Annotated in this window: 50 protein-coding genes, 1 tRNA gene and 1 pseudogene (1 of these 52 cut by a window edge); 27 read left to right on the top strand and 25 right to left on the bottom strand. The window is 72.8% G+C overall.

Annotated elements, in window-relative coordinates:
- A protein-coding gene (locus OO57_RS00260) for a MarR family winged helix-turn-helix transcriptional regulator (protein ID WP_063737462.1) crosses the window boundary here: on the bottom strand, nt 1-345 show its 5' portion. 219 nt of this gene lie to the left of the window's left edge; only the first 345 of its 564 coding nucleotides appear in the window; its start codon is at nt 343-345; the stop codon falls past the left edge of the window.
- 91 nt (nt 346-436) lie between these two features.
- Between OO57_RS00260 and OO57_RS00255 the strand changes: the two genes are divergently transcribed.
- Together OO57_RS00255 and OO57_RS00250 are read left to right on the top strand one after the other, a co-directional pair.
- A complete protein-coding gene (locus OO57_RS00255) occupies nt 437-1,459 on the top strand; it encodes an NADP-dependent oxidoreductase (protein ID WP_033250150.1) in 1,023 nt (340 codons plus the stop codon).
- 285 nt (nt 1,460-1,744) lie between these two features.
- The gene (locus OO57_RS00250) at nt 1,745-2,239 is read left to right on the top strand and encodes a DUF3145 domain-containing protein (protein WP_033250149.1); all 495 of its coding nucleotides are present in this window, start codon (nt 1,745-1,747) and stop codon (nt 2,237-2,239) included.
- A 60-nt stretch (nt 2,240-2,299) separates the two neighbouring features.
- Here the strand turns inward: OO57_RS00250 and fabF are convergent, their stop codons facing one another.
- From fabF to OO57_RS00225, 5 genes are all read right to left on the bottom strand, one after another.
- Nucleotides 2,300-3,568: a beta-ketoacyl-ACP synthase II gene (gene fabF / locus OO57_RS00245; RefSeq protein ID WP_033250148.1), complete on the bottom strand. Its 1,269-nt coding sequence runs from the start codon at nt 3,566-3,568 to the stop codon at nt 2,300-2,302.
- 107 nt (nt 3,569-3,675) lie between these two features.
- Complete coding sequence (locus OO57_RS00240; RefSeq protein WP_033250147.1) at nt 3,676-3,918, bottom strand: acyl carrier protein; 243 nt, start codon at nt 3,916-3,918, stop codon at nt 3,676-3,678.
- Nucleotides 3,919-4,000: 82 nt separating this feature from the next.
- Nucleotides 4,001-5,029, bottom strand: coding sequence for a beta-ketoacyl-ACP synthase III (locus OO57_RS00235; protein WP_033250146.1), 1,029 nt, complete (start codon nt 5,027-5,029; stop codon nt 4,001-4,003).
- Complete coding sequence (locus OO57_RS00230) at nt 5,026-5,964, bottom strand: ACP S-malonyltransferase (RefSeq protein WP_033250145.1); 939 nt, start codon at nt 5,962-5,964, stop codon at nt 5,026-5,028. The genes OO57_RS00235 and OO57_RS00230 overlap by 4 nt, the downstream gene beginning before the upstream one ends.
- A 90-nt stretch (nt 5,965-6,054) precedes the next feature.
- Nucleotides 6,055-7,251 carry a PucR family transcriptional regulator gene (locus tag OO57_RS00225; RefSeq protein WP_051733198.1) on the bottom strand — a complete coding sequence of 399 codons (1,197 nt, stop codon included), beginning with the start codon at nt 7,249-7,251 and terminating at the stop codon, nt 6,055-6,057.
- Between the two features lie 262 nt (nt 7,252-7,513).
- Between OO57_RS00225 and OO57_RS00220 the strand changes: the two genes are divergently transcribed.
- A complete protein-coding gene (locus OO57_RS00220; RefSeq protein ID WP_234337167.1) occupies nt 7,514-8,344 on the top strand; it encodes a pirin family protein in 831 nt (276 codons plus the stop codon).
- Nucleotides 8,345-8,490: 146 nt separating this feature from the next.
- On the opposite strand, the gene OO57_RS00215 is transcribed toward OO57_RS00220, so the two are convergent.
- A complete protein-coding gene (locus OO57_RS00215; RefSeq protein ID WP_033250144.1) occupies nt 8,491-9,321 on the bottom strand; it encodes a serine hydrolase domain-containing protein in 831 nt (276 codons plus the stop codon).
- 119 nt (nt 9,322-9,440) lie between these two features.
- Here OO57_RS00215 and OO57_RS00210 point away from each other — a divergent pair, with 119 nt between their 5' ends.
- Both OO57_RS00210 and OO57_RS00205 read left to right on the top strand, forming a co-directional pair.
- Nucleotides 9,441-9,935, top strand: coding sequence for a MerR family transcriptional regulator (locus tag OO57_RS00210; RefSeq protein ID WP_081973370.1), 495 nt, complete (start codon nt 9,441-9,443; stop codon nt 9,933-9,935).
- Nucleotides 9,932-10,951 carry an aldo/keto reductase gene (locus tag OO57_RS00205; protein WP_033250143.1) on the top strand — a complete coding sequence of 340 codons (1,020 nt, stop codon included), beginning with the start codon at nt 9,932-9,934 and terminating at the stop codon, nt 10,949-10,951. The genes OO57_RS00210 and OO57_RS00205 overlap by 4 nt, the downstream gene beginning before the upstream one ends.
- A 16-nt stretch (nt 10,952-10,967) precedes the next feature.
- On the opposite strand, the gene OO57_RS00200 is transcribed toward OO57_RS00205, so the two are convergent.
- From OO57_RS00200 to OO57_RS00170, 7 genes are all read right to left on the bottom strand, one after another.
- Entirely contained in the window at nt 10,968-12,158 is a 1,191-nt protein-coding gene (locus tag OO57_RS00200; protein ID WP_033250142.1) for an alpha/beta hydrolase, read from the bottom strand.
- A gap of 144 nt (nt 12,159-12,302) precedes the next feature.
- Nucleotides 12,303-12,638, bottom strand: a complete 336-nt coding sequence (locus OO57_RS00195; RefSeq protein ID WP_033250141.1) for an MmcQ/YjbR family DNA-binding protein — start codon at nt 12,636-12,638, stop codon at nt 12,303-12,305.
- Between the two features lie 79 nt (nt 12,639-12,717).
- Nucleotides 12,718-13,932: an acyltransferase family protein gene (locus tag OO57_RS00190; RefSeq protein ID WP_033250140.1), complete on the bottom strand. Its 1,215-nt coding sequence runs from the start codon at nt 13,930-13,932 to the stop codon at nt 12,718-12,720.
- A gap of 29 nt (nt 13,933-13,961) precedes the next feature.
- Nucleotides 13,962-15,074, bottom strand: coding sequence for an alpha/beta hydrolase (locus OO57_RS00185; protein ID WP_063737460.1), 1,113 nt, complete (start codon nt 15,072-15,074; stop codon nt 13,962-13,964).
- Nucleotides 15,075-15,241: 167 nt separating this feature from the next.
- Nucleotides 15,242-15,919, bottom strand: a complete 678-nt coding sequence (locus OO57_RS00180) for a response regulator (protein WP_033250138.1) — start codon at nt 15,917-15,919, stop codon at nt 15,242-15,244.
- Entirely contained in the window at nt 15,916-17,196 is a 1,281-nt protein-coding gene (locus OO57_RS00175; RefSeq protein WP_051776268.1) for a sensor histidine kinase, read from the bottom strand. The genes OO57_RS00180 and OO57_RS00175 overlap by 4 nt, the downstream gene beginning before the upstream one ends.
- Nucleotides 17,197-17,274: 78 nt before the next feature.
- A complete protein-coding gene (locus OO57_RS00170) occupies nt 17,275-17,928 on the bottom strand; it encodes a TetR/AcrR family transcriptional regulator (RefSeq protein ID WP_033250137.1) in 654 nt (217 codons plus the stop codon).
- Between the two features lie 205 nt (nt 17,929-18,133).
- On the opposite strand from OO57_RS00170, the gene OO57_RS00165 reads away from it, so the two are divergent.
- Both OO57_RS00165 and OO57_RS00160 read left to right on the top strand, forming a co-directional pair.
- Nucleotides 18,134-19,702 (top strand): MFS transporter, encoded by a 1,569-nt coding sequence (locus OO57_RS00165; protein ID WP_033250136.1) that lies wholly within the window; start codon nt 18,134-18,136, stop codon nt 19,700-19,702.
- Between the two features lie 141 nt (nt 19,703-19,843).
- A complete protein-coding gene (locus OO57_RS00160) occupies nt 19,844-21,385 on the top strand; it encodes a hypothetical protein (RefSeq protein WP_033250135.1) in 1,542 nt (513 codons plus the stop codon).
- A 75-nt stretch (nt 21,386-21,460) separates the two neighbouring features.
- Here the strand turns inward: OO57_RS00160 and aceE are convergent, their stop codons facing one another.
- The gene (aceE, locus tag OO57_RS00155) at nt 21,461-24,211 is read right to left on the bottom strand and encodes a pyruvate dehydrogenase (acetyl-transferring), homodimeric type (protein WP_033250134.1); all 2,751 of its coding nucleotides are present in this window, start codon (nt 24,209-24,211) and stop codon (nt 21,461-21,463) included.
- 468 nt (nt 24,212-24,679) lie between these two features.
- Here aceE and OO57_RS00150 point away from each other — a divergent pair, with 468 nt between their 5' ends.
- From OO57_RS00150 to OO57_RS00140, 3 genes are all read left to right on the top strand, one after another.
- Nucleotides 24,680-25,117 (top strand): DUF3052 domain-containing protein, encoded by a 438-nt coding sequence (locus tag OO57_RS00150; protein ID WP_033250133.1) that lies wholly within the window; start codon nt 24,680-24,682, stop codon nt 25,115-25,117.
- 272 nt (nt 25,118-25,389) lie between these two features.
- Nucleotides 25,390-25,848 (top strand): peroxiredoxin, encoded by a 459-nt coding sequence (locus OO57_RS00145; protein WP_033250132.1) that lies wholly within the window; start codon nt 25,390-25,392, stop codon nt 25,846-25,848.
- A gap of 139 nt (nt 25,849-25,987) precedes the next feature.
- Nucleotides 25,988-26,563 carry a TerD family protein gene (locus OO57_RS00140; protein ID WP_033250261.1) on the top strand — a complete coding sequence of 192 codons (576 nt, stop codon included), beginning with the start codon at nt 25,988-25,990 and terminating at the stop codon, nt 26,561-26,563.
- 93 nt (nt 26,564-26,656) lie between these two features.
- Here OO57_RS00140 and OO57_RS39010 read toward each other — a convergent pair whose 3' ends face one another.
- Nucleotides 26,657-29,074, bottom strand: coding sequence for a protein kinase domain-containing protein (locus OO57_RS39010; RefSeq protein WP_051776267.1), 2,418 nt, complete (start codon nt 29,072-29,074; stop codon nt 26,657-26,659).
- A 438-nt stretch (nt 29,075-29,512) separates the two neighbouring features.
- Between OO57_RS39010 and OO57_RS00130 the strand changes: the two genes are divergently transcribed.
- Both OO57_RS00130 and OO57_RS00125 read left to right on the top strand, forming a co-directional pair.
- A complete protein-coding gene (locus OO57_RS00130; protein ID WP_033250131.1) occupies nt 29,513-30,088 on the top strand; it encodes a TerD family protein in 576 nt (191 codons plus the stop codon).
- 60 nt (nt 30,089-30,148) lie between these two features.
- The gene (locus tag OO57_RS00125) at nt 30,149-31,234 is read left to right on the top strand and encodes a DUF475 domain-containing protein (protein ID WP_033250130.1); all 1,086 of its coding nucleotides are present in this window, start codon (nt 30,149-30,151) and stop codon (nt 31,232-31,234) included.
- 113 nt (nt 31,235-31,347) lie between these two features.
- On the opposite strand, the gene OO57_RS00120 is transcribed toward OO57_RS00125, so the two are convergent.
- Nucleotides 31,348-32,508, bottom strand: coding sequence for a DUF2637 domain-containing protein (locus tag OO57_RS00120; RefSeq protein WP_033250129.1), 1,161 nt, complete (start codon nt 32,506-32,508; stop codon nt 31,348-31,350).
- 216 nt (nt 32,509-32,724) lie between these two features.
- Here OO57_RS00120 and OO57_RS00115 point away from each other — a divergent pair, with 216 nt between their 5' ends.
- Entirely contained in the window at nt 32,725-33,477 is a 753-nt protein-coding gene (locus OO57_RS00115) for a TerD family protein (protein ID WP_063737463.1), read from the top strand.
- Between the two features lie 78 nt (nt 33,478-33,555).
- Here the strand turns inward: OO57_RS00115 and OO57_RS00110 are convergent, their stop codons facing one another.
- A complete protein-coding gene (locus tag OO57_RS00110; RefSeq protein ID WP_033250128.1) occupies nt 33,556-34,689 on the bottom strand; it encodes a TerD family protein in 1,134 nt (377 codons plus the stop codon).
- Between the two features lie 380 nt (nt 34,690-35,069).
- On the opposite strand from OO57_RS00110, the gene OO57_RS00105 reads away from it, so the two are divergent.
- From OO57_RS00105 to OO57_RS00090, 3 genes and pseudogenes are all read left to right on the top strand, one after another.
- Complete coding sequence (locus OO57_RS00105; protein ID WP_033250127.1) at nt 35,070-36,242, top strand: HpcH/HpaI aldolase/citrate lyase family protein; 1,173 nt, start codon at nt 35,070-35,072, stop codon at nt 36,240-36,242.
- 326 nt (nt 36,243-36,568) lie between these two features.
- Nucleotides 36,569-39,090: pseudogene (locus OO57_RS45030) on the top strand (phosphoribosyltransferase).
- Nucleotides 39,091-39,121: 31 nt separating this feature from the next.
- Nucleotides 39,122-39,940 (top strand): hypothetical protein, encoded by an 819-nt coding sequence (locus tag OO57_RS00090; protein WP_051776266.1) that lies wholly within the window; start codon nt 39,122-39,124, stop codon nt 39,938-39,940.
- A 45-nt stretch (nt 39,941-39,985) separates the two neighbouring features.
- Here OO57_RS00090 and OO57_RS00085 read toward each other — a convergent pair whose 3' ends face one another.
- Both OO57_RS00085 and OO57_RS00080 read right to left on the bottom strand, forming a co-directional pair.
- A complete protein-coding gene (locus OO57_RS00085; protein ID WP_033250124.1) occupies nt 39,986-40,222 on the bottom strand; it encodes an FmdB family zinc ribbon protein in 237 nt (78 codons plus the stop codon).
- A 132-nt stretch (nt 40,223-40,354) separates the two neighbouring features.
- Nucleotides 40,355-41,605 (bottom strand): hypothetical protein, encoded by a 1,251-nt coding sequence (locus OO57_RS00080; protein WP_081973367.1) that lies wholly within the window; start codon nt 41,603-41,605, stop codon nt 40,355-40,357.
- 177 nt (nt 41,606-41,782) lie between these two features.
- Between OO57_RS00080 and OO57_RS00075 the strand changes: the two genes are divergently transcribed.
- Nucleotides 41,783-41,854 (top strand) — tRNA-Val (locus OO57_RS00075).
- 79 nt (nt 41,855-41,933) lie between these two features.
- Here the strand turns inward: OO57_RS00075 and OO57_RS00070 are convergent.
- The 3 genes from OO57_RS00070 to OO57_RS00065 form a co-directional block, all read right to left on the bottom strand.
- Nucleotides 41,934-43,049 carry a tyrosine-type recombinase/integrase gene (locus OO57_RS00070; RefSeq protein WP_234337166.1) on the bottom strand — a complete coding sequence of 372 codons (1,116 nt, stop codon included), beginning with the start codon at nt 43,047-43,049 and terminating at the stop codon, nt 41,934-41,936.
- A gap of 305 nt (nt 43,050-43,354) precedes the next feature.
- Complete coding sequence (locus OO57_RS43415) at nt 43,355-43,882, bottom strand: hypothetical protein (protein ID WP_158714988.1); 528 nt, start codon at nt 43,880-43,882, stop codon at nt 43,355-43,357.
- Nucleotides 43,883-44,019: 137 nt separating this feature from the next.
- Nucleotides 44,020-44,631: a helix-turn-helix domain-containing protein gene (locus OO57_RS00065; RefSeq protein ID WP_033250123.1), complete on the bottom strand. Its 612-nt coding sequence runs from the start codon at nt 44,629-44,631 to the stop codon at nt 44,020-44,022.
- A 280-nt stretch (nt 44,632-44,911) separates the two neighbouring features.
- Here OO57_RS00065 and OO57_RS00060 point away from each other — a divergent pair, with 280 nt between their 5' ends.
- The 5 genes from OO57_RS00060 (at nt 44,912) to OO57_RS00040 (ending at nt 47,239) form a co-directional block, all read left to right on the top strand.
- A complete protein-coding gene (locus tag OO57_RS00060) occupies nt 44,912-45,091 on the top strand; it encodes a helix-turn-helix domain-containing protein (protein WP_324606757.1) in 180 nt (59 codons plus the stop codon).
- Nucleotides 45,088-45,318 carry a hypothetical protein gene (locus tag OO57_RS00055; protein ID WP_033250122.1) on the top strand — a complete coding sequence of 77 codons (231 nt, stop codon included), beginning with the start codon at nt 45,088-45,090 and terminating at the stop codon, nt 45,316-45,318. Before OO57_RS00060 ends, OO57_RS00055 begins: the two co-directional genes overlap by 4 nt.
- Before the next feature lie 141 nt (nt 45,319-45,459).
- Nucleotides 45,460-45,690 carry a hypothetical protein gene (locus tag OO57_RS00050; RefSeq protein ID WP_033250121.1) on the top strand — a complete coding sequence of 77 codons (231 nt, stop codon included), beginning with the start codon at nt 45,460-45,462 and terminating at the stop codon, nt 45,688-45,690.
- A gap of 435 nt (nt 45,691-46,125) precedes the next feature.
- Complete coding sequence (locus OO57_RS00045; protein ID WP_158714987.1) at nt 46,126-46,857, top strand: hypothetical protein; 732 nt, start codon at nt 46,126-46,128, stop codon at nt 46,855-46,857.
- A gap of 40 nt (nt 46,858-46,897) precedes the next feature.
- Nucleotides 46,898-47,239, top strand: coding sequence for a hypothetical protein (locus OO57_RS00040; protein ID WP_033250119.1), 342 nt, complete (start codon nt 46,898-46,900; stop codon nt 47,237-47,239).
- Between the two features lie 560 nt (nt 47,240-47,799).
- Here OO57_RS00040 and OO57_RS00035 read toward each other — a convergent pair.
- A complete protein-coding gene (locus OO57_RS00035; protein ID WP_106973859.1) occupies nt 47,800-48,894 on the bottom strand; it encodes a C40 family peptidase in 1,095 nt (364 codons plus the stop codon).
- A 496-nt stretch (nt 48,895-49,390) separates the two neighbouring features.
- Nucleotides 49,391-49,831 (bottom strand): helix-turn-helix domain-containing protein, encoded by a 441-nt coding sequence (locus OO57_RS00030; protein ID WP_033250118.1) that lies wholly within the window; start codon nt 49,829-49,831, stop codon nt 49,391-49,393.
- A 297-nt stretch (nt 49,832-50,128) separates the two neighbouring features.
- Here OO57_RS00030 and OO57_RS00025 point away from each other — a divergent pair, with 297 nt between their 5' ends.
- From OO57_RS00025 to OO57_RS00005, 5 genes are read left to right on the top strand one after another with little or no spacing between them, the layout of a single operon-like run.
- Entirely contained in the window at nt 50,129-50,428 is a 300-nt protein-coding gene (locus OO57_RS00025; RefSeq protein WP_033250117.1) for a hypothetical protein, read from the top strand.
- 10 nt (nt 50,429-50,438) lie between these two features.
- On the top strand, nt 50,439-51,191 hold the full coding sequence (locus tag OO57_RS00020; RefSeq protein WP_158714986.1) for a hypothetical protein: 753 nt from the start codon (nt 50,439-50,441) through the stop codon (nt 51,189-51,191).
- Between the two features lie 37 nt (nt 51,192-51,228).
- Entirely contained in the window at nt 51,229-53,079 is a 1,851-nt protein-coding gene (locus OO57_RS00015) for a conjugal transfer protein TrbL family protein (protein WP_033250115.1), read from the top strand.
- The gene (locus OO57_RS00010; RefSeq protein ID WP_033250114.1) at nt 53,076-54,608 is read left to right on the top strand and encodes an SCO6880 family protein; all 1,533 of its coding nucleotides are present in this window, start codon (nt 53,076-53,078) and stop codon (nt 54,606-54,608) included. The genes OO57_RS00015 and OO57_RS00010 overlap by 4 nt, the downstream gene beginning before the upstream one ends.
- Nucleotides 54,608-56,164 carry a VirB4 family type IV secretion system protein gene (locus tag OO57_RS00005; protein ID WP_199811180.1) on the top strand — a complete coding sequence of 519 codons (1,557 nt, stop codon included), beginning with the start codon at nt 54,608-54,610 and terminating at the stop codon, nt 56,162-56,164. The genes OO57_RS00010 and OO57_RS00005 overlap by 1 nt, the downstream gene beginning before the upstream one ends.
- Nucleotides 56,165-56,194 lie beyond the last annotated feature (30 nt).

Raw genomic sequence — 56,194 nt, 5'->3', positions numbered from 1 at the left:
GGAGCGCCCGGCGTCGGTGGCGACGACCAGCTTGACCCGGCGGTCCTGCGGGTCGGACTCGCGGGTGACGAAGCCGCGCCCCTCCAGCCGGTCGACGATGCCGGTGATGTTGGAGGGCTCGCAGGAGAGGGTCTGCGCGATGTGCCGCATCGGCATCGGCCCGCGCCGCAGCAGCGCCAGCACCTTGGCCTGGGCGCCGGTGAGCGAGCGGGCGGCCGCGGCCTCCTCGTACTCGCGGTGGAAGAGCCCGACCAGGCGCGCCATCAGGTCGACGACCTCCAGCGTGATCGGGTCGACAGTCGGTGCCTGCTCCTCCGCCATGACCTGCTCCTCCTGCTGCGCCATGCTCCCGAGTCTAACTGAACATTTGACAACATGAACCTTTCATCCACACGATTGCTTTAGGCAGTGAATATTTCACTATGAGGAGTATGTGATGGCAGCAGAGCAGGACGTCCCCGCCACCGGCCGCGAGTGGCACCTGGCCGCCCGCCCGCAGGGCTGGCCCGCCCCGGCGGACTTCGCCCTGGTCGAGGCCCCCGTCCGGCGCCCCGCCCCGGGCCAGGTCACGGTGCGCAACGCCTACCTCTCCGTCGACCCCTACATGCGCGGCCGGATGAACGACGTGAAGTCCTACGTCCCCCCGTACGCGCTCGGCGCGCCGATGGACGGCGGGGCGGTCGGGTACGTGGTGGCCTCCGCGGCGGAGGGCCTCGCGGTCGGGGACGCCGTGCTGCACGGGCAGGGCTGGCGCGAGTACGCCACGCTGGACGCCGCGCACGCGGTGAAGGTCGACCCGGAGCTCGCCCCGCTCTCCGCCTACCTGGGCGTCCTCGGGATGCCCGGCCTGACCGCGTACGCCGGGCTGCTGGAGGTCGCCTCGTTCAAGGAGGGCGACACGGTCTTCGTCTCCGGCGCGGCCGGGGCGGTCGGTTCGCTGGTCGGCCAGATCGCCCGGCTCAAGGGCGCGAAGCGGGTCGTCGGCTCGGCCGGCTCCGCGGAGAAGGTCGCCGTCCTGGTCGAGGAGTACGGCTTCGACGCCGCCTTCGACTACAAGGCGGGCCCGGTCGCCGGGCAGCTCGCCGAGGCCGCCCCCGAGGGCATCGACGTGTACTTCGACAACGTCGGCGGCGAGCACCTGGAGGCCGCGATCGGCGCGCTCAACGCGCACGGCCGGGTCACCCTGTGCGGGGCCATCGCCCAGTACAACGACACCGCCGCCCCCACCGGGCCGCGCAACCTGGCGCTCGCCATCGGCAAGCGGCTGCGCCTCCAGGGCATGATCGTCGGCGACCACGCCGCGCTGCGCGGGCAGTTCTTCGCCGAGGTCGGCGGCTGGCTGCGCAGCGGCGAGCTGCGCTCCGACGAGACCGTGGTCGAGGGCGTGGAGAACGCCGTCGAGGCGTTCCTCGGCATGCTGCGCGGCGCGAACACCGGGAAGATGGTCGTCAAGGTCTGACCCCCCGCCGCCTGGCGCCCCGTCAGTCCGCCCCCGCCGGAGTGCGATCCCCGGCGGGGGCGCACGCGTGCGGCCGTTCGGGGGAGGTGGGTGCCGTGGGGGTAGACCTCTCGGAGGAACCGACTAGCATGGGGGGAAAGCTTGTCCGTTTTGCTCGATTTGATGACCTAATGTCGAATAAGTTGAGCTTCACGGGGTAACCACTGGTCAGTACCTACCGGTACCGCCGGTGTCGGAACGAGGCAGCTGGGGAAGGCGACCCTCGTCCACAGCCAGGAGGTCCCGGTGACGACACGTGGTGTGCTCTACATCCACTCCGCGCCCCGCGCGCTGTGCCCGCACGTCGAGTGGGCGGTCGCGGGCGTGCTCGGCGTGCGGGTCAACCTCGACTGGATCAGGCAGCCCGCCGCACCGGGCCACTGGCGGTCCGAACTCTCCTGGCAGGGGGAGCCCGGCACCGCCTCCAAGCTCGCCTCCGCGCTGCGCGGCTGGCAGTTGATGCGGTACGAGGTGACCAGCGAGCCCTGCGCCACCGCGGAGGGCGAGCGGTACTCCTCCACGCCCGCGCTCGGCATCTTCCACGCCGTCACGGGCCTCCACGGCGACATCCTGATCCCCGAGGACCGGCTCCGCGCCGTCCTGCTGCGCGTCCGCAGCGAGGGCGGAGACCTGGAGGCGGAGATCGCCAAGCTGCTCGGCAAGCCCTGGGACGACGAGCTGGAGCCGTTCCGGTACGCGGGCGAGGGCGCGCCCGTGCGCTGGCTGCACCAGGTGGTCTGAACGCGTGAGGGGGCGGCGCGGGGGCCGAGCCCCCGCGCCGCCCCCCTCACGGGCGGTGCGTCAGACGGTGCGGAAGGCCAGCACCACGTTGTGGCCGCCGAAGCCGAACGAGTTGTTCAGGGCGGCGATCCGGCCGTCGACCGGCAGCTTGCGGGCCTCGTCGCGGACGATGTCGGCGTCGATGTCGTCGTCCAGGTCGACCACGTTGACGGTCGGCGGGGCGATCCGGTTGTACAGGGCGAGCACGGTGGCGACGGTCTCGATGCCGCCCGCGCCGCCGAGCAGGTGGCCGGTCATCGACTTGGTGGCGGAGACCGCCACGTGGTCGAGGTGCTCGCCCAGGGTGCGGCGCAGCGCCTTGATCTCGGCGGTGTCGCCCTGCGGGGTCGAGGTGGCGTGCGCGTTGACGTGCACGACCTCCGACCGGTCCAGGTCGTTGCGGGCGAACAGGTCGTCGATGGCGCGGGCCACGCCGGCGCCGGTCGGCTCGGGCTGGGCGATGTGGTGGGCGTCCGAGGACAGGCCCTGGCCGACGGCCTCGCAGTAGACCCGGGCGCCGCGGGCGGCCGCGTGCTCGGCGGACTCCAGCACGATCACGCCCGCGCCCTCGCCGAGGACGAAGCCGTCGCGGCCCTTGTCGTACGGGCGCGAGGCGTGCTCCGGGTCCTCGTTGTTCTTGGACATCGCCATCATGTTGGAGAAGGCGACGATCGGCAGCGGGTGGATCGCGGCCTCGGTGCCGCCCGCCACCACCACGTCGGCGCGGCCGGTGCGGATCATCTCGATCGCGTAGCCGATCGCCTCGGCGCCGGAGGCGCAGGCGGAGACGGGGGTGTGCACGCCCGCGCGGGCGCCGACCTCCAGGCCGACGTTGGCCGCCGGGGAGTTGGGCATCAGCATCGGGACGGTGTGCGGGGAGACCTTGCGGACGCCCTGCTCCTTGAGCACGTCGTACTGGTCGAGCAGGGTGGTGACGCCGCCGATGCCGGAGGCGATGACCGCGCCCAGGCGCTCGGGGGCCAGCGGGTTGGCCTCGTCGGTGGCCGGGGCCTCGTAGCCCGCGTCCTTCCAGGCCTCGCGGGCGGCGATCAGCGCGAACTGCGCCGAGCGGTCCAGCTTGCGGGCCAGCGGACGGGGCAGGATCTCGCCGGGCTCGACGGCGACCCGGGCGGCGATCCGGACGGGCAGGTCGGCCGCCCAGTCCTCGGTGAGGGCGCGGACCCCGGACTTGCCGGCCAGCAGACCCTCCCAGAAAGTGGCGGCGTCGCCGCCCAGCGGCGTGAAGGCGCCGATACCCGTGACGACCACGGTGCGGTTTTCAGCAGTCACTGGTTTCTTCTTCTCTCACATCTGAGGGGAGGACCGGAGGGCCGGAGGGGGAAGGGGTCCGGTCGGGGCGCGCCGGGCGCGCCCCGACCGGGCGGTCTGACGGCAGGTCAGGCGTTGGCGACGATGAAGTCCACCGCGTCGCCGACGGTCTTGAGGTTCTTGACCTCGTCGTCCGGGATCTTCGCGCCGAAGCGCTCCTCGGCGGCGACGACGACCTCGACCATGGACAGCGAGTCGACGTCCAGGTCGTCGGTGAAGGACTTGTCGAGAGCGACGTCCTCGGTGGGGATGCCGGCGATCTCGTTCACGATCTCGGCGAGACCTTCGAGAACCTCTTCGCGGGTAGCCATGTCGGCTGCTCCTTCTCGGTGTTGACAGCGTGCGGTCCGGCGGACCGACGCGGGTTTCCAGGGGTGGGGCGGGGAAAAACGCCTAGGGGAGCGTAACGACTGCGGCGGCGTAGACCAGACCCGCCCCGAAGCCGATGATCAGCGCCAGGTCGCCGCTCTTGGCCTCGCCGCGTTCCAGCATCCGCTCCATGGCGAGCGGAATGGACGCGGCGGAGGTGTTGCCGGTCTCCGCGATGTCGCGGGCCACCGGGACGTTCGGGGGCAGGTCCAGCTTCTTGACCATGGCGTCGATGATGCGCATGTTGGCCTGGTGCGGGATGAACGCACCGAGCTGGTCGGCGGTGATCCCGGCGGCCTCCAGGGCCTGCTCGGCGACCTTCGCCATGTCGTACACCGCCCAGCGGAAGACCGTCTGGCCCTCCATCCGCAGGGCCGGCCACTTGGTCTCCTCGCCGGCGCCGTTGACGGCGTCCGGCTTGGCGAACGCGGTGTCCCAGGCCTGGGTCTGCGAGATCACCTCGGCCTGCGAGCCGTCCGAACCCCAGACGACCTTGCCGATGCCGGGGGCCTCGGACGGGCCGACGACCGCGGCGCCCGCGCCGTCGCCGAAGATGAACGCGGTCGACCGGTCGGTGACGTCCGTCAGGTCGGACAGCCGCTCCACGCCGATCACCAGCACGTACTCGGCGCTGCCGCCGCGCACCATGCCGTCGGCCAGGCCCAGGCCGTAGCCGAAGCCCGCGCAGGCGGCCGAGATGTCGAACGCCGGGGCGGTGCCGCAGCCGAGCCGCTGGGCGATCTCGGTGGCGATCGCCGGGGTCTGCTTCAGGTGCGAGACCGTCGCGACGATGACGCCGCCGATCTGCTCCGGGCGGATCCCGGCCATCGCGATCGCCTTGCCGGCCGCCTGCACCGACATCTCGGCGACGGTCTCCTCCGGCCCGGCCCAGCGGCGCTCGGCGATGCCGGAACGGGTGCGGATCCACTCGTCCGAGGAGTCGATCCAGTTCAGCACCTCGGAGTTGGGGATCACCCGGGTCGGCCGGTAGCCGCCCACGCCGTGGATGCGGGAGTACTGGGCGCCGGTGACCGGCTTGATGGTCGGACTCATGCGGTCGCCTCCTGGCTGCCGTGCTCGGCCACGAGTGCGCGGGCCTTGTCGAGATCGGCGGGGGTCTTCAGGGCCAGCGTGGCGACACCCTTGACGTTGCGCTTGACCAGGTTGGTGAGGGTTCCGGCGGGGGACAGCTCGATCACGGCGGTCGCGCCGAGCCGCTGCAGGGTCTCCATGCACAGGTCCCAGCGGACCGGGTTGGACACCTGCGAGACCAGGCGGGCGAGCACCTCGGCGCCGGAGCCGACCACCTCGCCGTCCCGGTTCGAGAGGTACGCGACGGCCGGGTCGGCGACCGTCAGGGTCGGCGCCAGCTTCTCCAGCCGGGCCACGCCCGGGGCCATGTGCGCGGTGTGGAACGCGCCCGCGACCTTCAGCGCGATCAGCCGCGCGCCGGCCGGCGGGTCCGCCTTCAGCGCGTCGAGCTGCTCCAGCGTGCCGGCCGCGACCAGCTGGCCGCCGCCGTTGTTGTTCGCCGCGGTCACGCCGTGCTCGGCGAGCTTCGCGAGCACCGCCTCCGGGTCGCCGCCGAGCACCGCGACCATGCCGGTCGCGGTCGCCGCGGCGGCCTCCGCCATGCCCAGGCTGCGCTCGCGGACGAAGCCCAGCGCGTCCTCCTCGGACAGCACCCCGGCCAGCGCCGCGGCGGTGATCTCGCCGACGCTGTGGCCCGCCACCGCGCCGACCGCACCGGCCACGCCCTGCGGGAACAGCGCCGCGGCGGTCACCAGGCCGGCGGCCACCAGCAGCGGCTGCGCGACGGCGGTGTCCTTGATCTCCTCCTCGGAGGCCCCGGTGCCGGCGTGCACCAGGTCGAGGCCGGCCGTCGCCGACCACCGGTGCAGCCGGTCGGCGGCACCGTCCAGTTCGAGCCAGGGGTTGAGGAAGCCGGGGGTCTGGGCACCCTGTCCAGGGGCGACGATAACGAGCACGGTTCAACCCTCTCTCGCCGGACGCCCGCGGGCGGGTAGGCGACGATGACGAAGAAAAGCACGTCGGCTTGTGGATTCCCTACAGTCCGCTCAGCCCTGGTCGGGCCCGGAGCCGAGACGCCCCAGAGCAAGGGCGATGCGCAGGGTGAAGGCCGAACGCACGTCTGACGGAGCATAGCCGGTGACGTCTGTCACACGACGCAGCCGGTAGCGCACGGTGTTCGGGTGGACGAAGAGCATCCGGGCCGCCCCCTCCAGCGAGGACGCCTGCTCCAGGTAGACGCTCAGCGTCTCCAGGAGCGCCGAACCGGCCTCCTCCAGGGGTGTGTAGATCTCCTCCACCAACTGGCGGCGCGCCACCTCGTCGCCCGCCAGCGCCCGTTCCGGCAGCAGGTCGTCGGCCAGCACCGGGCGGGGGGCGTCCGGCCAGGCCGCGCACGCCTTCAGGCCCTGCGCCGCGGCGTGCGCCGAGCGGGTCGCCGACAGCAGGTCGCCGACCGTCGGGCCGACCACCACCGGGCCCGGCGCGAACTGGCCGATCAGCGCCCGGGCCGCGTGCACCGGCTCCTTGTCCCCGCCGACCACCACCACCAGGCGGCGGCCCAGCACCCCCGTCAGCACGTGCAGCTTCGCGTACCGGGCGGCGCGCCGGATCGCCTCCACCACCAGCTCGCTGTCCCCGTCCGGGGCGCTGCCCATCACCACCCGCACCTGGCTCGGCTGGCCCCAGCCCAGCGCCGCCGCCCGCGACAGCACGCCCTCGTCGGCGTCCCCGGACAGCAGCGAGTTCACCACCAGCGCCTCCAGCCGGGCGTCCCACGCGCCGCGCGCCTCGGCGGCCTGCGCGTACACCTGCGCGGTGGCGAACGCGATCTCCCGGGCGTAGACCAGCACCGACTCGCGCATCCCCGCCTCGTCGCCGGGCGCGGCCACCTCCTCGATGGCCTCCTCCATCACCTCGATGGTGGTGCGGATCAGCTCCACGGTCTGCCGCAGCGTGATCGCCCGGGTCAACTCCCGCGGGGCGGTGCCGAACACGTCCGTGGAGATCGCCTGCGAGGCCTCCGGGCGCCGGTACCACTCGGTGAACGCCGCGATGCCCGCCTGCGCGACCAGGCCGATCCACGAGCGGTGCTCGGGCGGCATCCGCCGGTACCAGGCCAACTGGTCGTCCATCCGGGCGATCGCCGCGGACGCCAGCTTCCCCGCCGACTTCTCCAGCCGCTTCAGCGTCGCCGCCCGCAACTCCGCCCGCTCGGCCGCCAACCGGCGCTCCTCGGCCGTCATCCGGCCCCGGCCGGGCACCGCGGCGGGACGCCCCGGAGCGGACGGGCGCTTGGCGGGCTTCTTCTCCTGGGCCTTCTCCGCGGACCGCTCCGGGCCGGAGCGGTCCGGGCCGGAGCGCTCCTCGGACGAACGGTCGGAGGACTTGTCGGGTTTCGCTGAAGCGGATGGCACGGCACTAGCCTGCCTCACGCCGACGGGTGCTCGTGCACACCCGGCCCGATGTCGTCCGGTGGCCCCCGTCACACCGGCTACCGTGGTGCCCGTGAGCGTGGAAACTCCGCCCCCCGACGGGCACGCACCCGAAACCGCCGTACCGGCGCCCGGCCCGGCCCGGAAGGAGCGCGGCCGCGCCGACCTCCGGCGCACCGCCGAGCGCTACCTGTCGGAACCCGCCGAAGGCGTCACCACCCGGCACGCCTTCTCCTTCTCCGGCCACTACGACCCGAAGAACACCTCCTTCGGCGCGCTGCTCGCCTGCAACGAGGAGACCCTCGCCCCCGGCGCCGGGTACGAGGCCCACCGGCACAGCGAGACCGAGATCGTCACCTGGGTCGTCTCCGGTGCCCTCGCCCACCGCGACGACGCCGGCCACGCGAGCGTCGTGCGGCGCGGCACGGTGCAGGTGCAGTCCACCGGGACGGGCATCACCCACACCGAGCGCAACCCCGGCGGCGCCACCGAACCCGTCACCTTCGTCCAGATGTGGCTCCAGCCCGACCGGTACGGCGCCGCCCCCGGCTTCGGCCTCGCGCCCGTCCCCGACGGGGACGGGCTCACCCTGCTCGCCTCGGGCCGGCCGGCGGACGAGGGGCGGGCGCTGCGGCTGCGGCGCAGTGACGCGGCGCTGTGGCTGGTCCGGGCCCCCGCGTGGACGCCGCTGCCCGAGCTGCCCGCCGCCCCCTACCGCTACGTCCACGTCGTCGCCGGGTCGGTCGGCTACCGCACCGTCCCCGGCCCGCAGGGCGGCGGGCGCTCGGCGGGCCCGGGCGACTCCGTCCGCATCACGGGGGACGCGTTCGCGGACCCGACGGCGGGGGAGGACGGGGTCGAGCTGCTGCTCTGGGAGATGCACACGCCCGTGCAGTACGGCTGAGAGAGGGGGCGACCAGGGGCGCGTGGAACTGCGCGCGGCGGGAGGTGCACGTCAGCAAGGTCGCGGGGCGGGCGGTGAGTTGACGTCACCTCGCGATCTTGCGGCGGGTGCCCGGTTGCCCGCGCCCCTGGTTCCCGCGCTCCGCGCTACGCGTTCTCGGCGAGGACCGCGTCGGAGAGTTGCGGCCAGACCTCGGCGGCCCAGGGGCCGAAGTCGCGGTCGGTGAGGGCGATGCAGGCGAGGTCGGCGGCGGGGTCGACCCAGAGGAAGGTGCCGGACTGGCCGAAGTGGCCGAAGGTGGCGGGGGAGTTGGCGGTGCCGGTCCAGTGCGGGGCCTTGTGGTCGCGGATCTCGAAGCCGAGGCCCCAGTCGTTGGGGCGGCGGTGGCCGAACCCGGGCAGGACGCCGCTGGTGCCGGGGAAGGCGACCTCGCGGGTCGCGGCCCGCAGGGTGGCCGGGTCGAGCAGCTCGGGCGACTGCAGTTCGGCGGCGAAGCGGGTGAGGTCGGCGACGGTGGAGAGGCCGCCCGCGCCCGCGGGGGCGCGGTGGGCGGTGTTGACCAGGGTGGCGTGCATGCCGAGCGGCTGGAAGACGGCCTCGGCGGCGTACTGGTCGAAGCGGATGCCGGAGGCGTTCTCCAGGGCGGCCGCGAGCACGTCGAAGCCGGCGTTGGAGTAGAGCCGCCGGCTGCCGGGCCCGGCCATCACCCGGTGCTCGTCGAAGGCCAGGCCGGAGGTGTGGGCGAGCAGGTGGCGGACGGTGGAGCCGTCGGGGCCGGCCGGGTCGTCGAGCTCGAAGACGCCCTCCTCGACGGCGACCAGCACGGCGTACGCGCTGAGCAGCTTGGTCACCGAGGCGAGCGGGAACAGGTGGTCCTGCGGGCCGTGCGCGCCGAGCAGCGCGCCGTCGCTCCCGCGGACCACCGCCGCCGCGGCGTGGGGTACCGGCCAGTCCTCGATCATCCGCAAGCTCTGCATGGGCGGCACTCTATCCAGTGGGCCCGCCCCGGGGCGGGCGGTGGCGTGCCGGGCTTGCTTGGAGTGCGCTCCAACTCGGTAGCGTCGTCGTTGTCGTCGAGACGGGGGAGCGGAGGACCATGGCAGAGCCCGAGCAGGGGACGGCGGAGTGCGTGCGGGCGATCGGGGGTCCGGTCGGCGCAGCCGACCTGGCGGCCCGGCACAGCATCGGCGAGGTGGCCGCCGCCAGCGGCCTGTCCGCGCACACGCTGCGCTGGTACGAGCGGATCGGCCTGCTGGAGCCGGTCGACCGCTCGCACGCCGGGCAGCGCCGCTACAGCGACGCCGACCTGGCCCGGCTGGCGTTCCTGACCAAGCTGCGGCTGACCGGCATGCCGGTGGCCGACATGGTCCGGTACGTGGAGCTGCTGCGGGCCGGGGACGGGACGCGGGCCGAGCGGCGGGAGCTGCTGGTCGCGCACCGCGAGGAGGTGCGGCAGCGGCTCGCCGACCTGCACGCCACGCTCGCCGTGATCGACCTGAAGATCGACCACTACGGCACGCCGCCCCTCCCGGCCGACGGCACCGGGGAGACCAGGGACCAGCACTCCGCACAGGACAGGAAGAGCGCATGAGCGACAGCACCATCGAGACCACCCGGCTCGGCACCGACGGCCCGCTCGTGGGCGTGCAGGGCCTGGGCTGCATGGGGATGAGCGAGTTCTACGGCCCGACCGACACCGGGGAGGCGCTGGCCACCCTGGAGCGGGCGCTGGAGCTGGGCGTCACCCTCTTCGACACCGCCGACGTCTACGGCTCGGGCGCCAACGAGGAGCTGATCGGCCCGTTCGTCCGGGCGCACCGCGAGCAGGTCGTGCTGGCCACCAAGTTCGCCATCGAGCGGCGCGCCGACGACCCCGCGTACCGGGGCGTCAACAACGACCCGGCGTACGTCCGCAAGGCGGTGGACGCCTCGCTGCGCCGCCTCGGCGTCGACGTGATCGACCTCTACTACATGCACCGCCGTGACCCGGACGTGCCGCTGGCCGAGTCGGTGGGCGCGATGGCGGAGCTGGTCGCGGCCGGGAAGGTCCGGCACCTGGGCCTGTCCGAGGTGACCGGGCCGGAGCTGCGGGAGGCGCACGCGGTGCACCCGATCGCGGCGCTGCAGTCCGAGTGGTCGGTCTTCGCCCGGGGCGTGGAGCGCAGCGCCGTCCCCGCCGCGGCCGAACTGGGCGTGGCGCTGGTGCCGTACTCGCCGCTCGGCCGGGGCTTCCTGACCGGGGCGTTCGTCGACGCCGGGCAGCTGGACGCGGGCGACTTCCGCCGCAACCTGCCGCAGTTCACCGGCGAGAACGCCGCCGGGAACGCCGAACTGGTCGCCCCGATCCGGAAGGTCGCCGAGCAGCACGGCGCGACGGCCGCCCAGGTCGCGCTGGCCTGGCTGCAGCAGCGCACCGCGGCGCACGGCCTGACCGCGGTGGTGCCGATCCCCGGCACCCGCAGGCGCACCCGGCTGGAGGAGAACCTGGGCGCGACCCGGCTGGTGCTGGGCGAGGAGGAGCTGGCCGAGCTGGAGCCGATCTCCGCCCGGGTCTCCGGCGGCCGCTACGCCGACATGAGCTCCACGGCCGACGCCCGCGAGGTCTGACCCCCTCCGGGGCGCGTCAGCCCTGGCTCTCGGACGGGCCGCTGACCTCGCCGTAGTGGCCGAGCGCGATGGCGGCGAAGTTGTGCCGGCTCGCGGTGCCCTCGGCCAGGTAGCCGTTGTGGCCGCTGGCGCCCAGCGAGGAGATCGACACCGCGCCGAAGGCGTGCGTGGTCGGGTCGGCGCCGTGCCCGAGGCCGCCGACCTCCAGGTACGGCACGTTCCCGATCCAGTCGCCGGGGTTGCGGGCCGCCCACACCTGGACGCCGGTGCCCAGCTCGGCCGCCGAGTCGACGCCCATCCCGGGGCTGCCGAACGCCACCACGTCGGTGGGCTGCGCGCCGTGCAGCGAGGGCGCGGCGGTGCCGCACACCACCGAGCCGTACGAGTGGCACAGCAGCGCGGGCGGCGCGTCCGGGCGGGTGGTCTGCTCCAGGCCGGCCAGCAGCCGGGTCAGCCGGGGCGCGGCCGCCTCGGCGAGCCGGGAGGTGACCGCGTCCGGGCCGAGGCCCTGCGGGGTGACGTAGCCGGTCCAGGCGATCACCGCGGTGCGGGTGCCGGGCGCCTGGGCGCGCTCCTCGGCGTACAGGGCGCGGGCCATCCCGGCGGGGGAGCGCAGCGGGTCGGCGCTCTGGTCGAAGTGGCCGAGGTCGGCGTCCGAGCCCGGCACCAGGACGGAGACCCGCTCGGCGGTGGCCAGGTCGCCCCAGACCTCGGTGACCAGGCCGCGGCCGCGCGGGTCGAAGGCCAGCACCTGGCGGCCCTCGGCCAGCAGCCGGTCGGAGTCGTTGGCGCGGGAGACGGCCAGCGCGCGGGTGGTGGGGTCCAGGGTGGTGTCGGCGCCGCGCTGCCGGGCGCGGTCCCGCTCGGCGGTGATCGCGACCCGGTTGGCGCGGTAGCGGACGTCCAGCGGGGCGCCGTCCAGGTTGCCGACCACCAGCGGGTACTCGGCCACCAGCCGGTCCAGCTCGGCCGGGGCGAGGGAGGCGAAGAACGCGGCGACGGCCGCCGGGTCGGCGGTGGCCGGGTCCGGCAGCGGACGGCCGAGCGTCCGGTCGGCGACCCAGGCGGAGCTGCCCGCGGGCGGGGTGGTGATCGCCAACTGCTCGTTGGAGGCGGCGGCCTGCGCGGCGGCCGCACCGGCGTCCACCAGGGCGGCGCACCCGGCGAACACGCCGATCAGGATTCGCTTGACCCGCCTGCGGTGCATGGCGTCCACTCCCTCGGGCCGGTACATCGCGGCGGGACTGACCCGACGGTGCCGTGACTGCCAACTACTAGTCAGCCAGAGTAGAGGGCGGCCGACCCCGCGGGCAGCGGGCAAACAGTGTTCCCCGTCACATTCGCCCGGACGCTACCCGTCGAGCTCCGCCACCACCCGTTTCGGTGCGACCGAACGCCAGGCGTCGGTGAGCAGTTCGCGCAGTTCGTCCGCCTCCACCCCGGCCAGCCGCACCCGGACCCAGCCGAACCGGCCGGTGTACGGCGCCACCGCGTACACCCCCGGTGCGGCCGCGACCAGTTCGGCCTGCTCGGCCGGGGCGGCCTTCACGGTGGCCTCGCCCGACTCCGGCCGGCCCATCGCGAAGATCTTCCGCCCCACCCGCAGCGTCACCTGCTCCCAGGTCTCCTCCTGGTGGGTGCCCGGCAGCGCCAGGGCCATCTCGGTCAGTTCCTCGAAGCTCGCCATGGCCGCCAGGGTAGGCGCCGCCACCGACAGTTGACGGGACGTCGGGCGCCCGGCGCGGAGCCGCGCGGCCGACGGCGCGTCAGACCGAGCCCAGGGCGTACACCGCGAACAGCGCCGCGCCCGCGCCCGCCACCGCCCGCCACGTCCGGGACGGCCACGGGGCGTCGAAGCGCCGGGCCCACCGGCCGACCAGCGCCAGCACCGCGCCGAACACCGGCAGCCAGGCCAGCCGGGCCAGCACCCAGGCGCCCGAGTCGGGGGCGGTGGTCAGGCCCGGCAGCGCGCCCAGCCGCGAACCCGCCAGCGCCGTCAGGAACATCGCGCTCTGGTGCCAGCAGAAGACCGTCATCGCCCCCAGGTTGACCACCACCACCGGCAGCCACAGCAGCGGCCGCCGCAGCGCCCGGCCCAGCCGGTCCTTCAGCAGCACCGCCGCGCCGCCCTGCACCGCGGCCAGCGCCGGCACCAGCAGGGACGGCGGGTGCGAGTTGGTCCGGGCCGCGCCCGGCACGCCCACCATGCTCGCCGGGTAGTGGAACACCAGCAGCAGCACCGCGAACAGCGCCGCCCCGCCCAGCGCCAGCAGCTTCGCCCCCGCCCGGGTCAGCCGCCCGTGCGCCCAGTCCACGCCCAACTGGTACGCGAACAGCCAGCCCGGCAGCAGGTTCAGCAGGCCCAGCCAGCCCGGCACCGCGCCGCCCCACGGCCCGTACCGCAGGAAGTCCACCGCGGCGACCGCCGCCATCAGCCACGCCGCGCCCCAACCCCGGCTCCGGGCGCCGAACTTGACGCACAGCGGGGTCAGCGCGGTCAGCACCAGGTACACCGCGACGTACCAGAGCGGCTGCACCATCAGCACCGCACCCGTGCGCACCGTCCCGTCCGGCACGCCCAGCGCGCGCAGCAGCGGCACCAGCGCCGCCCACACCGCGGCCACCCCCAGCACCGGGCGCACCAGCCGCAGCACCCGGCCGCGCAGCCACGCGCCCACCGGCACCCCGCGGTCGGCCGCCCGGCGCAGCGACAGCGCCGAGGCCCGGCCGCCCACCAGGAAGAACACCCCCAGCAGCTGCAGCAGCCAGCTCAGCGGCGCCATGAACGGCAGCGCCCCCAGCGGGCTGGCGTTGTGCAGCACCCCGCCGTCGGAGCTGAACCCGCCCAGCAGCCAGTGGCCCACCGGCACGGACAGCAGGGCCACGGCGCGCAGCCCGTCCAGGGCGCGGTCGCGGGTGGCGGGGGTCTTCGCGTCGACCGTCGCCGCGGCGCGGCGCAGTCGGGTCAGGGGCGTCGGCACGGAGTTCTCCTCGGGCAGTTGACGGGAGGTCAGGCGGTGGTGGTGGCGAGGGCGAGCGCGGCGAGGGCCGCGAGGGAGGCCGAACCCGGCGCGAAGTAGCCGCTGTGGCCGTGCGAACCCGCGGACGGCAGCAGCCGGGCGCGGAAGGCGCCCGAGGTCGGGTCGGCGCCGTGGCCGAAACCGAGCAGCGAGACGTTCGGCACGTCACCGATCCAGTCCTCGGCGTTGCGGCGCACCGCCCACACCGGCACCCGCAGCTCGTCCGCCCGCTCCAGGCCCATCCCCGGCGAGGCCACCGCCACCACCCCCGCGACCAGCGCCGGGTCCGGCGCCGAGCGCCCGCACACCACCGACCCGTACGAGTGGCAGAACAGCTCGACCCGCCCGGCCACCGGCGCCAACCCCCGCACCAGCCGGTCCAGTCGGCGCGCGCCCGCCTCGGCGAGCTCCTCCCGCGCCGCGTCCACCCCCAGGCCGACCGGCGTCGTGTAGCCCGCCCACGCCACCACCGCGACCCGGTCGCCGCTCGCCGCGCGCAGCGCCCGGGCCATCCCGGCGAGCGTGTCGTACCCCGTCGCCGAGGGGCGGTCGTAGCTCGCCAGGTCGACGTCCGAGCCCGGCACCAGGACGGCCGCCCGCCCGTCGTGCTCCAGGTCGCCGAACACCTCGGCGACCTGGCCCCGCCCGCGCGGGTCGAACGCCAGCAGGCGGTGCTGCGCCAGCCCCGCGTAGCGGTCGGCGGCCGCGGCGGCCGCGGCGCGCTCCGCGGACGGCAGCGCGGCGTCCCCGGCCCGGGCCCGCTGCCGGGCCCGCTCCTCCTCGACGGCCAGCGCGTTCGCCCGCAGCCGCAGCGCCACCGGGGCGCCGTCCAGGTTCCCCACCACCTGCGGGTGGCGCACCGCCAGGGCGTCGCGCTGCGCGACCGGCAGGCCCGCGAAGAACGCGGCCACCTCCTCCGGCGAGGCCCTCCCCGGGTCGGGCAGCCGCACCCCCAGCGTGGTGTCGGCCGTCCACGCCGCCGAGCCCGGCGGCGGCCCCGTCAGCGGCGTCTGCGCGTCCGCCGACGCCCACGACCCCACCCCCAGCACCGCGGCCAGCACCAGCCCGGCCACGGCCGTCCCCCGACGCAGACGTGACAACATCCGCTCCTCCTCCGCTCGTTCGGCAACGAGGAGGAAGGTAGGAACGGGGTGGGTGCGGGGGCGTCACCCCGGGGAGCCAACCCGGGGGTCGTACCGGAGGGGTAGGCGGTGCGCCCTACTGCCCGCGGTACTGCCCGCGGTACTGCCCGCCGTTCACTGCCCGCCGTTCACTGCGCGCCGGGCTGGACCAGGCCGCTCTCGTAGGCCAGGACGACGGCCTGGGCGCGGTCGCGCAGGTCGAGCTTGGCGAGGATGCGGCCGATGTGGGTCTTGACGGTCTGCTCGGCCAGCACGAGGTGGGCGGCGATCTCCTGGTTGGAGAGGCCGCGGGCGATGAGTTCGAGGACCTCGGTCTCGCGCGGGGTGAGGCCGTTCAGGCGCAGCCGCGGGTCGCGGCGCGGCGCGGGGCGGTGGCGGGCGAAGTCGGCGATCAGGCGGCGGGTCACCGAGGGGGCGAGCAGCGCGTCGCCCGCGGCGACCACCCGGACGGCGGCGATCAGGTCGGAGGGCGGGGCGTCCTTGAGCAGGAAGCCGCTGGCCCCGGCCCGCAGCGCCTCGTACACGTAGTCGTCGACGTCGAAGGTGGTGAGCATCAGGACGCGCGGCCGGTGCACCACGCCGGGCGGCGGGTCGAGCAGGCGGCGGGCGGCCTCCAGGCCGTCCATCTCGGGCATCCGGACGTCCATCAGGACCACGTCGGGGTGGGTGCGGCCGCTGACCTCCAGGGCCTGGCGGCCGTCGGCCGCGTCGCCGACCACGTCGATGTCGCTCTGGGCGCCGAGCAGGGCGGCGAACCCGGCGCGGACCATCGCCTGGTCGTCGACGACGAGGACGCGGATCGTCATGCGGTGCTCTCCCCTGAAGCCGGGCCCGGGCCGGTGCCGTCCAACGGCAGGACGGCGCTCACCCGGTAGCCGCCGTCGGCGGTCGGGCCGGTGTCCAGGGTGCCAGCCAGCAGCCGGACGCGCTCGCGCATTCCGACGAGTCCCTGCCCGGTGCCGCCGGAGGTCTCCACGGCGGCGGCCCGGCCGGGCGGCGGGCCGTTGCGGACGCTCACGGCGAGCGCGCCGTCCGCGGGCGCGATCCGGACCTCGGCGGTGGCGCCGGGCGCGTGCCGGACGACGTTGGCCAGCGCCTCCTGGACGATCCGGTACGCGGACAGCGCGACCGCGTCCGGCACCGGGCCGAGCGCCGGCACCCCGTCCGCGACGGCGAGTTCGGCCCGCACCCCCGCCTGCCCGGCGGTGGCCAGCAGCTTCGGCAGGTCGGCCAGCCCGGGCTGCGGCGCCTTGTCGGGGGCGCCCCCGTCGGCCCGCAGCACCCCCAGCAGGCGGCGCATCTCGGCGAGCGAGCCGCGGGCCGCGGCGGCGATCTGCCCGAACTCCGCGACGGCGGCCGGGGGCAGGCCCTCGATCCGGTACGGGGCGCTGTCGGCCTGGACGGTGATCACCGACATGTGGTGGGCGACCACGTCGTGCAGCTCGCGGGCGATCCGGGCGCGCTCCTCCAGCAGGGTGCGCCGGGCCCGCTCGGTCCCGGAGATCTGCTCCTGCTCGGCGAGCAGCCGCTTGGCCTCGCCGCGCCCGCGCAGGCTCCAGCCGAGCAGCAGCACCGCCCCGGACAGCGCGGCGACCACCACCGAGGTGCCGTCGAAGTGCGCGTTGAAGGCCGTCCAGCTCAGGCTGCAGCCGAGGAAGGTGACCACCCAGACGGCGAGCAGGGTGCGGCCGCGCTCGCGGACCGCCAGCAGCACCATCAGGAACAGGTACGCCAGCAGGGTGGGGGCCGGCCACGGCCAGGGCTGGTCCGCGGCGGCGCCGTGCGTGGCGACCGCGCCGACCAGCACCGACGGCGCGACCAGCTGCCAGGCGAGCAGCGGCCTGGTCAGCCCCAGCGCCAGCGCCCCGGACTGCACCACGGCGAGCGCGGTGGCCAGCGAGGGGCCCACCCCGTAGAACCGGGTGAGCGTCACGATGCCGGTGGGCAGCAGGGAGCCGACCGCGGCCAGCACCAGCGCGTACGGGAGCGCCCGGACCCATCTCCGGCGGGCCGTCGCCAGCGGCGGGCGGTGGTCGTCGAGGGGGTCGGTGAGGGCGCGGAGGAACTCTTTCCAGGGGGTCACCGGGCCGAGGGTAGGACGGGGGCGGGCCGGTGTCCTCACCCTGCGGTAGCGCGTCCGGGGTGCTACCCGGGTAGGGGGTCAGCGCCAGGAGCCGGCCAGGGCCGGGCCCAACTGGTCGAAGTGGCGCTCGATCAGGGCCAGCATGCCGTCCATCGAGTGGCGGTGGGCGTCCGGGTCGGCGGCGTAGGCGAGGTGCGAGATCCGCACCACGGTGCCGAACACGGCGGCGAGCAGGCGGGGGCGCAGGTCGACGGCCGGGTCGAGGCCCTCGCGGTCGGCGAGGATCCGGGCGACCTCGACCTCCTGCTGGATGGAGTGCCGCAGGTGGGCGGCGAGCAGCGTCGGGGTGGACTCGATCAGCTCGAACAGCTCCAGGGCGGCCGGTCCGCTGTCCTGCCCGCGGTCGACGGCCTGCCAGACCTCGCGGACGGCGCCGCGCATCGCCTCCAGCGGGTTCTCCCCGGCCGGGCGGGCGCGCAGGAACTCCAGGAAGGCCTCCTCGGCCTCGGCCAGCACCGCGAGGGCGACCTCCTCCTTGTTGGCGAAGTACCGGAAGAAGGTGCGCTGGGAGACCTCCACCTCGGACGCGATCTCGTCCACCGTGGTGCGCCCGTAGCCGTGGCAGAGGAACAGCCGGTGGGCGGCGTCGACCAGGGCGTCCCGGGTGCGCCGCTTCTTGCGTTCGCGCAGGCCGACGGGCTGCGGGTCGGCGGCGGTGGTGGGGGTGGCCATGGTGCCAACGATAGCGCCGTGATCGTGATGTGGCACCAGGTGACAGGAGTCACCGTTTGTCGAATGTCAGAGGCTGACATAATGTTCCGCGGTGGCGGTGTCCGTCCGTCGTGGAGCTCGTGGGGACGGGCGTGAGGGCCGGGCGCCGCCGCCTTTCGTTCCAGCGCGGCCCGGCCGCACCACACGAACGGGGAAGTCCCGAGACATGAGCCAGTCCGTAGTACTCGACAAGGAAGCGGCTCCGGACGGGGGCGGGCGGCTCCGGGGGCACCCCTGGCTGACGCTGCTCACCGTCGCAGTCGGCGTCATGATGGTCGCCCTCGACGGCACCGTCGTCGCCATCGCCAACCCGGCCATCCAGCAGGACCTGCACGCCTCGCCCGCCGACATCCAGTGGGTCACCTCCGGCTACCTGCTGGCCCTCGCGGTCTTCCTGATCACCGCGGGCAAGATCGGTGACCGGTTCGGCCACAAGACCACCTTCCTGGTCGGCGCGGTCGGCTTCGCCGCCACCTCCGCCGCGATCGGCTTCGCCGGGTCGATCCAGCAGGTGATCCTCTTCCGCGTGCTGCAGGGCCTGTTCGGCGCACTGCTCCAGCCCGCCGCGCTCGGCCTGCTGCGCGGGGCCTTCCCCGCCGACAGGCTCAACATGGCCATCGGCATCTGGGGCGGCGTCATCGGCGCCTCCACCGCGGCCGGACCGATCGTCGGCGGCCTGCTGGTCGAGCACGTCAACTGGGAGTCGGTGTTCTTCATCAACATCCCGGTCGGCGTCATCGCCCTGGTCCTGGGCCTGCTGATCCTCAAGGACGTCCGGGCCGAGAACGCCGCCAAGTCCTTCGACGTCCCCGGCATCGTGCTGCTCTCCGGCGCCATGTTCATGCTGGTCTGGGGCATCATCAAGGCCCCGACCTGGGGCTGGGCGGACCCCGCCACCCTGCTGTTCCTCGGCGGCGCGCTGCTCGCCCTGGTGTTCTTCGCGGTCTGGCAGAAGTACGCCGAGGAACCGCTGATCCCGCTCTCGCTGTTCCGCTCGGTGCCGCTCTCGGCCGGCACCCTGCTGATGGTGCTGATGGCCTTCGCCTTCTTCGGCGGCATCTTCTTCGTCACCTTCTACCTGCAGAACGTGCACGGCATGGCGCCGGTCGACGCGGGCGTCCACCTGCTCCCGATGACCGGCATGATGATCGTCGGCGCGCCGGTGGCCGGCTTCCTGATCGGCAAGATCGGGCCGCGCATCCCGATCGTCGCGGGCATGCTCTTCACCACCGCCGCGATGCTCGGCATGTCCACCCTCGACATCCACTCCGGCAACGGCGCCATGGCCCTCTGGTTCGTCCTGATGGGCCTGGGCCTCAGCCCCGTCATGGTCGGCGCCACCGAGGTCATCGTCGGCAACGCCCCGCTGGAGCTGTCCGGCGTGGCGGGCGGCCTGCAGCAGGCCGCGATGCAGGTCGGCGGCAGCCTCGGCACCGCCGTCCTCGGCGCGGTGATGGCCTCCAAGGTCACCGGCGTGCTGCCCGGCAACTGGGAGGCCGCGACCGGCGGCCCGCTGCCGGTCGGCCCGGACGGCGAGCAGCTCGAGCAGGCCGCCCAGCTCGGCATCGCCCCGCCGAACGCCTCGCAGGGCGTCGCGGACGCCGTCCACTCCTCCTTCGTCAGCGGCATGGGCGTGGCCTTCGTGGTCGCCTCGATCGTCGCCCTGGCGGCGGCGGGCCTGGGCCTGCTCACCAAGCGCGGGGCGAACGACGCCGGTCCGGCCGTCCACATCTGACGCTGCACGCACCGCGGATCCGCCCGGGAGGGAAGCCCCCTCCCGGGCGGATCCCGCCGTTTCCGGGCGGGCGGCCGGTGCCCCGGAGGGCCGGGCTCCGCCGGAACCGGGCGTTCGAACGAGTGCACTAGGGTGCCCTGCGTGAGCGAGCAGATGACGCAGGGGCGGGGGACGGCGCACCGCCGCCGGGTGGAGCGGACGGCGGCGCTCCTCGGGCGCTGGTGGGTGTTCGGCCCGCTGGTGGGCCTGGCCGCCGCGCTGGCGATGGTCGTCCGGATCTTCCACCACGGGGCGGTCGGCCTGGCCGACAACGGCGACGGCCCGAGCCGGATGTGCGCGCTGGACGCCAAGGTGCACCTCGACGAGGGCTCCTGGTGGTGGTTCAAGTACGCCAACTTCCGCTACGACCACGCGCTGCCCGCCGAGTGCCCGCCCGGCAGCCGCTACCCGGGCAGCGGCCAGTGGATGCCGCGACTGGCCCGGCCGGTCAGCCGGCTGCTCGGCTACTCCGCCCACCTGGACCTGCGGGCGCAGGCGCTGCTCTGGTGCGCCCTGGTGGGCCTGGCGTTCGCGCTCTTCGCGACCGCCCTGCGCGGCCGCCTGGTGCTGCGGCTGCTGGTCTGCGCGGCGCTGTTCGTCGTGGTCGGCGACTCGGTGGTGGCGGACTACGCGGCCTCGCCGTTCAGCGAGCTGGCCGGGCTGACCGGCCTGCTGTTCGCCACCGCGGGCGCGGTGCACCTGGGCGGCTCGCCCCGGGCCCGGGTGCTGGGCCTGGTGGTGTTCACCGTCGGCGCGGTGACGGTGGTGGCGTCCAAGATGCAGGCGCTGACGATGGCCGTCCCGTTCCTGGTGCTGCTGCTGGCCTGCCGCGTCCCGGTCGGGCGGTGGACCGGACGCCTCCGGAGCCGGGCGCTGCCGCTGGCCGCGGCGCTGCTCATCGGCGCGGCCGGGGTGCACACGCTGGTGTACCAGATGGAGGCGTTCAAGGAGATCAACCGGACGGAGATGATCTTCGTCGGGATCATGGGCGAGAGCCCGGACCCGGCGAAGGACGCCGTCGACCTCGGCCTGCCCGCGGACTTCGGCCAGTACGCCGGGCTGAACTGGTGGGGCGAGAAGGCGCCGCAGAAGGACCCGCGCTGGCCCGAGGTCAAGGACCGGATCACCTACGCCAACATCGGCGGCTACCTGCTGCGCCACCCCGGGGTCGCGCTGCGGATAGCCGACGGCGGCCTGGACGACTTCGCCGCCTCCCGGCCCCCCAACCTCGGCACCTACCCGGTCGCCGCGGGCCGGCCGGCCGGTGCCCAGGAGCACCGCCTGGCCCTGTACACGGGCTTCCTGCGCACCTTCGGCGGCGGCTGGGTGCTCGGCCTCCAGTTCGTGCTGGCCGCGGCCGGGGCGTGGTGGCTGCGCCGCAGCGCCGGCAACCCGCGCCGACGGGTGTTCCTGGCGCTGGTGGTCTGCCTCGGCGGGGTGACGCTGACCCAGTTCGCCACCGCGATGTACGGCGAGGCGATCGAGAACACCAAGCACCTGGTCTACGGCGTCTTCGCCACCGGCCTGGCCTTCGTGCTGGCCGCGGCCGCCGTCCTCACCACCCCGGCCCCGGCCGGGGAACCCGCCCCCGCCGCCGACCCCGCTGAGCCCGCCGACCAGCCCGCCGTGGTCCCCGTCGGCTGACGGCCGGGCCCCGGAAAGGCCCGAGGGCCGGTTCCCCCCGCGGGGGGAACCGGCCCTCGGCCGTTCACGGCGTGATCAGGCGTCGCCGCCCGCGGCGCCCGGGTCGGCCGCCGCCACGTCGAGCAGCTGGTAGCGGTCGATCGCGTCCTTCAGCGCCGAGCGGTCGATCCTGCCCTGCTTGGCCAGCTCGGTGAGCGTGCCCAGGACGATCGACTGCGCGTCGATGTGGAAGAAGCGACGGGCCGCGCCGCGGGTGTCGGCGAAGCCGAAGCCGTCGGCGCCCAGGGACTGGTACTGGCCGGGGACCCAGCGGGCGATCTGGTCCGGGACGGCGCGCATCCAGTCGGAGACGGCCACGAACGGACCCTCGGCCCCGGAGAGCTTGGTGGTCACGTACGGGACGCGCTGCGGCTCCTCGGGGTGCAGCAGGTTGAACTCCTCCGCCTCGACGGCGTCGCGGCGCAGCTCGTTCCAGGAGGTCGCCGACCAGACGTCCGCCTTGACGTTCCACTCCTCGGCGAGGATGCGCTGGGCCTCCAGGGCCCACGGCACCGCCACGCCGGAGGCGAGGATCTGCGCGGGGATCTGGCCGCCCTCGCCGCCCTTGAGCCGGTAGAGGCCCTTGAGGATGCCGTCGACGTCCACGCCCTCCGGCTCGGCCGGCATCTTGATCGGCTCGTTGTAGACCGTCATGTAGTAGAAGACGTCCTCGCCGTGCGGGTGCTCGGCGGAGGAGCCGTACATGCGGCGCAGGCCGTCCTGGACGATGTGCGCGATCTCGTACCCGTAGGCGGGGTCGTAGGCGACCACGCCGGGGTTGGTGGAGGCCAGCAGGTGCGAGTGGCCGTCGGCGTGCTGCAGGCCCTCGCCGGTCAGGGTGGTGCGGCCGGCGGTGGCGCCGATCACGAAGCCGCGGGCCAGCTGGTCGGCCATCTGCCAGAACTGGTCGCCGGTGCGCTGGAACCCGAACATCGAGTAGAAGACGTACACCGGGATCAGCGGCTCGCCGTGCGTCGCGTACGAGGAGCCGGCCGCGATCAGCGAGGCGGTGCAGCCGGCCTCGGAGATGCCGTCGTGCAGCATCTGGCCGGCCGGGGACTCCTTGTACGCCAGCAGCAGCTCGCGGTCGACCGACTCGTAGGTCTGGCCGAGCGGGTTGTAGATCTTGGCGGACGGGAACAGCGAGTCCATGCCGAAGGTGCGGTACTCGTCGGGCGCGATCGGCACGAAGCGGTTGCCGATGCCCTTGTCGCGCATCAGGTCCTTGAGCACCCGGACGAACGCCATGGTGGTGGCGATGGTCTGGTTGCCGGAGCCCTTCTTGACCGCCTTGTACGCGTCGTCGCCCGGCAGTTCGAGCTTGCGCGGGCGCACCTTGCGGGTGGGCACGTAGCCGCCGAGCTCCTGCCGGCGGTCGTGCATGTACTGGATCTCCTCCGAGTTGCGGCCCGGGTGGTAGTAGGGCGGGTAGCCCTCGTCCAGCTGCTTGTCGGTGATCGGCAGGTGCAGCCGGTCGCGGAAGCGCTTCAGGTCCTCGACCGTCAGCTTCTTCATCTGGTGGGTGGCGTTGCGGCCCTCGAAGTTGGGGCCCAGCGTCCAGCCCTTGACGGTCTGCGCCAGGATGACGGTCGGCTGGCCCTTGTGCTCGCGGGCGGCCTTGAACGCGGCGTAGACCTTGCGGTGGTCGTGGCCGCCGCGGCCCAGGTGCTGGATCTGGTGGTCGGTCATGTTCTCGACCATCGCGCGCAGGCGCAGGTCGCCGCCGAAGAAGTGGTCGCGGATGTACGCGCCGGTCTCGGTGGCGTAGGTCTGGAACTGGCCGTCCGGGGTGGTGTTCAGCTTGTTGACCAGGACGCCGTCGCGGTCCTGGGCCAGCAGCGGGTCCCAGCTGCGGTCCCAGACCAGCTTGATGACGTTCCAGCCGGCGCCGCGGAACTGCGACTCCAGCTCCTGGATGATCTTGCCGTTGCCGCGGACCGGGCCGTCGAGGCGCTGCAGGTTGCAGTTCACCACGAAGGTCAGGTTGTCCAGGCCCTCGCGGGCCGCCAGCGAGAGCTGGCCGAGCGACTCGGGCTCGTCCATCTCGCCGTCGCCGAGGAAGGCGTACACCTGCGAGTCGGAGGTGTCCTTGATGCCGCGGTGCTCCAGGTAGCGGTTCATCCGGGCCTGGTAGATCGCGCCGAGCGGGCCGAGGCCCATCGAGACGGTCGGGAACTCCCAGAAGTCCGGCATCAGCCGCGGGTGCGGGTAGCTGGACAGGCCGTACGGCGCCTTGGACTTCTCCTGCCGGAACGCGTCGAGCTGCTGCTCGGTCAGCCGGTCCAGCAGGAAGGCGCGGGCGTAGATGCCCGGCGAGGCGTGGCCCTGGAAGAAGACCTGGTCGCCGGACTCGCCGTCGGCGTCCTTGCCGCGGAAGAAGTAGTTGAAGCCCACGTCGTACAGGGACGCGGAGGAGGCGAAGGTGGCGATGTGGCCGCCGACGCCGATGCCGGGCCGCTGGGCGCGGGAGACCATGACGGCCGCGTTCCAGCGCGTCGCGTTGAGGATCTTGCGCTCGATCTCCTCGTTGCCGGGGAAGAACGGCTCGTCCTTGGTGGCGATGGTGTTGACGTAGTCCGTGCTGCGCATCTCGGGCACGGCGACGCGCTTCTCGCGGGCGCGCTCGATCAGCCGCAGCATCAGGTAGCGGGCGCGCTCGCGCCCGCGCTCGTCGATGGCAGCGTCAAGCGACTCCAGCCACTCCGCGGTCTCCTCGGGATCGAAGTCCGGGACCTGGCTCGGGAGGCCGCCAATGATGATCGGGTTGCGATCGGATCCGGAAGCCACGCTGTTCCTTCACTGTCGGTCGAAACTGAGTTGTCGCGCCGCCTCCATCGTGCTACCGCGTTCGGAGATCCGTCATCTCTACCGATCGGTAACCGTTCCGCCTGGTGGACGGGACGGTCAGGAGGTGGTCCGACCTGGGACCCCGGCCGGACGATGGCGGCCGGCCGGGATGAGGGCCAACAGGAGACTTTACGCCCGCACCCTGCTCCGACCCGAATGCCGTTCGCATCTCGGGCAGGCGTACGGCGGGTGAAAGGGCTGCGCGGGGGTACGAGACGAAGCATCCTTGTCGGTACGGACAGGGACATATGGGTGTGTTCACCACCACAGTGGGCGGCGTGTCGCCCCCCGACGCGTCAACCTTTGGGTGGGATCGGGGGTCGGGTACTTGCGCGAACCGCCGCTCCCGTGTGGACTACGGCCACAGCCCCGGCATGGACGCCGGGCCGAATACTGGAGGTTATTCCCGTGAGCGCGACCGCGGACCCCGCGGACAAGTCCAACCCGGCTCTCCGTCTCGGCTTCGAACCGGGCCAGATCATCCAGGAGCTCGGGTACGACGACGACAGTGACCAGGAGCTCCGCGAGGGGATCGAGGAGATCACTGGCGCCGAACTCGTCGACGAGGACTACGACGACGTCGCCGACGGCGTCCTGCTGTGGCACCGCGACGAGGACGGGGATCTCACCGACGCCCTGGTCGACGCCCTGGAGTACCTGGCGGAGGGCGGCCTGATCTGGCTGCTCACCCCGAAGACCGGCCGCGACGGGCACGTCGAGGCGCACGAGATCGCCGACGCCGCGAAGACCGCCGGCCTCTCGCAGACCAGCTCGGTGGCGATCGCCAAGGACTGGGCGGGCACCCGCCTGGCCACCCCGAAGGCCACGAAGGCCGGCAAGCGCTGACCCTAGGAGCACGACCCGCGACGGGCCCCGTCGGCCAACCGGCCGGCGGGGCCCGTCGGCGCTCCCGGGGCCGGTCGGCGCTCCCGGGGCCGGTCGGCCTCCGGGTCGGCTCGCGGGTCGGCTCCCGGGCCGGTCGGCCGGGTGCGGGGCGTTCACCCTGAGCGAACGGGCCTCCCGGGCGGCCGGGCCGGCTCACCCGGACGGCCGAACGGGGGCGGGCGGATGGGAGGATCGTGACGACCGCACCACCGTTGAGGCAGGAAGGCCCCCTCATGAGCGTCGAGATCGGCACCCAGGCCCCGGACTTCGAGCTGAAGAACCAGCACGGCGAGTCGGTGAAGCTGTCCGACTTCCGCGGCGAGAAGAACGTCGTCCTGGTCTTCTACCCGTTCGCCTTCACCGGCGTCTGCACCGGCGAGGTCTGCGAGATCCAGAAGGAGCTGCCGCGCCTGCAGAACGACGAGGTGCAGGTGCTCGCGGTCTCCAACGACTCGCCGTTCTCGCTGCGGGTCTTCGGCGACCAGCAGGGCCTGGAGTACCCGCTGCTGTCGGACTTCTGGCCGCACGGCGAGGTCTCCCGCGCGTACGGCGTCTTCAACGAGGAGCGGGGCTGCGCGGTGCGCGGCACCTTCGTCATCGACAAGGAGGGCACCGTCCGCTGGAGCATCGTGAACGGCCTGCCGGACGCCCGCGACACCCAGGAGTACCTGGCCGCCCTCGGCGCGCTCTGAGGCCCCCGCGGGGGCCGTCCGGGGTCCGGCGGAATCTTCTTCCGCCGGGTTCCCGGGCCGAGTCGCCGCGGCGGGCCGGGAACCCGGCACTACGATCGGGCCGTTGACGGATCGGGAACCCGACTTCTTGGAGGACCACGTGGGTGTCAGCCTGAGCAAGGGCGGCAATGTCTCGCTCACCAAGGAGGCGCCCGGCCTGACCGCCGTGGTCGTCGGCCTCGGGTGGGACGTACGCACCACCACCGGCACGGACTTCGACCTGGACGCCAGCGCGCTGCTCTGCACCGAGCAGGGCCGGGTCCGCTCCGACGCCGACTTCATCTTCTTCAACAACCTGAAGAGCGCCGACGGCTCGGTCGAGCACACCGGCGACAACCTCACCGGCGAGGGCGAGGGCGACGACGAGCAGGTCAAGGTGAACCTGGCCGGCGTCCCGGCCGACGTCGCCAAGATCGTCTTCCCGGTGTCGATCTACGACGCGGAGAACCGGCAGCAGAGCTTCGGCCAGGTCCGCAACGCGTTCATCCGGGTGCTGAACCAGGCGGGCGGCGCCGAGATCGCCCGCTACGACCTCTCCGAGGACGCCTCGACCGAGACCGCGATGGTCTTCGGCGAGCTGTACCGCAACGGCGACGAGTGGAAGTTCCGCGCCATCGGCCAGGGCTACGCCTCCGGCCTGCGCGGCATCGCCCAGGACTTCGGCGTCAACGTCTGACCGCCGCCGCGTCCGGTGCGGGCCGGGGCCGTTCGCGGCCCCGGCCCGTCGCGTTCCCGGTGCCTCGCTTCCCCGGCCCGCCGCGTCGCGCCGCTACACGGGCGGGAGGGCCATCACCTGGTTGCCCTGCACGGCGATCAGCAGGTCCTCGCCGCCCGCCAGGTGCCAGGGCAGCTCGGCGCCCGCGTTGGTCTGGAAGACCCAGCGGACCTTGTGGCCCACCACGTCGACGGCGTAGATGCCGTGGTCGGCGGTGGGCACGAACAGGGTCTCCTCGACCAGCACCGGGCTGGTGTCCATCGACACCTCGGTGGGCAGCTCCAGGTGCCACAGCTCGGTGCCGTCGGCGGCGTTGAAGGCCACCACCCGGGTCGGGGCGGTCGGGGTGTAGGTGGTGCCCTGGTAGGTCAGGGTCATGCCGCCGAGGACGGAGTACACGACGTGCCCGCCCGCCGCGGGCGGCGAGTACCACATCCGGGTCGAGCGGTCCGAGGTCTTCGCCCAGACCTGCTTGCCGTCGGAGACCCGCACGCCCTGGATGCCGTTCGGCTCGACCGAGCAGAACACCAGCCCGTCCTGCAGCACCGGCTGGTACTCCGAGCGGGAGTTGGTGGGGGTGAACCAGGTCTGGGAGCCGTCGGCCAGCGAGCGGGCGACCAGGTTCTCCTTGCTGTCGGTGTAGAGCAGGGTGTCGGCCGTCAGGTCGGAGCTGACCGTGTAGTCGGCGGTCTGCTGGCGGTGCTGGTTCCACAGCATCGAGCCGTCCTTGCGGGACAGCGCCATGATGCCCTTGCCGGTCTTGGCGCCCATGTCGGGCATGCCGTCGGCGTCCATCTGCAGGTAGGAGCACATCGCGTACACGGCGCGGTCGTCGGCGTTCAGCACCATGTCCGAGGCGATCTGGGTGCCGTTCGGCTTCCCGCGCTCGGACTGGTACTTCCACAGCACCGTGCCGGTGGCGGCGTCCACCGTGATCAGGTCGGAGACGGTGCCGTAGCTGATGGTGCCGCCCGCGCAGGCCATGTTGTAGGCCATCGCGTCCTTGGTGATCCACTTCTCCTTGCCGTCGGCCAGGTCCACCGCGATCAGGTCGGCGTTGCCGAGGTGCAGCAGGCCGGGGGAGAAGGCCATGCCGAGGCTGCCGGCGTTGCTCGCCTCGGTCCGGTACGTCCACAGCGGGGCCGGGGGCATGCCGGGGGCGCGGCTCGGGGCGGCGCTCGACGCGGCCGCGGAGGAGCCGGCCGAGGCGGCGGTGCCGGTGCCGGTCGGCGGGGCCGGGTCCGGGGTCGGCGTCTTCTTCGAGCCGCCCAGCGCCCAGGCGGTCAGGCCGCCCGCACCGGCCAGCACCGCCGCGCCGCCGCCCAGCAGCAGCGCCCGGCGGGACGGGCGGGGGCTCCCGGCGGCCGGGGCGGCGTCGATCTGCGCGGTGGGGTGCCCGGCCAGCGCCACGGCCTCGGTCGCCGGGCGCGCGGGCGCCGGGGCGGCGTCGGCGCGCAGCCGGACGGTGCCGGGGTCGGCGGGCGCGGGGGGCGAGACCTCGGTGGGGGTGGGGACGGGCGCGGCCGGGGCGGCGGCCAGCCGCGGGTCGGCGGGGCGGACCGGGGCCTCCAGGTCCATCACCTCGGCGGCGTGGGTGGCGATGTCCGAGGCCAGCGCGACGGGCAGCCAGCCGGAGCGGGCCGGGGCGACCGCCTCGCCCAGCAGCGCGCCGAGCGCGGCCGGGGTCGGGCGGGCGTCCGGGTCCTTGGCCAGGCAGGCGGCCACCGCGGGCCGCAGCTGCTCGGGCAGCCCGGACAGGTCGGGCTCGTCGTGCACCACCCGGTACAGCAGCGAGGCCGCGGACGGGGCGCCGCCGTCCTCGACGTGGTCGAACGGGCCGTGGCCGGTGGCGGCGAAGACCAGCACCGAGCCGAGCGAGAACACGTCGCCCGCCGGGCCCAGGCGGCGTCCGGCGGCCTGCTCGGGGCTCATGAAGCCGGGCGAGCCGACCACCACGCCGGTGGAGGTCATCCTGTCGCCGTCCAGCGCCCGGGCGATGCCGAAGTCGATCACCCGGGGGCCGTCGGCGGCCAGCAGCACGTTGGACGGCTTGAGGTCGCGGTGCACCAGCCCGGCGGCGTGGATCGCGGCCAGCGCCTGGGCCAGGCCCACGCCGAGGGTGCGCACGGTCTCCACCGGCAGCGGCCCGTGGCCGCGCACCGCGTCGTCCAGCGCCGGGCCGAGCACGTACGCGGTGGCCAGCCAGGGCGACTCGCCGTCCCGGTCGGCGTCCACCACCGGCGCGGTGAAGGTGCCGCCGACGGACTGCGCGGCGGACACCTCGCGGCGGAAGCGCTCGCGGAAGTCGGCGTCCCCGGCGAGGTCGGCGCGGACCACCTTGACCGCGACCGTCCGGCCGCCGGCCGAGCGGGCCAGGTACACCCGGCCCATGCCGCCGACGCCGAGTCTGGCCAACAGGTGGTAGGGGCCGACCGACTCGGGGTCGGTGCGGTCGAGCGGTCCGAACGGCATCGCTACCGTGCTCCCTCTGTTCGTCCGTGTACGGGGTGCCGCGCGATGGTTCGTTCCGGCGGTCCCGGCAGCGTACCCGCCGGGTTCCGGCCGTCCTCCGGCCGGTCCGGGCCGGGTCCGGTCCGCCCCGGTCCGCCCCGCGCCGGGGTGCGGGGCGGCGGGAGGGGCGGCGGGCGCTTGATAGATTCGGCCACGATCCGCACACCGGCCGGGTGCGCGCACGGGGTGGTCCGCAGCCGTCGGGCGGGGCGACCGGGCCGGGTGGGGAACGGAGTTCAGGAAGTTCAGTCGGGTGTGCAGCACTGCACGGCCGCTCGGGGGCGTAGATCTCTTGGGGTGCGTCCGCCGGGCGCGCCCCGCCGGCCCTCCCGGGCGGTCGACGGAGTCCAGCGGTGCACACCCCGGGAGCCCCGGAGACGGGAGCTGGGAGGAAGTCCGATGTCCGTCACCCTCGCCAAGGGCGGGAACGTCTCGCTGACCAAGGCCGCGCCGAACCTGACGCAGGTGCAGATCGGCCTCGGCTGGGACGCCCGGTCCACCACGGGCGCGCCCTTCGACCTGGACGCCAGCGCGCTGCTGTGCACCGGCGGCCGGGTCATCGGCGACGAGTACTTCGTGTTCTACAACAACCTGCGCAGCCCCGAGGGCTCGGTCGAGCACCAGGGCGACAACCTCACCGGCGACGGGGACGGCGACGACGAGGTCGTGCAGGTGCACCTCGACCTGGTGCCCGTGCAGATCGACAAGGTCGTGTTCGCCGTCTCCATCTACGACGCCGACGCCCGGCTGCAGAGCTTCGGCCAGGTCTCCAACGCCTACATCCGGGTGGTCAACCTGGAGGACGGCAGCGAGATCGCCCGCTACGACCTCTCCGAGGACGCGTCCACCGAGACCGCCATGATCTTCGGCGAGCTCTACCGCTACCAGGGCGAGTGGAAGTTCCGGGCCGTCGGCCAGGGCTACGCCTCCGGCCTGCGCGGCATCGCGCTCGACTTCGGCGTCAACGTCCAGTAACCGCACCACAGTCAAGTCCGGAACGGGTCGATTCCGGCAGCCAGAAAGGTAGCTGACCCCGTGTTCCTCCGTACGTTCGGATGGTCCTTCGCCATCACGATCGCCGGCCTCATCGCCGCCGGCCTGATCTGGGGGGCCGAAGGATTCGGCGTCGTCCTGATCCTCTCGATCCTCGAGATCTCCCTGTCCTTCGACAACGCCGTCGTCAACGCGACCGTCCTCAAGCGGATGAACGCCTTCTGGCAGAAGCTGTTCCTGACGGTCGGCGTGCTGATCGCGGTCTTCGGCATGCGGCTGGTCTTCCCGCTGCTGGTCGTCGGCCTCACCGCGCACCTCAGCCCGGGCACCGTCGTCGAGCTGGCGCTCGACTCCAGCAAGACCCACGACGGCCACACCTACGCCGAGTACCTGGACATGGCCAACCCGGCCATCGCGGCCTTCGGCGGCATCTTCCTGCTGATGATCTTCCTCGACTTCATCTTCGAGGAGAAGGACTTCAACTGGCTGCGCTGGCTGGAGAAGCCGCTGGAGAAGATCGGCAAGCTGGACGCGCTCTCCTCGGTCATCGCCCTGGTGGTGCTCGCCCTGTCCTCCCGCTTCTTCGCCGGTGACCGCGCCGAGACGGTGCTGCTGGCCGGCGTCTGCGGCCTCGCCACCTACCTCGCCGTCAACGGCCTCTCCGAGGTCTTCGAGTCCGGCCTGGAGGAGCAGCAGGAGGCCGAGGAGGCCGCCGAGCGCAGCGGCAAGTCGATCATCCAGGTCGGCGGCAAGGCCGCGTTCTTCCTCTTCCTCTACCTGGAGGTCCTCGACGCGTCCTTCTCCTTCGACGGCGTGGTCGGCGCGTTCGCGATCTCCCAGGACATCTTCCAGATCACCCTGGGCCTCGGCATCGGCGCCATGTACATCCGGTCGCTGACCGTCTTCCTGGTCCGCAAGGGCACCCTGGACGACTACGTGTACCTGGAGCACGGCGCGCACTACGCGATCGGCGCGCTGGCGCTGATCCTGCTCGCCTCGATCAAGTACCACATCCCGGAGATCGTCACCGGCCTGATCGGCGTCGCCTTCATCGGCGCGGCCCTGGCCTCCTCGATGGTCCGCAACAAGCGCCAGCAGGCGCTGGAGGGCGCGGGCGCGGAGGGTTAGCGCCCGCCGCCGCGAACGCCGAGAGCCGCGCCCGCCGGGGGAGTTCCCCGGCGGGCGCGGCTCTTTCGGTGCGGTGCGGCGCGGTGCGTGCGTGCAGCGCGGCGCGCCGCGGGTCAGCCGAGCTGCTGCTCGATCGCCCGGAGCTTGCGCTCCAGCGAGTCCAGCTTCGGCATCGACAGGGTGTCCTCGTCCATCGTCAGGTCGACGCTGGAGGAGTACGAGGAGGAGTACGAGGAACCGTACGAGGAGGAACTGTCGCTGCCGCTCGACGAGTAGGGCGACGAGGAGGAGCTGCTACTGGTGGACTCGACGGCGGCGCGGGGGCGGCGACCGGCGTTGAGGGCGGCGGGCTCCAGGGCGGAGGCGCTCACCCGGTCCAGGGTGGTCTCCTCGGCGGCTAGGGCAGGCTCCGCTGCGGACGGGCCGTCGCTGCCGGCCGCGGCCAGCGCGGGCACCTCGCGGGCGTGCCGGGCCCGGCTCAGCACGCCGCCCTGCCGGGCGATCGCCTTCAGCTCGGCCCGCTCGCGGCGGTCGGCGCTGCGGGCGCGCAGCTTCGCGTCCATCTTCGCCTGGCGCTCCTCGCGCACCTCCTCGACGGCCTCGTCCAGGCTGCGGACGTTCTCCAGCAGCATCAGCGACCAGGCCGCGTAGGTCTCGCGCGGGGCGCGCAGCCAGCGGACCACCCGGATCTGCGGCAGCGGGCGGGGCACCAGGCCCTGCTCGCGCAGCGCGGCCCGGCGGGTCTGCTTGAGCGCCCGGTCGAACAGCACGGCCGCCGAGATCGACATGCCGGCGAAGAACTGCGGGGCGCCGTCGTGCGCACCGCCGCGCGGCGCGTGCACCCAGTTGAACCAGGCCGAGGCGACCGCGAACAGCCACACCAGCATGCGGGAGCCGAGCGCCGCGTCACCGTGGCTGGCCTCGCGGACGGCGAGCACCGAGCAGAACATCGCCGCGCCGTCCAGGCCGAACGGGACGAGGTACTCCCAGCCGCCGGACAGGTTCAGGTTCTGCTGGCCGAAACCGACCAGGCCGTGGAACGACAGCGCGGCCGCCACGCCCGCGCAGCAGAACAGCAGCACGTACGACGCGCCGCCGTAGATGGCCTCCTTGCGGCGGCGGCGCTCCTCGCTGCGCTCCCAGGAGTCGCCGGACGACGAGCCGTCGGTCGACTTGTTGTTCTTGAAGCGCAGGAAGGCCACCAGGATGGCGGTGAACAGCAGGGCTGCACCGCCTACCACGGCCCAGACCAGCTGTATGGAGGAGAGGTTCATCGCGGGGAGGGCCTCGGCTTTCCGCAGGGCAGGGGGAAGAGAGGTGACGCACGGTACACCTGTGCGGAGAGACGATATCGCGTCCGGGGAGCGGGCATCGTACGGGAGTGACGAACCCTCTGCCAGCGGGGCGCGCCGAGGGCCTGACGTTGACTCAGGACCCGCCGGGTGGGTATGGGAGAGTGCGAGAAGGTACCGGTGCTGGGGGAGGACACGATGGTCTCGGTGTGGGAGTTCCTGAAAGGGGACCGCAACGACAGCTTCGACACCGGAGGGCAGTTCAAGGTCACGCTGACCAAGTCCCACCCGCAGCACGCCATCACCGGCTCCGCGGCCACCACCGGCTACCTGTACATCAACCTGCACTGGTCGACCCGCACCGCCGAGGCCCCCGGCGCGGGCGGCGCGCTGCGCCGCTTCTTCGACCCGCGGATCCTGCGCCCGCTGGCCCCGGCCACCGCCGGGTCCGCACCGGTGAGCGTCGACCTCGACCTGGCCTGCATGTACGAACTCGCCGACGGCACCCGGGGCGTGGTGCAACCGCTCGGCCGGCTGTTCGGCGACCTCAACCGGCCGCCCTACGTCAAGCTCTCCGGCGACGACGTGTCCGGTGCGCCCTCCGGCGAGACCATGCACATCAACCTGGAGAAGAAGGACCAGTTCAAGCGCCTGCTGATCTTCGTCTACATCTACGACGACACCCCGGCCTTCGACCGCACCCACGCGGTGGTCACCATCGTCCCGCAGAGCGGCCCGCGGATCGAGATCAAGCTCGACGAGCGCGCCCCGGCGGCCCGTTCGTGCGCGGTGGTGCTGATCGAGAACGACGGCGAGGGCAAGCTGACGATCCGCCGCGAGGTGCGGTACGTGCACGGGTTCCAGTCCGACCTGGACCGGCTGTACGGCTTCGGCATGCAGTGGGAGCGCGGCTACAAGAGCGCCGCCGCCCCCGCCGAGCCCGGGAGTTGACGCACCGGGCGGGGCGGGCAGCGGCGGCGGGGCTGCGGCGGCGCTGCGATTGGCGGGGGCTGCGGCGGCGGCCCGGGGTCAGCGCGGTTGGAACTGCGGGCCCTGCGGCGGCAGCGCGAACGGCGTGCCGGACTGCTGCTGCGGGGGCTGCGGTTGCGGCTGCTGCTGCGGTTGGGCCGGGGGCTGCGGGGGCTGCGGGGGCTGCTGCTGCGGGTAGCCGTAGCCCTGGGACTGGGACTGGGGCTGGGGGTAGCCGTAGCCCTGGGCGGCGGCGGGCTGGGGGTAGCCGTAACCGCCGGGCTGGTGCGGGGGCTGCTGGGGCGGCGGGTAGCCGTAGCCCGGCTGCTGCTGCGGGTAGCCGTAGCCGCCCGCCTGCTGGGGCTGCTGGGGCTGGTGGACGGTCGGCGGCAGCGCGGGCGGGGGCGGCGGGGCGGTGACCGGCGCGGCCGGCGGCTGGGCGGGCGGGGCCGGCCGGGGCTCGGGCTGCTCGGCGGCCGGGGTCGACAGGGGCGTCGCCGGGGCGATCGTCCAGTCGTCCTCGTCGACCGGGAGCGGCGCGGGCCGCTGCTCCTGCTGCGACTGGGCCTGCGGGGCCCGGGCGGGCACGCGCGGGTCACCGCTGCGGTCGGTCAGGTCGACCGCGGAGCCGCCCCGGTCGGCGTCCCCGTCCTCGTCCTCGACCGCGATGCCGAAGTCGGTGGCCAGCGCGACCAGCCCGTCCACGTAGCCCTGGCCGACCGCGCGGAACTTCCAGCCGCCGGAGCGCCGGTAGAGCTCGGCGGCGACCAGCGCGGTCACCTGCTCGCCCTCGTCGACCACGAACTCGGCCAGCGCGGGCGCCCCGGCGGGCGCGGCCGCGTCGAACAGCAGCACCCGCAGGTCGGGTACGGCGGGGAAGGCGCCGCCCTCCGCGGAACCGGCCAGCACCACCCGGTCGACCTCGGCGGGCAGTTGGGCCAGGTCGATCTCCAGCCCGTCCAGGACGGCCCCGTCCGCGACCTGCTTGGGCAGGTGCCGGACCAGGCCGGACGGGTGCCGCGGCTGGTTGTAGAACACGAAGTCGGAGTCGTCGCGGACCTTGCCGAGCCCGGTCAGCAGCAGGGCCGAGGCGTCCACGTCCGGGATGCCCGGGGTGTCCGTCCACCGCAGGACGGCACGGACGGCGGGGACCGTCAGCGGGATGTTGGCGCCCTTGGCCATCACGTGCGTCATAGCGCACCATCCTGCCGCCTGCCGGGGGGCCGGGACAACGCGGGGCGGGTGCATCGGCGCGCCCCGCCGGAACGCGGGGCGGGGAACCGGTCGGGGCGCCGGTCGGGAGCCGGTCGGGGAGCCGGGTGGGAGGGGCCGGCGGCGGGCGCGGCGGGGCGGCTGATGACGGGGCCGACAATCTTGCGAGAATTCGATGTTTCGAACTCTTTCACCGAGGTCATCCGGTCGTACGATAAGCGGCCAACGGCCTCGGAGCTCCCCACCCCACGACGGTGCCGGCGTTCCGGCGAACTTTCCGGCGGCGCCGACCGTCCCATGGGTAGAGGGGCGTCAGCCGTTCCCGCCCCGGCGGGCCCACCAGACCACAGCGGGAGAGCACTTTGCGCCACTTCGGGCATCTCGCGGACGACGTCCGCAGTCGGCTCTTTCACGAGCAGCCCGCCGCCTTCGACCGCGACAGCGAGGCGGCCGTCCTCGCCACCGCCCTCGGCGCCACGCTCTACAGCCCCGCCACCCGGCCCACCCTGGCCCGCGACGTCCGCAAGCAGGCCGCCCGCGGCGTGGTCTCCATGGTGCTCTGCCTGGAGGACGCCATCGCCGACCACGAGGTCGACGACGCCGAGCAGAACCTGGTGGAGCAGCTCACCGCGCTCGCCCGGCAGGGCGCCGACGCCGAACTGCCGCTGCTGTTCGTCCGGGTCCGGGCCGCCGAGCAGATCACCGACCTCGCCCGGCGCCTCGGCCCCGCGCTGCGGCTGCTCAGCGGCTTCGTGGTGCCCAAGTTCACCGAGGACAGCGGCCCGCCCTTCCTGGAGGCGCTGGCCGCCGCAGAGGAGCGCAGCGGGCAGCGGCTGTTCGTCATGCCGGTGCTCGAATCGCCCGAACTCGCCCACCTGGAGAGCCGCCGCGAGCAGCTGTACGGCATCGCCCGGCTGCTCGACAAGCACCGCGGACGCGTCCTCGCCGTCCGGCTCGGCGTCACCGACCTGTGCTCCGCGTACGGGCTGCGCCGCTCGCCCGACCTGACCGCCTACGACGTCGCCCTGGTGGCCGGGGTGATCGGGGACGTGGTCAACGTGCTCGGCCGGGCCGACGGCACCGGGCACACCGTCACCGGGCCGGTCTGGGAGTACTTCCCGCTCCAGGAGCGGATGTTCAAGCCCCAACTGCGCCGCACCCCGTTCGCCGAGGTCACCCCGCCCGCCGACCGGGTCCGCCAGCGGTTGATCGAGCACGACCTGGACGGGCTGATCCGGGAGATCGAACTCGACCGGGCCAACGGGCTGCTCGGCAAGACCTGCATCCACCCCAGCCACGTCGCCGCCGTGCACGCGCTGTCCGTGGTCACCCACGAGGAGCTGTGCGACGCCCGGGACATCCTGCAGCAGCACCGCGGCGGCGGCGGGGTCAGCCGCTCCGCTTACACCAACAAGATGAACGAGGCCAAGCCGCACCGGGCCTGGGCCGAGCGGGTGCTGCTGCGGGCCGAGGTGTTCGGCGTCGCCCGGCCCGAGGTCACCTTCGCGGAGCTGCTCTCCGCCTGCATCGGCTGAACCGCCGCCGCGGGCACGCCCCCTGACGGGGCATCAACCGATCGGCCGATGCGCGGGTCGGCCGGTCGGCGCGCCGTTCCGAGCCGGTCGGCGTGCGGTTCCGAGCCGGTCGGCGTGCGGTTCCGAGCCGGTCGGCGCGTCCGACCTGGCCGGTCGGCCGATCCGGGGGCCCCGGCGCGCCCCGTACGCTCGAACCCGAACCGCACACCCGTGCGCCCGCGTCCGTCCCACTGGAAGCATCCGCACCACCTGCACCACCTGCACCGCCTGCACCACCTGCACCGCCCGTACCGCCCGTACCGCCATGTTCGTCGAGAGGAGCCCCGATGACCGCCGACACCACCGGCACCGCCGCCCCCGGGCCCGTCGGGGCCGCCCCCTGGAGCGGCCAGTGGGTCACCGACCGGCTGGGCCTGCGCCTGACCGGCGGGCCCGAGCTGCCCGGGCTGATCGGCCTCGCGCTGCGGGTCAACCCCAAGCGCGCCCACCTGCTGGTCTCCCGGGTGCTGGGCAAGCACGTCCCGCAGCGGCCCGCGACCGTGCACGGCGCCGGGCTCGACCTCGGCCGCCGGGTCGCCGACCTGCTTGGCCCGGCGGACGCCGCGCGCGCCGTCGTGCTCGGCTACGCCGAGACCGCCACCGCCCTCGGGCACAGCGTCGCCGACGGCCTCGACGCCCCCTACCTGCACTCCACCCGCCGCCCCGTCCCCGGCGTCGCCCCGGTCGGCGGCTTCGAGGAGGAGCACTCGCACGCCACCAGCCACCTGCTGCTCCCCGAGGACCCGCAGCTGCTGGCCGGGGACGGCCCGCTGGTCCTGGTCGACGACGAGTTCTCCACCGGCACCACCGTCATCAACACCATCCGCGCCCTGCACGCCGCCCACCCGCGCGAGCGGTACGTCGCCGTCGCCCTGGTCGACCTGCGCACCCCCGCCGACCGCGAGCGCCTGCGCGCCGCCGCCGCCGCGCTCGGCGCCCGCCTCGACCTGGTCGCCACCGCCGCGGGCGGCGTCGAACTGCCCGGGGGCGTCCTGGAGCGGGCCCGGGAGCTGATCGCGGCCGCCCCGGCCCCGCAGCCCTCGACCGCCCCGCCCGGCGCACTCACCCGGCTCGACCTGCCCTGGCCCGCCGACCTGCCCGACGGCGGCCGCCACGGCTTCACCCCCGCCCACCGCCGCCGCCTCGACGCCGCCCTGCCCGCCCTCGGCGCCCACCTCGCCGCCGCCGTCGGCCCCCGCCCCGGCCGGGTCCTGGTGCTCGGCTGCGAGGAGCTGATGTACGCCCCGCTCCGGCTCGCCGGAGCCCTGCAGGACGCCCGGCCCGACGCCGAGGTGCGCTTCTCCACCACCACCCGCTCCCCGGTGTTCGCCCTGGACGACCCCGGCTACGCCATCCGCACCCGGCTCGCCTTCACCGCCCACGACGACCCCGCCGACCGCAGCACCGAGCGCTACGCCTACAACGTCGCCCCCGGCGCCGACCCCGCCCGCCGCTTCGACACCGTCGTGCTGGTCGTCGACGACCCCGCCGACACCCCCGCCCTGCACCACGGCCCCGACGCCCTGCTGCCCGCCCTGCGCACCACCACCGACCGGGTGGTGCTGGCCGTTCTCCCGTCGTACCGCCCCGCGCCACCCGCCCGACGCCCCGCTGCCCGAGCATGACCCCGTACCCGTCGAAGGCACCCAGCATGACCGCACGCACCGCCCCGCCCACCGCCCGCCCGCTGCACGGCCCGGCCTTCTCCAGCTACCCGGCCGCCGACGTCACCTGGCTGCTCAAGGACCTCTCCGGCGTCCACCTCGAAGCGCCCACCGAGGAGCGCGAGGAGGCCGTGCAGTCCGGCGGCGCCCACTACGCCGAGTCGCTGCCCGTCGAGTACCAGCCCGACGCCGCCTACCAGCAGCTCTTCCACACCGCCCTCGACGCCTCCGCGACCCGGCTGGCCACCGCCGTCGGCACCGTCGCCGAGACGCTGCTGCGCGAACGCGGCCCGCACCTGGTGCTCGCCTCGCTCGCCCGGGCCGGCACCCCCGTCGGCGTCCTGATCCGCCGCTGGCTCGCCCACGCCCACGGCCTCGACGTGCCGCACTACACCGTCTCCATCGTCCGCGGCCGCGGCATCGACCAGGTCGCCCTGCGCCACCTCGCCGCCCACCACCGCCCCGCCGACGTCGTCTTCGTCGACGGCTGGACGGGCAAGGGCGCCATCACCCGCGAACTCGAACAGGCCCTGGCCGGCACCGGCTTCGACCCCGAGCTCGCCGTCCTCGCCGACCCCGGCGGCTGCGTGCGCACCTACGGCACCCGCGACGACTTCCTGATCCCCTCCGCCTGCCTCAACTCCACCGTCTCCGGCCTGGTCTCCCGCACCGTGCTGCGCGCCGACCTGATCGGACCGGACGAGTTCCACGGCGCCAAGTTCTACCGCGAGCTCGCCGGGGCCGACGTCTCCCGCCAGTTCGTCGACACCGTCGCCGCCGCCTTCCCGGCCGTCGCCGACGCCGTCGCCGCCGAGACCGCCCGGCTCGCCGCCGCCGACCGCACCCCCACCTGGGAGGGTTGGGCCGCCGTCGAACGGATCAGCACCGAGTACGGCATCGACAGCGTCAACCTGGTCAAGCCCGGCGTCGGCGAGACCACCCGCGTCCTGCTGCGCCGCGTCCCCTGGCGGATCCTCGCCCGCCGCGGCGCCGGAACCGACCTCGACCACGTCCGGCTGCTGGCCGACCAGCGCGGCGTCCCGGTCGAGGAGACCGACGACCTGCCGTACACCTGCGTCGGCCTCATCCACCCGCGCTACACCCGTGGCGCCACCGGCGCGGACGGCACCGCCGTCCACACCTGACCCCCGCCCCCGAACGAAGGAGACCCCGCCCGTGCCGCAGTTCCTGGTCGCCAGCGACCTCGACCGCACCCTCGTTTACTCCAACCGCGCCCTCGCCCTGGACGTGCCCGACCGGCTCGCCCCACGGCTGCTCGCGGTGGAGGTGCACGACGGCAGGGCGCTCTCCTTCATGACCGAGCAGGCCGCCGCCCTGCTCGCCGAGATCGCGGACCGGGCCCCGGTCGTCCCCATCACCACCCGCACCCGCGCCCAGTACGAGCGGATCCACCTCCCCGGCCCCACCGCGGACTGGATCCCCCCGTACGCGGTCTGCGCCAACGGCGGCCACCTGCTCGTCGACGGCCGCCCCGACCAGGACTGGCAGCGCGAGATCCGCACCCGCCTCGACGAGCGGAGCGCCCCGCTCGCCCAGGTCGTCGAACACCTCGCCCTCACCGCCGACCCGGAGTGGACCCACAAGCGGCGCGTCGCCGACGACCTCTTCGTCTACCTGGTCGTCGAACGGGCCGAACTCCCGCCCGGCTGGGTCGCCGAACTCACCGCCTGGTGCGCCGAACGCGGCTGGAAGGTCTCCCTCCAGGGCCGCAAGGTCTACGCCGTTCCCGCCCCGCTCTCCAAGAGCGCCGCCCTGGCGGAGGTGCGGCGGAGGTGCGGCGCCGGGACGGTCCTGGCCGCGGGCGACTCCCTGCTCGACGCCGAACTCCTCCTCGCCGCGGACCTCGCCTGGCGCCCCGGCCACGGCGAACTCGCCGAGACCGGCTGGACGGCGGACGGCGTCACCGCGCTCGCCGAGACCGGCGTCGGCGCGGGGGAGGAGATCCTCCGGCAGATGCTCAAGCACATCAGCTGACGCGGGGCCCCGGGCCCGCGCGCCCCCGCGCCCGCGTACCCGGTGTCAGCCGCAGCAGCCCCCGCCGCAGCAACCGCCACCGCCACCGCCACCGCCACCGGCGGCCGGGGCCGCGGAGGCCTTCGCGCCGGTGCCGGTGCCGGTGACGGCGACGGTGGAGAGCAGCTTGACGGTGTCGGGGTGCCCCTCGGGGCAGGTGGCCGGGTCGTTGGCCCGGGCCATCGGGCGGTTGAGCTCGAAGGTGGCGCCGCAGGAGCGGCAGCGGAAGTCGTAGCGAGGCATACCGGGCAGCCTACCCAGCAGGGGCCGCCCGGCGGGCGACTACGTCAGCGGGCGACTGCCCGGCGGGGCGGCTACGTCAGCGGGGCGGTTGTTGGGCGGGCGGCTACGTCGGCGGGGCGACTGCCCAGCTGCTCAGCGCGGGCCGCGGATCATCGTGACCACTTCGGCCGCGGTCTCCCGGACGGCGGCGAGCTCGGTCAGGAAGCGCCAGTAGTCGGGGTGCCGACCGGACTCCTCCAGCGTGGCGACGGCCCGGTCCAGGCGGCCCACCGCGGCGTCGAGCGGCCCGGCGTGGCGCGGATCGGGGGCCTGCCGCCCGGTCATCGCCAGGCGCTGGGCGTCGCGGATCGCGAACCGGGCGCGCTCGATCTCCCGGTGCGGGTCGTGCTGCACCTCGTTGAGCTGCTGCAGCCGCTCGTTGACCGCGGTCACCGAACCCCCCGCGGTGTCCAGCAGCGCGCGCACGGTGCCGATCGCCGCCGTCGCGTCCGCCCAGCGCTGCTCGTCGCGGGCCCGGGCCGCCTCGGTCAGCTTGACGCGGGCGGTCCGGACGGCGTCGGCGGTCTGCGCGGGCACCTGCTGGAGGTCCTGCCAGCAGGCGGTCGAGAACCGGCGGCGCAGCTCGCTGAGCGCCGGGTCGACGGTGTGGGCCCGGTTCTCCAGGGCGTCGATGCGGGTGCGCAGCGAGGCGACCCGGCGGTCGATCTCCGCGGCCCGCTCCGGGAGCTGCACGGCCTCGGCCCGGACGTCCTCGGCCCGCCGGGCGACGTCCTCGGCGCGCTGCAGGGTGGCGGGGACGCCGTGCTGCGAGACGCCCTGGTTCAGCCGGGTCAGCTCGGGCGCGAGCTCGGCCAGCCGGGTCGCCAGGTCGTCCGCGCGCAGCCCCGCGCCGCGCGCCTGCTCCAGGGCGGTGGTGGCCGCGAGCAGCGCCTGCTTGGCCCGCTCGACGGCGGGCGTGACCCGGATCAGCTGGGCCTCGGCGCGGTCGAGGACCGGCTGCAGGCGGCCGACGAAGGCGCCGAGCTCGGCACGCTTGGCGTCCAGGTCGCGCTTGGCCTGGTCGAGCTGCTGCCTGGCCCGGGAGACCGTCCCCGGGTCGGCCTCCGCGGACTCCAGGTCGACGGAGTCCAGCGCGCCCAGGTACGCGACGGTGACCTGGTCGATCCGGGCGGTCAGCTCCGCGAACTCCTGCTCCACCCGGCGGGCGGTGGCGGGGTCGCCCGCGGACTTCACGGTCTCCACCGCGAGCAGCGCGTCGCGCTGGGCCGAGTCCAGCTCGTAGAACGACTCCTGGGCAGCCTCCCGGGCCGCCCTGGCGTCCGCGCGCGCGCCGTCCCGACGGCCGCCGCCCCACCAGCCGCCCCGACCACCGCCACCGCTCACCGCGCGCTCCCTGCTCCGTATCCGTCCTGCGCCTGCTCCCCGCCATTCTTGCCGATCACCCGCCCCGCCCGGCACCCCCCGTCCGTCTCCCCCACCGGACGGGGCGGCGCAGCACCCTCCGGACCGGGTAGTCTGTCCACTCGTCGTGTGACCGGCCGCGCCGGTCCACTGCGGCGAGGGCGCATAGCTCAGTGGTAGAGCGCCGCCCTTACAAGGCGGATGTCGGCGGTTCGAAACCGTCTGCGCCCACCCTAAAGATGCAGGTCAGAGGCCCCTCCACCCTTCCGGCAGAGGGGCCTCCGACGTTGCAGCACGGATTTAGCACGGGTCAGGCCGCAGCGTGCCCGCCAGCCTCCAGAGCGGCCAGCTGCTCTGCGAGCTGCCGAGCCTTCCGCGCCGCCTTCTCCGCCTTCTGCCTGGCCTTCGCCAGCGCCTTGGTCCGCTGGGCGTCAAGGCGGTCGGAAACCTCGTCCAAGCGGTCGGGCCAGAGGTGACCGTACGTGTCCAAGGTGAGAGTGGCAGTCTTGTGGCCGAGCATGGTCTGAACCACTTTCACGTCTGCACCACTTGCAATCGCCAGCGATGCAGCAGTGTGGCGCAACTTGTGTGGGGTGACGCCCATCTTGTCAAGCCCAGCCGTGACCAGGGCTGCCTTGAAATACCGGCGAGTGAAATTCGGGTTCAGTAGTATTCCCCCGCGGGGAGCCGTGAAAAGGAAGTTCTCCGCCCCCTTGCTCCCGATGAAAATCTCCAGCTCCTTCGCGAGGAACGCGGGGATCGGGACTGACCTTCGCTCGTGGTTCTTGGGGCTGTCTTCGAGGTGAGGCTTCCCCTTGTCCGAACCCCAAGCCTGAGAGATTCGAACCCGCCTGGTTTTCAGGTTGACGTTTTTGATCTGGATGGCGGTTGCCTCACCCCACCGGACGCCGGTGTAAGCCAGGAAGAGGATCAGTGTTCGGAACTGGCCGCAAGCTTCTGCGAGGGCTTCTATCTGAACGTCAGTCAGATATACGTGCTCAGACGGGGTGTATCGGGGAAGTGGCACATCAATGGCCGGATTGTATGCAATTTTCTTGCTGCGTACGGCGAATCCCAGTACGCCTTTGATTACAACCCAGATCTTCCTGATGGTTGCTGCACTGAGCGGCGATCCTGCTTCAACGGAATCAGACATGATTTTTCCGAGCCAAGTTACGATGTCATCGTGCTGCACATCGGCAACTGCTGTCGTGCCCCACCGAGGAATGACGTGGAGGTCCAGGATTCCCCGGTACCGATCACGGCTCGATCCTCGGAGGTCAACCTTTGAGGAAATCCACGATTCGGCGATCTCCTCCATCTTGATCCGCCCAGCTCGCGGGTCTCGATAGGTACCGAGACCCAGTGAGCTTTCGATCTCGGTGCGCTTGGCTTCGGCGTCTACCTTCCGGAGGACAGTGGCCATCCTCTCCTTGCCGCTCGGGTCGTGCCAGCGAACACGGAAGCGCCCAGGGGGCTTACGGCCAGTGGACTTGGCCTTCCTGACAGCCGCTTTGTATGAGGAGTGGTTAATTCGGTCTTCTATCCATACGCGAGACATAAATCACCTGGATCTTAGTTGCTGTGTCCATATTTATATTCACTCCTTCTTTCTGCCCGGTAGGGTGCACGTTTTCTCTCGCGCATCGGGTCTCATGGTGTATCGGGATTCCGCACGGGCGTTCGCGGCTGCGGGCGAGCGCGGAGGGGGTCGGGGCGGTGCGCTGCCGGTCAGACTGCTGGCCGTGGGACCGGGCGCAGACCGAGCGCAGGATTGCGCGGAAGGTGCTGGCGCTGAATGCCGAACTCCAGGGCTCGCTTCAAGGTTGCGAGGGTCCGGTTGATCGTGGCGGCGCTCAGTCGGCCTTCGGCGAAGAGGGCCTGCATCAGCTGCTCGATGTCCGTCCTGGTGATCGCGATGGCAGGTTTCGTTCCGAGGCGCGGAAGGACGTGGAGATCGAGCGGCCGACGGGCCGGTCGTGGTGGTGGTCCGGACTGCTGGGTGGTGGCCGGCGTCGTGGCGGACCAGAGGTCGACCAGGCCGCTGAGGGTCAGAGGACAGGAGTCCCGGCTGAGGCTGTCGGCGGCGGCGCTGGCCAGTCGGCGGGTCGGCAGGCTCAGGCTGCGGGACCGGCCGGATTCATCGCGCCAACGAACGCGGTAACGGGCCGGTGGGGTGCGGCCGGCAGTGCGGGCACGGTCGGCGGCAGCTCGGTAGTCCGCGTGATTACCGCGGTCCTCGATTCGTACGTGGAACATGAGACATCCTCAATTGATATGAACCTGTCATGAGCGTTCCTCTTCTCTGCCCGTGCGTGTGCGAGATCGTCTGAACTCGCGATCGGGTACCTGGGGGTCGGCGTCGCGCGGGGCGAGACACCGGGGTGTGGCTGGTGCTACTTCGGATCTGCGGGGCCCGGCTGGAACAGCGCAGCGATCTCCTCTTCGGTGGCGCCGGCCCGGATCGCTTCCTGGACTCGCGCCATCGTCGAGTTGACGGATGCGGCGAGCTGAGCGGCCCGTTCTTCCAGCACGGACCTGGTGAGGTCGGCGATGGCCTTCTGTCCGTCCTCGGCTGGCATCCGCTGGAGGGCCGCCGAGTAGAACTGCCTGGCGTCAGTACCAGGCAGCGGTCGCTGCCCGCGGAACCAGTCCAGGAGCAGTGCCCCGTCGTCGAAGGCCAGACCCGGAGTAATCCGGATCTTTGTGCCCGGCTCGGCATTGTCGGGCAGGCCGAGCAGGTGCATCGGGGAGAGGTCCAGCACCGCGGCGAGCGCCGCGAGTTCGTCTACCGAAATCTCGCGCCGCCGTGCGCCGTCTGGCCCCCGGCGCCCCGTCTCGATGTTGGCGAGGGTGGCGGCCGTCAGCGTCTTCACGCCAGCCGCCGCGCACGCCTCGGCCGTCTGCTTGGTGGTCCAGCCACGGCGAGCGCGAGCCTCCCGGACCCGCATCGCCACCGCATCGCTCACCGACAACGTCGATGGAGCTTTGCCGGAGCCGCTCGACATCTGGCCTCCCTGCTTGTCGTATCGGCAACTCTACTCATCATCTCTCGCTTGTGCAATCGACAAGCGCTCGCGCATCGCATGTCGATTCGGCATGGCTTCTGCTGTCATCTCGAAGGCCAATCGAGCCAACTGCCTGCATGTTTGTCGTTTCGACAATTTCATATGTCGTCTTGACAAGCAAGGAGCGGTCATCTGATGCTGATCTCGGTTGTTCGAACGACAAGCAGATTTGTCGAAATGACGAACGAGATGGATGTGAGTGCCCATGAGCACAGACCGGTTGTGGACCCTACGAGAGCTGGCCGAGTACCTCGGCGTGCCGGTGCAGTCGATCTACCAGATGAACTGGAGGGGCACCGGACCGCGCTCCTTCAAGGTCGGCCGACACCGGCGCTATCACCCGAGCGACGTCCAGCAGTGGCTCGAAGCGCGCTCCTCCGACATGGGGAGCGCCCGATGAAACGGCAGAGCAAGGCGTTCCTGCGCCCCTGGTGGTCCGTCGAGGCGGCGGCTTCCTACCTCCGGCTCTCGGCGGGAGACCTTCGTGAGCTCAGCACGGTGGGCACCGGCCCGAAGTACACCGAGGCGGGAGACGGAGTCCGCCACTACCGGCCAGCGGATGTCCGGCTGTGGGCCAAGACCGGGCTGGTGCGCGATCGGCGCAGCTGGAACGGGGACGCGCGATGACCGGCAGGCGGAGTGCGAACAGCCTCTCCCCGTCCCGAGCGCCGGGACGTGGCAGCGGGGGGCCGACGCCCAGGCCGCCGTGATCGGAGACTGCCCGCCCCCGACGACACGGCCCGACCGCCATCACCGCAGGAGCCCACAATGCAGAACAGCACCTACGACCGCTACGCCCAGCAGCCGCCGACCGCCTGGATCGGTCGGCACTGGCTCTCCACCACCCGAGACGGAACGGGCCGGTACCTTCGCGGCCTGATCCTCGATGTCCGTCCCGGAGCTCTCCTTGTTCAGTGGCCGCCCTCGGGCGAGGGCGAGGAGGAGCCCGTCGCCGAGAGGTGGACTTCCTGGGACCGGGGAACGCTCGCCCGGGAATGAGTGAACGAAAGGGCTGGGGCCCGCACCGTTCGGTGCGGGCCCCAGCCCTTTCGCCTTCGCTTCTGCGGTGGCGGGTCGATCAGCCGGCCATACCGCCGCTTGCTGCCGTGGCCCTCGCTGATGGTGCTCCCTGGAAACGGCCACCCCAGGCTCAGGTGTTGGCCGGATCGACGCTTCCCGTGTCCCGGCGCAGGAGCCGCACCAGCACTCGGCCAGGCAACCGGACGTCCTGACCAGCTGGCGCTGACCGGCGCGGCCGTTGCTCCCCGGGCGGCTTCGCTGGAACCCGGCCCGCCGCTGAACACTTCACTGGGCCCCGCCACCTGGCGGGGCCCAGCCCGTTCAACTCCCCCGGCAGCCAGCCCAACCGCCCACACGGGTACGCCCGGCGCTCGGCTCCGAGTTTCCTGCCCCGGTTGGGCTATCGTGTTGGCCATGACGCCGATCGAGCTGGAGCGCATCACCGCCCCCTCGTACGTCGGCGCGCCGATCGGCTTGGACCCGCAGCCGTTGTTCGTATCGGCCTTGAGTGACCTTCAGGCCCGGGAGAACGCCCGGCGGCAGTCCGACTACCTGCGCAGCTTGAAGACCATGCAGGCTCGAAGCCTGTTCGGGCTGATCGGCCGTCCGCCTGCACGGGAGACAGCCCCGCGTCACGTCGTCTGGCACTCCCAGGGCTCCGGCAAGAGCAACACCATGGCTCGGGTGATCCGCGCGGCGGTTCACATCTACGACCTGGTGATGGTCGATGGGTCTCATCGCTCATCCAGCTACGCCGAGCTGTGGGACGACGCTCTAGGCGGGCCCGGAGACGGCCGGGAATCCCTGTGGCACGGCCTCCAAGAAGCCGCGCTGCACAACAGCTCTCCAGCAGCAGCCGGCGGCCCGGAGCCCAGGAACCTCGCCGCCGGGACGTACTCCAGCAGGCTGGCACGGCTCCACTCCGGCTTCGAACTCGCCGCCGAGCTGGCGGCCCGGCGCTCCTGGCGCCCGGATACGCCCGCCGCCCCACCGGCGGGAACCGAAGACCTCCCGCAGCCGCTGGCCATCGCCTGCGGCATCACCCGCCTGCAAGCGCCCCTGATCCCCAGGGCACCCGGACGCCCCGGCGCAGCCGGGCGCTTCGGGGTGGGCGTCCGTGGGCTGACCGTCAGCCTGGCTGCCTGACCGCCACCCCTCCAGCTAGTTGATCGTTCTGGAGGAAAGCATGCGGTTCGTGGAGTTGCTGTGGTCCGAGGAGACCGCGGTGAAGGCGGTGTGGCTCGTCGTGGCCACCCTGTCCGAGTGGCTGTTGCAGGTGCTCAAGGGCCGGTCCGACCGGGCGGCCCTGCCGACGGGTGTGCGGGCTGAGATCCCGGCGGCGAAGAGGTCGGAGGTCAGCGCGAAGTCGCTGCGCTCGAACCGCCGGTCGGCGCGCCGGGTCGGCGAGCTCAAGCGGGTGAAGGCCCGGCGCGCGCCCAGCCGTCGTCCGGCACCGGCCGGAAACGGCGGCGCCTCCGGGCGACGCCCGGCCAGGCGGCGGACGAGGCCCGGAACCCGGACTTCGTGACGCGCGTCGGCTGACCATCGGCGGTCCCGGTCCGGCCCGACCTGGGGGAGTTCTTCCCCGGGCGGCGTCGGCCGGGACCTGACCGCACTGCGACGCGCCGACAGCCACCAGCCGGGCACCGCTGCAGGTTTGCGCGGCGCGGTGCACCGGCCGGTTCCTGGCCGATGGCGGAGTACCTGGCGAAGCCGCAGGGGACCTCAGGTTCGGGCGGTATACGGCCCTACGCCGGCCGGGCGAGTCACATTGATGAAAACCTTCGGAATTGGCTCTGGCCGCGCTTCCGTTAATGATCATGCTGGGTTGCGTGGCGGAGCGGGACGGCATGCCAGCGACGGTGCCCCTGTCTCATCTTGGTGCTCGGTGCTGCTGGCGGGCGAGTCCGCCAGGGTGCGTTCGCGCCGTACTCGGGTTCCGGGCGGTCTTCGGCGTGGCGGTGTCGTCCGGGAGGGTGAACCTCGGCGGGGCTTCGGTGCCGGGTGCGGAGGGGAGAGGGGAAGCCTACCTGTTCGGGGCCGGTGGGCGAGTGGGAGGTAAGCGCCCTGCTGGGGCGGCCGGGCGGCCTATGACGGGACGATGCGCCGGAATGCAACCGCCTCTTTGTCCCAATATCCACCGGTAAATGTAGTGATCTGGATGTTCTTGCCGGTGCGCGGCGCGTCCAGGACGAGATTCGAGCCCAGGTACATTCCGACGTGTCCGGGCGAAGTGGGGGTGCCGTCGGACCCGGCGAGGAAGATTAGGTCGCCCGGTTTGAGCTGGTTGGCGCTGTAGATCGGAGTCCCGTCGTAGACCTGCTCGAACGTGGTCCTGTGGATCGTGATGCCAGCGGCCTCGTAGGCGCGCATCAGCAGGCCGGAGCAGTCGTATGACGGGTTGCCCGTCCCTCCCCACTGGTACGGCATGCCTAGCTTCGAGATGCCGAAGCTGATCGCGGTGACCACCTGTACCGGCGTGCCGGCGGGGAGCGAGAAGCCACTGGGCATGTCGACCGCCTCGGTGATTGCCTCTCCGACTCCGGCGCCGTTGCCTGTCGAGCAGTTCGTGGCGGCTCCGCCGAACGTCGCCACGAGCTGCCGTGCCATCGACTCCCACTTGGCGTAGGCGTCCGGGTAGGCGGAGCGCTGGACGGTCTGGGCCGCGACGGTGACCGGCAGGGACTCCCAGCCCGGGACCAGCACGAGTTGGGCGTAGAACGAGGTCGCGGCGTACACCGGGTCCATGATCTGCGCGGCCGTTCCCCAGCCCTGGCTCGGCCGCTGTTGGAACAATCCCAACGAATCCCGGTCGCCGTAAGCCAAGTTGGTCAGAGTGCTCTCCTGCATCGCTGTCGCGATCGCCACCACCGCGGCCTGCGGCGGGAGTTGGAGGCTGGTCGAGACCTGGTAGATGATCTGCGCGTTGTTGATCTGCTCGGTAGTCAGCTGCTGGCCATCGGCCACAGGATCGCCGGGCGCTACGGGGGCGAAGCAGCCGGTCCCTCCGATGCCGGAACCCGATGCGATGGCCGGCGTGGTCGCCGACGCCGCACCTCCGGTGAGCGCCACCCCTAGGACCACGCCGAAGGGCGCGACGACCGACACGACGGCCAGCTGAGCCGCTTTCTTCACGAGCCACCCCAAAACCGCTGCGCGCGCCGCGCGCCAGCGGATACACATCAGCTAATGGATTGAGTGCAAACCATAGGCTGGCGCATCTGCGCTTCGTCAACCAAAGTGAATGTGACCGCCGCCACCTGGCAGCTGGGGTGAACGCATGATGGCAGCCGTTCTGTGGGGTGCTCAGTCGCCGAGGAAGTGGCCGAGGGCGGCCTGTCCGAGGTCGGGGAAGAGTGCCATCAGGGCTGCTGGGATCGCTGCGGTCGAGCCGGCCGCAGCGCGGCCGGCCTGCCCTGCCGCGAGTGCCGGATTCCGCTCTCCGGCGGCCCGAGGGCGAGGTGGGGCGCCTTGCTTCGGTGCGGCCTGCGCCCCCGAGTGCGAAGGCTCCCCCCGCCTGCTCCTGCACATGAAAATGCCTCCCTGGTCGGGAGGCACTCGCCGCGAGGTTGGCGCAGTCGGCCGGTCACTCGCTTCCCGACTTGCAGAAGCGTATGCGAACGATTGCTCAGAGTCGACGCCTGTATGAAGTTGTAATGATCTGGTGAAGTGGCGTGGGTCACGCCCTGCTGTCGCCTGTATCGAGCCCCTCGATCAGCCTTGCCGACCTGGTCATATCCAGCAGGCTGCGCAGAGTGGGCTCCGAGAGGCCGCTTGCCGCGAGGGCCAGTTCCGCGATGAGCGGCACGGCGAGGGCCGACGCGAGCTCCAGCTGCTCGTTGGTTCGGCGGGCGGTTTCGTCGTCGTAGAAGTAGTCGACGCCCACGCCGAAGAACCGGGCGATTGCCGTGAGGCGACTATGGGTTGGGTCGTCTCGCTTTCCGGTCCTCAGCTGCCAGAGGTAGGTGGCGCTGAGGACGTGCTCCCCGGCTTGAGCGTTGATCGCATCGGCGGCCTCGGGGTTGCTGTACGGGCCGCGGTCGGATGGGTGGACGGTCTCGAACAGGTGGGTGATCCGTTCGGCGAGCGTCCCGGTTGGCGTGGGCTCCTGGTCGGGCATGACGCGCTTGGACTCCTTTGGCCGGCAGGGCCTCATCGTCGCGCACAGTGACACTTATTAGCCAGAGAAAACGGAGAGTATCCGAGTGAGGCTCCTCACATTTATTCTGGTTGACGGTTGAGCTCTGCATTCGCCTATTGTTTGCGCACGCCCCATTAGCCAGAGTGAATCGCACCGCATCCCGGTGTCCGCTCCGCAGGCAGGGCGTCCGCCTCTCCGCGTCCATCGAGCAGGGGCGGCTCCTCGTGGCCAGCAGCCGTACAGGCAGCTGGCTCGTCCGCACTTTCGGGAGCCCAGATGTCCACCACTCTGCATGTTGTCCAGTTCCTCGCGGACATCCAGAACCCCGCACCTGCCGACCCGACCAACGGCAGTAAGGGCGCCAACCTCCTGCTGTCCTACGCCAAGTGGGGAAGCCTGATCGGGTGTGCCGTCGCGGCCGTCGTGTCCGGCGGTCTCATGGGCATCGGTCACCTCTCCAACCGTCCGGACTCTGCGGAGAAGGGCAAGCGGAGCCTGGTCTGGAGCCTGGGCGGGGTCATCGTGACTGCTTGCGCGATTCCGGTCGTGAACACCGTTTTCGGTGCCGCGGCCTAGGGGCAGCCTGATGAACCAGTTCCTCGACCGCCGACCTCGCCGCCGGGTTCTCCCGCTGCTGCTGCTCGGCATCGTCGCCTTCCTCGGCGCCATAGCCGTTGGCGTCGCCATCGAGTCGGACAGCGGGCCCCGCGCCCCCCGGGTCTACACGCCGCCAGCCGCGATCCCGGCTCCGGGCTCGGTCACCGGCGTAGAGCCCAGCGGCGAGACCGCCGCGTCCGACCTGGCCGGGCCGCTCCAGCTGATCCGCGGAGCGCGCCTGGTCAACGGGATCTCCGTTGGCTACCCGCATTCCAGCGTAGGCGCGGTGAGTGCGGCGGTCGAGTACTGGCGCCAGCTCGGCAGCACGCTGGAGCCGGACCGCGCAGCTGCCGTCGCGCGTATCGTGGCCGTCCCCAACTGGTCAGACGCCGCTGACACCCTGGCCAAGGGCCCGGTCGCCACCCGCAAGGCGCTCAAGGTCCCCACGAGCGGCCAGCTCGACCCGGGCACATCCGTCGTGCTGAACCCAGTCGAGTACCAGGTGCGGTCCGTCGGGCCCGACAGCATCCAGGTGCTACTCCTGTCGACCTACACCACCAGCGTGCCGGGGGCGGGGATGCAGACCCGCATGGGCGTCTACCCGCTCGACCTTGTCTGGTCCGGAGACGACTGGCGCGTCCCCGCCCCGTCGGGCACCTCCACCACCGACTACACCAGCCTCATCGCCGAGCCGGGCAGCCCCCAGGCGTCGGCCAAGGGCTGGAACGAACTGAAGCGATAGCGATGGCCAGTACCAGCACCAGCACCAGGAGGCCGACATGGCTTGCGGCCTGACCGACCCGATCGGGTGCGTCACCGACACCGTCCTCGGCAGTGTGGCCGGCGACGCCGTCAGCAAGATGGCGAGTTCGGCCTGGGAGTCGATCTGCCAGAGCTTCGCCGACGCGATGGTCGACCTGCTGAAGACGTTCGCCGACGCTTTCGCCAAGATGGCCGGCCCCGACCTTGCGTCCAACGGGGTGCGCTCCGTCTACGCGATCTCCCTCGGGATATCCGCCCTGGTCGCCTGCCTGCTGGTCCTCGGCCAGGTCGTCCGCACGGCCGTCACCCACGACGGCCGCCCCCTGGCGACCGCGATGGTCGGCCTCGGCAAGGCCGTCCTCGCCTTCATGCTCACGCTGGTGATCTCCTCCACCGCCCTCGTCGCGGCCGACGAGCTCACCCAGTACATCGTGGACAACACCCTGGGTGGTCAGCAGCAATTCGCCGACAAGGTAGCGAAGCTGGTGGCCTGGAACCCGGGCAACAGCGCGTCGCTGCTGCTGATCCTGGCGATCCTGGGCATCCTGCTCACCATCGTGCTGTGGTTCGAGATGCTGCTCCGCGGCGCCGCTATCGCCGTGCTGGTCGCCACCTCCCCGATCGCCGCCGCTGGCCAGGTCTCCGACTCCACTAAGACCTGGTGGAGCAAGCTCGTCTCGATGACGGTGCAGCTGATCATCCTCAAGCCGATCATCGCCCTCGTCTTCGCCCTGGGCTTCAACCTCGCCGGGGACAGCCAGGACCTCACCACCACCCTCTCCGGGATGCTGGTCCTCCTGCTCGCCGCACTCGCGTGGCCCGCGGTCGCCCGCTTCTTCACCTTCGCCAGCGTGCAGATGGGTGGCGGCGCCGGCCTGGCAGCGCTGCTGGGCTTCGCCGGGGGCCAACTGAGCGCCTCTGGTGCCGGGGGCGCACCCGTCGGCACCTCGCCGGACACGTTCGGCCAGGAGGCCGCCAGCCGTACGATGACCGGCTTCGCCAGCAAGGGCGGGGCAGCGGCCGGTGGTGCTGCCTCTGGTGGTGCCGGTGGAGCGGGAGCTGCTGCTGGTGGCGCCGGTGCCGCCGCAGGCCCGATCGGCCTGGCCGCCGTCGCCGGAGTGCGTTTGGCCCAGCAGGCAGTCAACAGCCTCGCGGGCGGCATGGAGAAGATGGCCGGACATGCGGGGGCACAGGGCGCGAACATCTACGCGGCGCAGCCCGCGGGGTACGTCAACCGGCACGCCGGTGCCCAGTTGCCCACCAGCGGCGAGCTCGCGGGAGCACTGCCTGACCAGCCGAAGCCGGACTGGTCGGGCCAGCAGGAAGCACAGGCCGAGTCCGCGGAGCCGGTGGAACCGGCCGGCTACCAGGCAGACCACCAACAGGCCCGCCAGGACGCCACCCCGCACCTTCCCGTCACCGCGGTGCCCGCCGACCCGCCGACGATCGAGATGCCCCCGGTGCCCGCAGGTGCGGCTCCTGCCGCAGCGGCGACCGCCGCTCCTACCCCGGTGCCACAGGGCGGTGCTGTCCCGCCCCCGGCTTCTTCCGCGGCCTCGCCGAGCGGCGCGGTGCAAGGAACGCCGCCCTCCGCCCCGAACAACGCCGCGCCCGCCGCCCGCCCGCCGGCTCAGGCCGCCACGTCGACAGGAAGTGCCACGGCGCCGCTGCCCGCCAGCCGACCGGTGGCCGCAGCGGGACCGGCTGCGGACCCGGCGCAGACCCCGCCCGCCGCGGCAGAAGCCCCGGCTGACCGTCCCCGCCCGGCGCAGCCCGAAACGGCACCGGCCGAGCGCCCCGTCGCCCCGCCCGCCAAGCCCGTTCCGCCCGTTCGCTCCGACCAGCCCAAGGGAGGCGAGAACTCATGAGCACCCCCACTCGCACCTACTTCGGTTGGCAGGAGGAACGGGTCGCCTTCCTCTTCGGCCTCTCCGTCCAACGGGCAGCGATGCTCGGCGGAGCCGTTCTGGCGACGATCTGGCCGTTCGTCGTCTCGTACGTCCGGGCCGGCCTGGTGACGTGGCCCATCGCCTTTCTCCTCTTCCTTCTGGCGTTCGTCCGGATCGCCGGCCGAACCGTTGACGAATGGGCGGTCTCCTTCGTGTCCTTCGAATTCCTCCGCTTCCGCGGGCAGAACCGGTTCCTGGCCGGAGCCTTCTCCCCGCGCAAGAGCGCCACGGACGAGCAGCAGATGGATCTGCCCGGCATCCTCGCGCCGCTGTCGATTCGCGAAGCGGACGGAGGCAGCGGCTACCCGATCGCGGTGATCCACCACCAGCTCGACCGCACCTTCACCGCTGTCGCCAGAGTCCGCTTCCCCGGCATCGGCCTGGTCGACTCGGCCCGCCGGGACCAGCGCGTGGCCAGCTGGGGCGAGTTGCTCAACTCCCTGTGCACGGAGGGGAACCCGATCATCCGCATCCAGGCGCTCCAGCGCTTGGTCCCCGAGTCCGGCGCGGCGCTCCAGCGCTGGCATGCCGACCACCTCTCCGACGAGGCGCCCGGTGTCGCGGTGGACATCACCAAGGCGCTGCTCTCCACCGCCACCCTGGCCACCAGCCAGCGGGAGGCATACCTGGCGATCACTATGGACGCGGCCCGGACGGCCGGTCCGATCAAGGCGGCGGGGGGCGGCGTGGCCGGAGCAGCCACCGTCCTGGTCCGTCACCTGCGGGCCCTGACGTCCGGGATCGCCTCCGCGGACCTCCAGGTCGAGAGCTGGCTCAACCCGCGGGAGCTCGCCGAGGTGCTGCGGACCGCGTTCGACCCGCACAGCTCCCGCATGCTGGCCGAGCGCCGGGCCGCCGCCAGCGCCGCCGCCTTCCGAGGCCAGGACGCACCCTTCGAGCCGGGCGTCGACCCGGTCGCGGCGGGCCCGTCGGCTGCTGAGAGCTGGCGCGGCCGGTACGAGCACGACGGCGCGCTGTCCGTCACCTACGTCGTCCGCAGCTGGCCCAAGAACAAGGTCTACTCGACCGCGCTCGCGCCGCTGCTCGGCGAGGGGCAGTACCGCAGGGCGTTCAACATGCACATCGAACCCCGCTCGCCGCGCACCGCCGAGCGCGAGGTGATGCAGGAACGCACCGCGCGCGAGGTCGCCGTCAGCATGCGGCACAAGACGGGCCAGATCATCCCGGAACACGAGAAGCAAGCCCTCCAGCGGGCCGAGGCCCAGGACCAGGAGCGCGCTGCGGGCCACGGCCTGGTCCGCTACACCGCCTACTGCACCGTCACCGTCACCGACCCGGCCGACCTCGACGACGCCTGCGCGGCTCTGGAGGCCGACGCCAACCAGGGCCGGATCGAGATCCAGCGGATGTGGATGGCCCAGGACGTGGGCTTCGCGGTCGGTGCGCTGCCGGTCGGGATGGGCCTGCCCCGGAAGCGGGTGGCCTGATGTTCCGCCGCCGCAGTACCGACCTGCCCGTCTTCGACCTGGCCGACGTGCTCGGCCGCCCCGCCCCCGTCGCCGCGAAGCCGGCCAAGCAGAAGGCGCCGAAGCAGCGCCGGGAGCCGGTCGCGCCCCGGCGCGGGTACGCCCGCCCGTTCGCCGGCCGAGCCCCGAGGATGCCCGAGGTCCCGGTTTTCCGCGGCAGCACCGGACAGGTCCAGGGCCTCTACCCCTGGCTCTACGGGGCCTCGATGCCCCCGGCCGGCGCCTACATCGGAGTCGACTGCCTCGCCGGTGGCGCGTTCAGCTGCCACCCGATCTCCTGGCTGCACCAAGGGCTGATCACCAACCCGAACCTGCTGGTGACCGGCGTGCCCGGCACCGGCAAGAGCGCCACCGTCAAGACCCTCGTCACCCGGCTCGCCGCCTACGGCGTGCGGTCGTTCATCCTGGGCGACATCAAGAACGAGTACGCCCCCATCGCCCGCGCGTTCGGCGTCGAGCCGGTCGAACTCGGCCCCGGCCTGCGCAACAGGTTGAACCCGCTGGACGCCGGACCGCTCGGCAGCAACCTGCCGTCCGACCCGGAGGAACTGCGCGAGCGCCTGGACGAGGTCCACCGTCGCCGGATCACCCTGCTCTCCTCCCTGCTGGTCATGCGGCTCGGCCGCAACCTGACCCCCACCGAGGAAGCTGCACTCTCCCTCGCCATCCAGCACGCCTCCGGCCAGGCTGCCGGTGCCAGCCATCTCCAGGACCCCACGATCCCGCAGGTCTGGGCCCTGCTGCGCGACCCGCTGCCCGAGATGGCCGAAGACCTCCGAGTCCGCGGCGCCGACGTGGCCGAACTGCGGGAGATGATCCGCCCAGCCGCCGACGCCCTCGGCAACATGGTCCGCGGCTCGCTCTCCGGCCTGTTCGACGGGCCGACCACCGTCCGCCCGGACTTCGACGCGCCGATCCAGACCGTCGACCTCTCCCGCATCGACGGCCGCGGCGACGAGACCGTAGCCATGACCCTTGCCTGCGTGTCGAGTTGGGGTCAAGCCGCGATCGACGAGCCGGGCGGCCCCGTCCGCCTGGTCGTCCGTGACGAGCTGTGGCGCGCGATGCGCGTCCCGGCGATGATCCGCAAGCTTGACTCGGACCTCCGCCTCTCCCGAGCCCAGGGCACGATCCAGGTCCTCAGCACGCACCGCCTCGCCGACTTCGAAGCCGTCGGCGCCCAGGGCAGCGAAGAAGTCAGCATCGCCCGCAACCTCATCGCCTCCTGCGACGTGCGGATCTGCCTGCGCCAGGACACCGCGCCCCTCGCCATGACGAGGGACGCGATCGGCCTGACCGACACGGAGTGCGCGCACATCGCCAGTTGGTCGGGCGAGCAGATCGGCCGCGCGGTGTGGAAGATCGGCCGGACCTCCAGCCACGTGGTGCAGACCGTGCTGAGCCCGATCGAGCGCCAGCTCTACTACACCAACGAGAAGATGGCCGTCAAACCCCGTGAGTTCACGAAAACTGACGTCCCGTCATTTCCCGTGGCTCGTCCTGAGGTGCGGCAATGAGTCTACGTGGGGTCGTGGGTTCCCGTCTTC

Source organism: Kitasatospora phosalacinea, from assembly GCF_000717185.1.
Classification (GTDB): Bacteria; Actinomycetota; Actinomycetes; order Streptomycetales; family Streptomycetaceae; genus Kitasatospora; species Kitasatospora phosalacinea_A.
Note: the sequence above shows the minus strand (reverse complement) of the source record. Positions and strands in the feature narration are given on the sequence as shown.

What these genes read in the sequence shown, in the direction of transcription:
- OO57_RS00235 (WP_033250146.1), bottom strand. Translation starts at nt 5,029, where the DNA reads ATGAGTCCGACCATCAAGCCGGTCACCGGCGCCCAGTACTCCCGCATC.
- OO57_RS00195 (WP_033250141.1), bottom strand. Translation starts at nt 12,638, where the DNA reads ATGGCGAGCTTCGAGGAACTGACCGAGATGGCCCTGGCGCTGCCGGGC.
- OO57_RS00055 (WP_033250122.1), top strand. Translation starts at nt 45,088, where the DNA reads ATGAAACGGCAGAGCAAGGCGTTCCTGCGCCCCTGGTGGTCCGTCGAG.
- OO57_RS00210 (WP_081973370.1), top strand. Translation starts at nt 9,441, where the DNA reads ATGGCAGAGCCCGAGCAGGGGACGGCGGAGTGCGTGCGGGCGATCGGG.
- OO57_RS00120 (WP_033250129.1), bottom strand. Translation starts at nt 32,508, where the DNA reads ATGAACCTCTCCTCCATACAGCTGGTCTGGGCCGTGGTAGGCGGTGCA.
- OO57_RS00170 (WP_033250137.1), bottom strand. Translation starts at nt 17,928, where the DNA reads ATGGCCACCCCCACCACCGCCGCCGACCCGCAGCCCGTCGGCCTGCGC.
- OO57_RS00110 (WP_033250128.1), bottom strand. Translation starts at nt 34,689, where the DNA reads ATGACGCACGTGATGGCCAAGGGCGCCAACATCCCGCTGACGGTCCCC.
- OO57_RS00030 (WP_033250118.1), bottom strand. Translation starts at nt 49,831, where the DNA reads ATGCCCGACCAGGAGCCCACGCCAACCGGGACGCTCGCCGAACGGATC.
- OO57_RS00255 (WP_033250150.1), top strand. Translation starts at nt 437, where the DNA reads ATGGCAGCAGAGCAGGACGTCCCCGCCACCGGCCGCGAGTGGCACCTG.
- OO57_RS00040 (WP_033250119.1), top strand. Translation starts at nt 46,898, where the DNA reads ATGCGGTTCGTGGAGTTGCTGTGGTCCGAGGAGACCGCGGTGAAGGCG.
- OO57_RS00215 (WP_033250144.1), bottom strand. Translation starts at nt 9,321, where the DNA reads ATGCAGAGCTTGCGGATGATCGAGGACTGGCCGGTACCCCACGCCGCG.
- OO57_RS00145 (WP_033250132.1), top strand. Translation starts at nt 25,390, where the DNA reads ATGAGCGTCGAGATCGGCACCCAGGCCCCGGACTTCGAGCTGAAGAAC.
- OO57_RS00010 (WP_033250114.1), top strand. Translation starts at nt 53,076, where the DNA reads ATGAGCACCCCCACTCGCACCTACTTCGGTTGGCAGGAGGAACGGGTC.
- OO57_RS00180 (WP_033250138.1), bottom strand. Translation starts at nt 15,919, where the DNA reads ATGACGATCCGCGTCCTCGTCGTCGACGACCAGGCGATGGTCCGCGCC.
- OO57_RS00020 (WP_158714986.1), top strand. Translation starts at nt 50,439, where the DNA reads ATGAACCAGTTCCTCGACCGCCGACCTCGCCGCCGGGTTCTCCCGCTG.
- OO57_RS00015 (WP_033250115.1), top strand. Translation starts at nt 51,229, where the DNA reads ATGGCTTGCGGCCTGACCGACCCGATCGGGTGCGTCACCGACACCGTC.
- OO57_RS00025 (WP_033250117.1), top strand. Translation starts at nt 50,129, where the DNA reads ATGTCCACCACTCTGCATGTTGTCCAGTTCCTCGCGGACATCCAGAAC.
- OO57_RS00200 (WP_033250142.1), bottom strand. Translation starts at nt 12,158, where the DNA reads ATGCACCGCAGGCGGGTCAAGCGAATCCTGATCGGCGTGTTCGCCGGG.
- OO57_RS00185 (WP_063737460.1), bottom strand. Translation starts at nt 15,074, where the DNA reads ATGTTGTCACGTCTGCGTCGGGGGACGGCCGTGGCCGGGCTGGTGCTG.
- OO57_RS00240 (WP_033250147.1), bottom strand. Translation starts at nt 3,918, where the DNA reads ATGGCTACCCGCGAAGAGGTTCTCGAAGGTCTCGCCGAGATCGTGAAC.
- OO57_RS00035 (WP_106973859.1), bottom strand. Translation starts at nt 48,894, where the DNA reads ATGTGTATCCGCTGGCGCGCGGCGCGCGCAGCGGTTTTGGGGTGGCTC.
- OO57_RS00225 (WP_051733198.1), bottom strand. Translation starts at nt 7,251, where the DNA reads ATGACGGCCGAGGAGCGCCGGTTGGCGGCCGAGCGGGCGGAGTTGCGG.
- OO57_RS00045 (WP_158714987.1), top strand. Translation starts at nt 46,126, where the DNA reads ATGACGCCGATCGAGCTGGAGCGCATCACCGCCCCCTCGTACGTCGGC.
- OO57_RS00165 (WP_033250136.1), top strand. Translation starts at nt 18,134, where the DNA reads ATGAGCCAGTCCGTAGTACTCGACAAGGAAGCGGCTCCGGACGGGGGC.
- OO57_RS00115 (WP_063737463.1), top strand. Translation starts at nt 32,725, where the DNA reads ATGGTCTCGGTGTGGGAGTTCCTGAAAGGGGACCGCAACGACAGCTTC.
- OO57_RS00205 (WP_033250143.1), top strand. Translation starts at nt 9,932, where the DNA reads ATGAGCGACAGCACCATCGAGACCACCCGGCTCGGCACCGACGGCCCG.
- OO57_RS00130 (WP_033250131.1), top strand. Translation starts at nt 29,513, where the DNA reads ATGTCCGTCACCCTCGCCAAGGGCGGGAACGTCTCGCTGACCAAGGCC.
- OO57_RS00050 (WP_033250121.1), top strand. Translation starts at nt 45,460, where the DNA reads ATGCAGAACAGCACCTACGACCGCTACGCCCAGCAGCCGCCGACCGCC.
- OO57_RS00005 (WP_199811180.1), top strand. Translation starts at nt 54,608, where the DNA reads ATGTTCCGCCGCCGCAGTACCGACCTGCCCGTCTTCGACCTGGCCGAC.
- OO57_RS00065 (WP_033250123.1), bottom strand. Translation starts at nt 44,631, where the DNA reads ATGTCGAGCGGCTCCGGCAAAGCTCCATCGACGTTGTCGGTGAGCGAT.
- OO57_RS39010 (WP_051776267.1), bottom strand. Translation starts at nt 29,074, where the DNA reads ATGCCGTTCGGACCGCTCGACCGCACCGACCCCGAGTCGGTCGGCCCC.
- OO57_RS00070 (WP_234337166.1), bottom strand. Translation starts at nt 43,049, where the DNA reads ATGGCCACTGTCCTCCGGAAGGTAGACGCCGAAGCCAAGCGCACCGAG.
- OO57_RS00085 (WP_033250124.1), bottom strand. Translation starts at nt 40,222, where the DNA reads ATGCCTCGCTACGACTTCCGCTGCCGCTCCTGCGGCGCCACCTTCGAG.
- OO57_RS43415 (WP_158714988.1), bottom strand. Translation starts at nt 43,882, where the DNA reads ATGTTCCACGTACGAATCGAGGACCGCGGTAATCACGCGGACTACCGA.